This is a genomic window from Geodermatophilus amargosae (assembly GCF_041028265.1).
In the GTDB taxonomy this organism is placed as follows: domain Bacteria; phylum Actinomycetota; class Actinomycetes; order Mycobacteriales; family Geodermatophilaceae; genus Geodermatophilus; species Geodermatophilus amargosae_A.
In genome coordinates this window covers 341,816-397,734 of record NZ_JABGCW010000004.1, presented here as the reverse complement: position 1 = coordinate 397,734, position 55,919 = coordinate 341,816, and the positions used below count along the sequence as shown (strand labels likewise).

Genomic DNA, 55,919 nt, shown 5'->3' with positions numbered 1-55,919 from the left:
CGACGTGGACCTGACCCAACGGCTCGGCAAGCGCGAGGCCAAGGAACAGCTGGCCGCGGCCCAGCAGCGGCTCGTACACCTGCGGCTCTTCCTCGGCGGCCAGCTGGGCACCCCCCTCGGGCCACCGGTGTGCGTCCTGTTCGAGGGCTGGGACGCCTCGGGCAAGGGCGGTGCGATCAAGCGGCTGGTCGACGAGCTCGACCCCCGGCACGTCCGGGTGGCCCAGTTCGCCGCCCCGACGTCCACCGAGAAGCGGCACCACTTCCTCTGGCGGTTCTGGCCGGTGCTGCCCGGCTGGGGCGGCATGGCCGTCCTCGACCGCACCTGGTACGGCCGGGTGCTGGTCGAGCGGGTCGAGGGCTTCGCCTCCGAGGAGGCGTGGCAGCGGGCCTACGGCGAGATCGTGGACCTCGAGACCACCCTCGCCGCCGAGGGCATGATCCTGGTCAAGTTCTGGCTGCACGTCTCCCCCGAGGAGCAGATGCGCCGCTTCGAGTCGCGCTCGGCCGACCCCTACCGGGCGTGGAAGCTGACCGACGAGGACTGGCGCAACCGCGAGAAGCGCCCGGCGTACGAGGCCGCCGTCGAGGAGATGCTCGCGCGCACCGACACCCCGGCCGGCCGCTGGACGCTGGTCGCCGGTGACGACAAGCGGACGGCCCGGGTGACCGTGGTCCGCACCGTGTGCGAGGCGATCGAGTCCGCCCTGGCCGCGCGCGGGATCGACCCGGACGCCGTTCCTCCGGAGTGAGCGTCCTCGTCCACCTCTGTACGACGGCCGAGTGGCGGGCGGCGCTCTCCGCCGGGGCGCTGCCTCCGGCCGGGGCGCCGTTCGTGCACCTCTCGCACCCGGAGCAGGTCCACCTCCCCGCCGGGCGGCTGTTCCCCGGCCGCCGCGACCTGGTGCTGCTCGTCGTGGACCCGGCGCGCCTGACCGACCCGGTGGTCGAGGAGCCCGGTGTCCCCGGTGACCCGGCGGGCATGCGCTTCCCGCACCTGTACGGGCCGCTGCCCACGGCCGCGGTGGTCGCCGTCGTGCCGTACCGGCCGCCCGTGCGGCCGGTGCTGCCCGCACCGGACGACGCGCTGGGCCGGGCGCTGGCGCACCATCTGTCGATGCGGACGCGGCGGGCGCCGGAGGTGCGCGACGTCCCCGGCGGGGTCGCCGTCCTCGACGCGCGCTTCCCGCACTCGCGGGACAACAACCGGCTGCTGCTGGACGGCCCCGTCGACGCCGGCACGGTGGCGCGGGCGGCCGCCGACGTCGTCGACGGGCAGGTGCTCCCGGCCACCCTCCGCTGGCCGGGCGCCGGCGCGGTCGCCGCCGAGCTGGCCACGTCCGGGTGGGAGGCCGAGGAGCTGCTCGTGATGGCGCGGCCCATCCGGCCCCTGCCGACCGGCGGGGAGCGGGCGGAGGTCGTCGCCCGGGCCGAGGTGCACCCGCTGTGGGAGGCCGGCTGGCGGACCGGCCTGGCGGGGATGCCCGACCTCGACGAGGTGGTGCGCCAGCTCGTGGGCCGTGAGCACCTCAACGACGCCGTCGTGGCGGTCACCGACGTGGCGGCGCGGGAGGACGGCCGGGTGGTGGCGGCCGGGCAGCTGCGGGTCGACGGCGCGACCGCGGTGGTCGAGTCGGTGATGACCGCGCCGGCCGCCCGCGGACGAGGGCACGCCGACGCCGTCCTCGCCCGGCTGCTGGAGCTCGCCGCCGACGCCGGCTGCGACCTGGTGGTCCTCGAGGCCGACGCGCGCGACTGGCCGCGGCGCTGGTACGCCCGCCGGGGTTTCGCGACGGTCGGGTCGACGTGGGAGGTGGTGCAGGCCTAGAGCGGGGGCGCGACCCAGGACAGCAGCAGGTAGGACACCGCGGCCGAGGGCAGCAGGCTGTCGAGCCGGTCCATGATCCCGCCGTGACCGGGCAGCAGCGTGCCCATGTCCTTGATGCCGAGGTCCCGCTTGATCAGCGACTCCCCCAGGTCGCCCGCCGTGGCGGTGACCGCGAGCGCGACGCCGACGAGGACCCCGCCCCACCACGGGCCGTCGAGGGCGAGGACGACGAAGGACGTGGCCACGAGGACGCAGGCCACGACCGACCCGGCCATGCCCTCCCACGACTTCTTCGGGCTCACCGTCGGCGCCATGGGGTGCCGGCCGAACAGCACGCCCGCGGTGTAGCCGCCCACGTCGTTGCCGACCACGGTGGCGATGAAGGCGAGGACCCGCGCGGCGCCGTCGTCGGGGACCAGCAGCAGCACCGCGAAGCCGGCCAGCAGCGGCACGTAGAGGGCGACCAGCGCGCCGGCGGAGGCGTCGCGGAGGTAGTCGTCCGGCCCGTCGCCGAGCCGCCACAGCAGCACCGCGACGACGGTCAGCAGGAACCCGACGACGAGGCCGTCGGGGCCGCGGGTCCAGGCCAGGGCGAGCATCGCGACGGTGCCGACGAGCAGCGGCGGCAGCGGCGCGCGGGCGCCGCCGGACTCCAGGGCGCGCACCAGCTCGACGACGCCGACGAGGATGGCCACCCCGATGACCGCCAGGAACGCGGGCCGGTAGACGACCAGCGAGGCGATGATGACCGCGCCGAGGCCCAGGCCGACACCGATGGCGGCGACCAGGTTCCGCCCGGCCCGGCTGCTCGAGGGCGGGACCAGGTCCGGTTCGGGGTCCGGCCCGGGGACCGGCCCGATGTCCGGTCCGGCGTGCTGGGCGGGCTGCCGGGCCGTGCGCGGGGCGGCGTCCGCCGCGGGGCCGGCGGTCGGGCTCGTCGTCGGAGTGGTCGTCGTCGGGCCGGTCGTCGGGACGGCGATCCCCTGGGTCGCCGGCGCGGCGGCCTGCGGCACGGCGATCGGGCTGGTCGGCGGCGACGGCGTGACGGACGACGGCGTCGGAGGACGAGGCGGCGAGGGACGCCGGACGACCGGGATCGGCCCGGTCTCGGCGTCCCCGGACGGGCCGGCCCCGGCGGCGTCGGGACGGGAGGTCATGGCGGGGTCGGGCGAGCGGCTCAGACCTCGAGCAGCTCGGACTCCTTGTTCTTCACGGCCTCGTCGATGCCCGCGACGTGCTGGGCGGTGAGGTCGTCGAGCTCCTTCTCCGCGCGGCGGACGTCGTCCTCGCCGGCCTCGCCGTCCTTGGCGATGCGGTCGAGCTCCTCCTTGGACCGGCGGCGCACGTTGCGGATCGCGACCTTGGCGTCCTCGCCCTTGGACCGGGCCATCTTCACCAGGTCGCGGCGGCGCTCCTCGGTCAGCTGCGGGAACACCACGCGGATGATCTGGCCGTCGTTGGTCGGGTTGACGCCCAGGTCGCTGTCGCGGATGGCCTTCTCGATCGCCGAGAGCTGGCTGATGTCGTAGGGCTTGATGACCGCCATGCGCGCCTCGGGCACCGTGATCGAGGACATCTGCGGCAGCGGCGTGGGGGCGCCGTAGTAGTCGACCAGGACCTTGTTGAACATCGAGGGTGCGGCGCGGCCGGTGCGCACCGAACCGAGGTCCTCCCGCGCGACCGACAGGGCCTTGTCCATCCGCTCCTCGGCGTCGAGCAGGGTGTCGTCGATCACGGGTCTCTCCTCCTGCGGCGGGATGCTCCCGCCGTCCTCCTGGGTGCGGCCTACGCGTGCGGGCGCCCGCTCAGCTGATCAGCGTCCCGATCCTCTCACCTGCCGCGGCACGGGCGATGTTGCCGTCGCGCAGCAGGTTGAACACCACGATCGGCATGCGGTTGTCCATGCAGAGGCTGATGGCGGTGGCGTCGGCGACCTTGAGCTGGTCGGCGAGCACCGTGGCGTACTCGAGGTCGTCGTACATGGTCGCCGCGGGGTTGGTGCGGGGGTCGTCGTCGTAGACGCCGTCGACGCCGTTCTTCGCCATGAGCAGCACCTGGCAGCCGATCTCGAGGGCGCGCTGGGCGGCGACGGTGTCGGTGGAGAAGTAGGGCATGCCGGCGCCGGCGCCGAAGATGACCAGCCGGCCCTTCTCCATGTGCCGGACCGCCTTGCGCGGGATGTAGGGCTCGGCGACCTGGCCCATCGTGATCGCCGTCTGCACCCGGGTCTCCAGGCCGACCTGCTCGCAGAACGCCTGCAGCGCCAGGGCGTTCATGACCGTGCCGAGCATGCCCATGTAGTCGGCGTGCCGGCGGTCCATGCCGGCCTCGGCCAGTTCCGCGCCGCGGAAGAAGTTGCCGCCGCCGACCACGACGGCGACCTGCGTGCCGCCGTGGACGACCCCGGCGAGCTGCTCGGCGATGCTGTGCACGATGCCGCCGTCGACGCCGACGCTGCCGCCGCCGAAGGCCTCACCGGAGAGCTTGAGCAGCACCCGCTGGTAGCCGTCGCCGTCGGCGGGCTGGAAGGCGCTGGGGGCCGAGAGCGGCGGGTGCGCTGCGGCCGGGGTCTGCGTCGTGGCGGTCTCGGTCAACTGCTCATCCCTCGCTCGACGTCGTTCCCCTGATCCTGCCAAACAGCGGCCGGCCCGCCAGCCGGGCCCGCAGACACCACCGGCCCCGTCCCCTGTGCGGGAACGGAGCCGGTGGGCGGGTGACGGTCTCGGTCAGGCCTGGCCGACCTCGAAGCGGGCGAACCGCTGCACGGTCAGGCCGGCCTCGTCGACGATCTGCTTCACCGTGCGCTTGGGCTCGGTGATCGACGGCTGCTCGAGCAGGACGAAGTCCTTGTAGTAGGCGTTGACCCGGCCTTCGACGATCTTGACGATCGCCTGATCGGGCTTGCCCTCCTCCTTCGCGGTCTGCTCGGCCACGCGCCGCTCGGTCTCGACGGCCTCGGCCGGGACCTCCTCGCGGCTGAGGTAGCGCGGGCGCGCGGCGGCGATGTGCATCGCCAGCGAACGCGCGGCCTCCTCGTCGCCGCCCTGGTACTGGACGGCGACCCCGATGGCCGGCGGCAGGTCGGTGGCCCGCTTGTGCAGGTAGACCGCGGTCGGGCCCTCGAAGGTGGCGAAGCGGGCGAGGACCAGCTTCTCCCCGATGCGGGCGGACTCGGCCTCGACCAGCTTGGCGACGGTCTGGCCGTCCACCTCGGTGGCCATCAGCGAGTCGAGGTCCTTCGGCGACTGCTCGAGGACGATCTCGATCAGGCGCTCGGCGAGGGCGACGAAGTCGGCGTTCTTGGCGACGAAGTCGGTCTCGCAGTCGAGCTCGAGCAGGGCGCCGTGCTTGCTGACGACGATGCCGTTGGTCGTGGAGCGCTCGAGGCGCTTGCCGACGTCCTTGGCACCCTTGATGCGCAGCAGCTCGATGGCCTTGTCGTACTCGCCGTCGGCCTCGGTCAGGGCCTTCTTGGCGTCCATCATGCCGGCGCCGGTGGCGTCACGGAGGCGCTTGACGTCGGCAGCGGTGAAGGCGGGCATGTCACTTCCTCACGGGTCTGGATGGGGTGGTGCGGACGTGCCGCGGCGCCGCCGCCCGCCCTCGTCGGGACGCGGGCGGCGGCGCCGTCGGGTCAGCCGTTCTGGGCGCCCTGGGTGCCGGTGGCCGTGTCGCCGGTGGCGGGCACGCCCTCGACCGGCGCGATCTCCTCGGCGGTGACGGCGGGCGGGGCGACCGGGGTCTCCGGCAGCGGGGCGACCGCGGCCGGGGCGGCCTCGGCCGGGGCACCGTCCGCCTGGCCGGTGAGCAGCTCGCGCTCCCAGTCCGGCAGCGGCTCGGCCTCGCCGATGGCCGGCTCGGCGCCGTCCTCGCGGCCGGCGTTGGCCTGCGCGGCCGAGCGGGCCATGAGGCCCTCGGCCACGGCGTCGGCGACCACGCGGGTCAGCACGGCGATGCTGCGGATCGCGTCGTCGTTGCCCGGGATCTTGTAGTCGACCTCGTCGGGGTCGCAGTTGGTGTCGAGGATCGCGACGACCGGGATGCCCAGCTTGCGGGCCTCGCCGACGGCGATGTGCTCCTTCTTGGTGTCGATGATCCAGATGGCGCTGGGGACCTTCGACATGTCGCGGATGCCGCCGAGGCTGCGCTCGAGCTTGGCCTTCTCGCGGCTGAGGACCAGCTGCTCCTTCTTGGACAGGCTGACCAGCACGCCGGTCTGCTCCATGTCCTCGAGCTCCTTGAGCCGCTGGAGCCTCTTGTGCACCGTCTGGAAGTTGGTGAGCATGCCGCCCAGCCAGCGCTGGTTGACGTAGGGCATGCCGACGCGCTGCGCCTGCTCGGCGACGACCTCCTGCGCCTGGCGCTTGGTCCCGACGAACATGATCGAGCCGCCGTGCGCGACGGTCTGCTTCACGAACTCGTAGGCCGAGTCGATGTAGCCCAGCGTCTGCTGCAGGTCGATGATGTAGATGCCGTTGCGCTCGGTGAAGATGAACCGCTTCATCTTCGGGTTCCAGCGACGGGTCTGGTGCCCGAAGTGGACGCCGCTGTCGAGCAGCTGCTTCATGCTGACGACTGCCATGTGGCCGCAGCCTCTCCTGCTCACGCGCGACCGCACGGCGGCCGCGCTCCTCGGTTGACGCGGGCACCGGCTGGTGTCCCGCCCTGGCGTCCCGCGGCGCCACCGACCCGGGCGGACCGGGACCGAGGTGGGGCTGCCCCACCGCTGGGGCGGGAGGAGGACGCGCGGAGTCGACCCGTGCAGACGGGTCGCACCGCTCAGCATACGCGCTGCCCACGGCGCTCCTCCCCCGCCGTCGGGACCGTCCACAGGTCTCCTACCCGGGAGGGATCCGGACGCGACGGCCGCGAGGCTCGGCGGCGTGCCCGCCCGCCTGCTGCTCGGAGTGCTGCTGACCTGCGCCGCCGTGCTCGCGCCCGCCCCCGCGGTCGCCGAGCCGGCCACCCCGGTCGCCGCGCCGTGGACGTCCCCGCTCGGGAACCCGCCGCAGGTCCCCCGGCCGTTCGCTCCCCCGCCCTCGCCCTACGGCCCAGGGCACCGCGGCGCCGACCTGGCAGGCGTCCCCGGCGACGTCGTCGCGGCGGCCGGGGACGGCGTCGTCGTGTTCGCCGGGATGGTGGCGGGGCGGCCGGTGGTCAGCGTCGACCACGCCGGCGGGCTGCGGACGACCTACGAGCCGGTCGACCCCGCCGTCGCGGCCGGGCAGACGGTGTCCCGCGGCTCGCCGCTCGGGACGCTGCTGGCCGGTCATGCGGGGTGCCCGGCCGCCGCGTGCCTGCACTGGGGCCTGCGCCGCGGCGAGGTCTACCTCGACCCGCTGGCGCTGCTCCGCCCGCCGCGGGTCCGGCTGCTCCCGCTCGGCTGAGCGACGGCGTCCGGCCGGGAGAGCTCAGGCGATGTCGGCGAGCTTGGTGCGCAGGTGCAGGACCGCCTTGGTGTGCAGCTGGCAGATCCGGCTCTCCGTGACGCCGAGGACGCGGCCGATGTCGGCCAGGGTCAGACCCTCGAAGTAGTAGAGGCTGACCACGACCTTCTCCCGCTCGGGCAGCTGCTCGACGGCGCGCGCGAGCAGCTGGCGGGCCTCGCCGTGCTCGGCCATCGCCTGCGGGTCGAGGGCGTTGGCGTCCCGCAGGGTGTCGACCAGTCGTGGAGCGCCGCCGTCGTCGTCGGTGAGCAGCTCGTCGAGGGCGACCACGTTGACCAGGGAGAGCTGGCCGAGGAACTTGCGCACCTCCTCGACGTCCATCTCCATGGCCGCGGCGATCTCCTCGTCGGTCGGGCTGCGCCGGAGCTGGTTCTCCAGCGCGGCGACCGTCCGCTCGAACTGCCGGGCGCGCATGCGGACCGACCGCGGGATCCAGTCGGTGCTGCGCAGCTCGTCGATGATCGCGCCCCGGATGCGGGCCATCGCGTAGCTCTCGAACTTGACCTCGCGCGAGGGCTGGTAGCGGGTGATCGCGTCGATGAGCCCGAAGGTGCCGTAGGAGACCAGGTCGGCCTGCTCGACGTGCGCCGGCAGGCCACTGCCGACCCGGCCGGCGACGTACTTGACCAGCGGGGCGTAGTGGAGGATCAGCCGGTCGCGCAGGCCGGGGGCGCGGTCGGCGACGTACTGCGTCCAGAGCTCGAGCAGCGCGGCGTCGGCGTCCTCCTCGGGCTCGCCGCCGATCCGGTGGATGGTCGCCTCGGGCACGTCGGCTCTCCCGCTTCGTGGTGGCTCGGGTCCCGCGGGACCCTCGGACTGTCTGGCTGGTGGGTGGTGGGCTCAGGCCCGCGGGTGCGCCTGCGCGTGCACCGCTCGCAGCCGCTCGACGGTCACGTGCGTGTAGATCTGCGTCGTCGCGAGGCTAGCGTGGCCGAGCAGCTCCTGGACGGAGCGCAGGTCGGCGCCGCCCTCGAGGACGTGGGTCGCCGCGGAGTGGCGCAGGCCGTGCGGGCCGACGTCGGGCGCGCCGGGCGCGCGGGCGACCGCGGTGTGCACCGTGCGGCGGGCCTCGCGCGGGTCGAGCCGCCGGCCGCGGGCGCCGAGCAGCAGCGCCGGGCCCGAGTCGGGGGTGGCCAGCGCCGGGCGGCCGCGGGTGAGCCACGCGTCGAGCGCCTGCTCGGCCGGCGCGCCGTAGGGCACGCTGCGCTCCTTGCGTCCCTTGCCGAGGACCCGCAGCAGCCGCCGGCCGCGGTCGACGTCGTCGACGTCGAGCCCGACCAGCTCGCTGACCCGGATGCCGCTGGCGTACAGCAGCTCGAGGACGACGGCGTCGCGCAGGCCCACGGGGTCCTCCGCGCCGGCGGTCGACTCGACGACGGTCCGCGCCTGGTCGGGAGCGAGCACGTCGGGCAGCGTCCGGTGCGCCTTGGGGCTGACCAGCCGGAGGCCGACGTCCTCCGGGGTGTGCCCCGAGCGGCGCAGCCAGGCGGTGAACGAGCGCGCGGCGGCAGCGCGACGGGCGGTGGTGGCGCGGCTGGCGCCCCGGGTGCGGCCCTGGGCCAGCCAGCTGCGCAGGGCGGTCAGGTCCAGCTCGTCGACCTTCGTGCCGCCGCGGCGGGCGAGGTGGTCGAGCAGCCAGACCGCGTCGGTGAGGTACCCGCGGACGGTGTGCGCGGAGAGGTCCCGCTCGTCGCGCAGCGCCTGCTCGTAGCCGTCGAGCGCGGCGGCCAGCGCGGGCGGCAGCGCGGCGCGGGCGTCGGCGGTCCGGGCGGTCACGGTGCGACCGTCCGACGGCGCCGACCGCCGGTCAAGGCGCCGCGCCGGTCGGCCGTCCGCCACGGATCCGCGGCCCGGCGTCAGGCCCGCTCCCGCGATGGTGGCGCCAGCCGCCACCCGGTGCCGGTCCACTGCACCAGGTCGGCCAGCTCCAGGGCCGGCAGGACGCGCAGGGCCTCCAGCGGGTCGCACCCGGCGACCGCGGCCAGCCGCTCGGCGCTCACGCCGGTGCGGACCGGGCAGGCGTCGAGCACCCTGCGGGCCAGGTCGGACAGGCCGTCACGCGGGGAGGCGGGCCGCTCCACCGGGGCCGCGAGGTCCTCGCCCAGACTGCCCACGGCCTCGATGACCTGCACGGCGTTGCCGACCAGCCGGGCGCCTCCCTCGGCCTCCCGCAGCAGCTCGTGGCAGCCGACCGACATCGCGCTGGTGACCGGCCCGGGCACGACCAGCAGCTGCTTGCCCAGCCCGCGGGCCCGCCGCGCGGTGGCCTGCGCCCCGGACCGGGCCGCGGCCTCGACCACCACGGTGCCGCGCGTCAGCCCGGCGATGATCCGGTTGCGGACCAGGAAGCGGTGCCGGTGCGGCGCCGCGCCGGGCGGCCACTCGCTGACCAGCAGGCCCCCGGCGTCGACGATGCGCTGGAACACCGCCGAGTGCGCCGCCGGGTACGCCCGGTCGACGCCGCAGGCCAGGACCACCACGGTGGCGGCGCCGGCGGCCAGCGCGCCGCGGTGGGCGGCGACGTCGATGCCGTAGGCACCGCCGGAGACCACCGTCCAGCCCCGCTCCCCCAGCTGGGCGCCGAGGTCGGCGGCCACGTGCTCGCCGTACGCCGTGGACGCCCGCGCCCCGACCACGGCCACCGAGCGGTCGACCGTCGCGTCGAGCGGCGGGTCCCCGCGCACCCACAGCCCCACCGGCGGGACCAGCGCGGTGGTCCGGTCGTGCTGCACCGGGTCGTTCCCGCCGGTGTGCGCGGCGACGGTGAGCGCGTGCAGCGCCAGCGCGGGCCACTCGTCGTCCTCGGGGACCACCAGGCGGGCACCGCAGCGCTCGGCGCGGCGCAGGTCGGCGAGGCTGGCGTCCTCCCCGGCGCGCGCACCGACGAGGGCGCGGGCCTCCTCGGGTGCCGTCCCGGCCCGCAGGGCGCGGACGGCGGCGACCGGTCCGACGTCGTCGGTCCACCGCCACAGGTCCACCGAGCCGGGCTCCGCCGCGCGGGTCAGCCAGGCCCGGGCCCGCCGCAGACCGGGGACGGCGACGCCCCCGACCGTGACCGGGCCGGCGAGGGCGTCCTCGAGGTCCTCGTCGAGGGTCGGGGCGTTCACGCCGCCACCCGCTGCAGCCGCATGCCCAGCGCCTCGGCGACGTCGTCGCCGTCGGGGACCGTGCGCCCGGCCAGGTCGGCCAGCGTCCAGGACACCCGCAGCACCCGGTCGAGGCCACGGACCGACAGCAGGCCGCGGTCCAGGGCCCGCTCGGCCAGGGCGAGGGCCGCACGCGGGACCGGCCAGCGCTCCCGCAGCAGCCGCCCGGGCACCTGGCTGTTGAGGACCAGCCCGGTGTCCCCCAGCCGGTCGGCCGCGGCGGCGCGGGCGGCCGCCACCCGCGCGGCCACCGCGGCGGTCGGCTCCGGGGCCGTGGCGGCGCCCATCCAGGCCGCGCGGGTCACCGGCGGGAGCTCGACCCGCAGGTCGATGCGGTCGAGCAGCGGGCCGGACAGCCGCGACTGGTAGCGGCGCCGCTCCAGCGGGCTGCACGTGCAGGCGGCGTCGCCGGCCGCGCTGGCGCACGGGCACGGGTTGGCCGCGAGCACCAGTTGCGCGCGGCACGGGAATGTCGCCGACCCGGCGGCCCGGCTGATGGTGACCTGGCCGCGCTCGAGCGGCTGGCGCAGGGTGTCCAGCGTCGCCCGCGGGAACTCCGGCGCCTCGTCGAGGAAGAGCACGCCGCGGTGGGCACGGCACAGCGCGCCGGGGCGGATGGCGCCGGACCCCCCGCCGACGAGGGCGGCCATGGTGGCCGTGTGGTGCGGCGCCTCGAACGGCGGCCGGCTGAGCAGCGGTGCGCCCGGGGGCAGGGTGCCGGCGACCGAGTGGATGGCGGTGACCTCGAGCGCGGCCCGCTCGTCGAGGACGGGCAGCAGTCCGGGCAGCCGCTCGGCGAGCATCGTCTTGCCCGCACCCGGCGGGCCGGTCAGGAACAGGTGGTGCCCGCCGGCCGCGGCCACCTCGACGGCGCGCCGGCCGGCGGCCTGCCCGACGACGTCGCCGAGGTCGGGCGCCGGTGCCGGCACCGGCAGCGGACCGCGCCGGTGGGCGGCGAGCCGGGTGCGCCCGGACAGGTGGCCGACCACGTCGCCGAGCGTCCGCGCGGCGAGCACGTCGACCCCGTCGACCAGGGCCGCCTCCTCCGCGTTTCCGGCCGGGACGACGACGGTGCCGTGCCCGGCCCGGGCTGCGGCCAGCACCGCGGGCAGGACGCCGCGGACCGCACGGACCGAGCCGTCCAGCCCCAGCTCGCCGAGCAGGACCAGCCCGTCGACGCTGTCGGTGGGCAGCGCGCCGGCGGCGGCGAGCACGGCGGCGGCCAGCGCGAGGTCGAAGCCGCTCCCCTGCTTGGGCATCGAGGCCGGGGACAGGCCGATGGTGATCCGGCGCATCGGCCAGGACGCCCCGGTGTTGACGACGGCGGCGCGGACGCGGTCGACCGACTGGCGCACCACGGCGTCGGGCAGCCCGACGAGCACCACCCCGGGGACGCCGGCGGACATGTCCACCTCGACCTCGACCATCGCCCCGGACACCCCGGCCAGGCCGACCGACCAGGTGCGGGCCAGCGTCACGAGAACGCCCCGCGCAGGTGGGTCACCAGCGCCGGCCCGCCCGGTCGCACGAGCACGCCGACGACGTCGAACCGCAGGTCGGGCGCGTGCTGGTCGTGGGCGGACAGCCACCGCTGGGCCAGGACCCGCAGCCGTCGCTGCTTGGCCCGGGTCACCGCCTCGACGGGGTGGCCGAAGCCGGTGGCCCGGCGGGTCTTGACCTCGCAGAAGACGATCGCCGAGCCCTCGCGGGCGACGATGTCGAGCTCACCGTCGCGGCAGCGCCAGTTGCGGTCGAGGACGGACAGTCCGGCGTCGGTGAGGTAGACCGCGGCGATGGTCTCCCCGCGGCTGCCGAGTTCGGTGGTCGTGGACACCCGCCGACCGTGACCCGGACCCACACCGGCGAGGGCCCGGGACGGCGGTCTGTGGACAGCGGCCCGGGCTGTGGACGGCGCCACCGATGCCGACGGCCCGGGCGGTCAGCCTCCCGGGCGTGCGATGCAGATCAGGTGATCCGTGGCCCGTCGGGCAGCTCGAGGTCGGGCTTGTCGAGCTCCTCCACGTTGACGTCCTTGAACGTCAGCACCCGGACGTTGCGGACGAAGCGGGCCGGCCGGTACATGTCCCAGACCCAGGCGTCGGAGAGCTTGAGCTCGAAGAACACCTCGCCGCCGGCCTCGCGGACCTGCAGGTCGACGGAGTTGGCGAGGTAGAAGCGCCGCTCGGTCTCCACCACGTAGGTGAACTGCCGGACGATGTCCCGGTACTCGCGATAGAGCTGCAGCTCCATCTCGGTCTCGTACTTCTCCAGGTCCTCGGTGCTCATCGCGGCTCTCCGGAGACGGTGCACATGCCCCCATCATCGACCATGCCGCCGGGACCGGTGAGCTGGAGTTCCCGCACGGCGTGTGCGTCGCGCGCGCGGACGACGTTGACGAAGCGCGACCGGTGCTCGGGACAGGGCCCGTGACGCTCGAGGGCGGCGCCGTGGGCCCCGGTCGTGTAGCCCTTGTGCACCGCGAAGTCGTACTCGGGGAAGCGCTCGTGCAGGTCGAGCATGATCCGGTCGCGGGTGACCTTGGCCAGCACGGACGCGGCTGCCACGCAGGCGGCGACGCGGTCGCCCTTCCACACCGCGAGGCTGGGCACGCCCAGGCCGGGCACCGGGAAGCCGTCGGTGAGGACGTAGTCGGCCGGCGGGTCCAGCGCGGTGACCGCCCGGCGCAGCGCCTCGAGGTTGGTGACGTGCATGCCGCGGGCGTCGAGCTCGGACACCGGGATCACCACGACCGACCAGGCCACCGCACGGTCGACGACCTCGTCGTGGACCCGGTCGCGGGCGGCGGCGGTGAGCAGCTTGGAGTCGGCGAGCCCGGGGACGCGGCCGCGCCGCCCGGCCGGCAGGACGCACGCGGCCGCGACCAGCGGCCCGGCGCACGCGCCCCGGCCGGCCTCGTCGGCACCGGCGACGGAGGCGAAGCCGCGGCGGCGCAGCGACCGTTCCATGTCCCACAGCGCGTCGCCCTCGGCGACGTCGGGACGACGGCTGCGGGCCGCCGGCGCCGCGGCGGCCCGGTGGGCAGGGGGAAGACGTCCGGCCATCGCCGTCCGACACTACGACGCCCCGCCGACAGGCCCGCCGGGCCCTCGCGGCGCGTGCGACGGCCACGGGCCGGTCCCCGGGGTCAGAGGGGACCGGCCCGTGGACCGGAGCGGGCCCGGGGGCCCGCAGGCCGGACCGCCGAGGAGGCGGACGGTCCGGCCGGCCTCCCTGCGGGGTCCCACCGCGAGCCTGCGAGTGGCGGGGGGCAGGGAGGTCCTTGGTCAGACCTCCACGGGGGCGGGGGCGGCGGTCACGGCGTGCGCGCCGCAGGTGCAGGACGCCGACCCGCGGGCGGAGAGGACGAGGGAGACGGCGTGCGCCCGGTCGCGGGCGCCCAGCTTGCGCAGGATGGCCTTGACGTGGGACTTGACGGTGTCCTCGCTGATGAACAGGTTGCGGCCGATCTGCCGGTTGGACTGGCCCTGCAGGAGCTCGTCGAGGACGTCCTGCTCGCGCCGGGTCAGCGGCACCTCCGGGGTGAGCGGCTTGCCGACCGGGGCAGCGCTGGGCTCGACGCGGCGGATCTGCGGGTCCACGACGGTGCGGCCGGCGCGGGCGGCCAGGATCGCCCAGCCGAGCAGGGTCGGCGAGGTGTTGAGCATCAGGTAGCCGCGGACACCGGCGGCGACCGCCTCGTTGACCACGGCGGGGTCCTCGGAGGTGGCGAGGGCGACGACGGCGACCCGCGGGAAGCGGCGGCGCAGGTCGCGGACGACGTTGAGGGTGGCGGCGCGGCCGGCGCCCAGCTCGACGACCACGGCGTCGGGCCGGGCGGTCTCGACGAGGGTCAGGGCGCGGCGCAGCTCGCCGGGCGTACCGACCGACTGCATGCCGGCGGTCTCGTTGATCATGCTGACCAGGCCGCGCCGCAGGACGGGGGCGTCGGCCAGGAGGAGCACGCGGGTGACGCCTCGGGTGGCGCTCGCCAGGGGTGCGGACACGACATTCTCCAATTCGGTGGACCGGGTGACTCTCGACTACTCCATCGGGATGAATGGCGCACACCTTGAACACTTTCTGGGGATTTCTTCTCAGCCGCGTATTGGTCGTTGCCGTCACAGGGGAAACGCGGAGTGGGAAGCGACTCCGGATTGTCGACATGGTGACGCCATTTTCCGGAATGGCGCGGGAACGACGACGGCGCCGTCCCTCGGGGAGGGACGGCGCCGTCGGCAGGCGGGGGCGGTCAGTCGGGGGGCGGGCGGAGCCGGCGCCTGCGGTTCCAGGCCGCGACCGGCAGCGCACCGACCAGACCCGCGGCCATCGGCAGGTACTGGCCGACCGTGCCGGAGACGCCGGCCGCCTCGACGCCCTGGATGTCGGGGTCGTCCAGCGTGCCGAAGCGCGAGACCGGCCAGACGATGAGCGCCGCCTTGCCGATGACGTCGTCGACGGCGATGGTGCCGCTGTAGCGGTCCCCGACGTGCGAGCGGGAGTCGGCCGACGCCGATCGGTGGTCCCCCATCACCCACAGCCGGCCCTCGGGAACGGTCACCGGGGCGAAGGCGCGGTTCTCCAGCGGGGTGTCCTCGAAGACGTAGGGCTCGTCCAGCGGCTGGCCGTCGACGGTCACCCGCCCCTCGGCGTCGCAACACTCCACCGTCTGCCCGCCGGTGGCGATGACCCGCTTGACGTAGTCGTCCTCGCTCGGCGGGGCCACACCGACGGCGCGGCCGAGCCAGAGCAGGCCACCGGTGAACCAGTTCGACGGCTCGGACACCTCGACCTCGGGCGTCCACGTGTCCGGCCCCTGGAAGACGACGATGTCGCCGGGCTCGGGGTCGCCGAACCAGTACGGGATCTTGTTCACCAGCACCCGGTCACCGGTACAGCCGGTGCAGCCGTGCAGCGTCTGCTCCATCGACCCGGAGGGGATGAAGAACGCCTGGGCGAGGAACGTCTTGACCAGGAGCGCGAGCACGAAGGCCACGAGCAGCAGCACGGGCAGCTCGCGCAGCAGCGAGCCCTTCTTCTCCGGGGCGCCCCTGTGCCGCCGCCCGGAACGGCGACCGGCGGCGGTCGGTTCCTCGGGCGTGGGGTCGTCCCCCGGGACGACGTCGGCGGGCCCTCCGGACCGGTCGCTGCTCATCGGGAGCCAGCGTACGGCCGCGGGGGACCCGCCGTGGTCAGGCCGGGTGCGTCCGGCCCGGAGTCGTCCGGGGAGCCGGGCGCGGTCAGCGCGCGACGGTCTCGCGGCGCTCCTTGATCTTGGCGGCCTTGCCGCGCAGCTCGCGGAGGTAGTACAGCTTCGCGCGGCGGACGTCACCGCGGGTCACGACCTCGATCTTCTCCACGACCGGGGTGTGCACCGGGAAGGTGCGCTCGACACCCACGCCGAAGCTGACCTTGCGGACGGTGAAGGTCTCGCGGATCCCGCCGCCCTGACGCCGGATCACGACGCCCTGGAAGACCTGGATGCGCGAGCGGTTGCCCTCGACGACGCGGACGTGCACCTTGACGGTGTCGCCCGGGCGGAACCCGGGGATGTCGTCGCGCAGGGAGTCGGCGTCGAGTACGTCCAGGGTGTTCATCGCGGCATTCCTCGGTCTCAGCGGTGGCTCGTCGTCGGTCCGGGCAGCGGGACACCCCGCGCTCCGGACCAGGGGGCTGCGACTCCGGGGTCCCGTCGGCGGGCGCCTCCGGTCTGCAGCGACTCTCTACTGTGCCACATCCGCGCCGGACTGCCGAGGTCGGCCCCGGAGGACGGGCGTCAGTCGACGACGCGGGGCGGCCGGCGCCACGGACCGGCGAGCAGCTCCGGCAGCACGCCGGCGAGCTCGCGCGGGGCGAACTCCACCCCTGCGGCGGCGATCTCGTCGACCGTCCACCAGCGGTGCGGCTCCTCCCCCAGCAGCTCCAGCTCGGTGCGGCCGGTCGCGTCCACCTCGTGGACGACGTCGCGCAGGACGAAGAAGGTCTCTCGCGAGTCGACGTCGACGCCGGCGAAGGGGCCCACGTGGCGGCGCAGCCAGACGGGGCCCTCCAGTGCCGCCGCGTCGACGACCAGTCCGATCTCCTCGGCCAGCTCGCGCGCGGCTGCCTGCCGGACCGTCTCGCCGTCCTCCACCCCCCCGCCGGGCGTGTACCAGAACAGCACGTCGCCGGGCGGGATCGCGGGGTCGGTCAGCCGTGCGCCGAGGAGCAGCACCCGCCCGTCGGGGTCGAGGACGACGACCCGTGCCGTCGGCCGCACCAGGGCGCGCTCAACCATCGTCGAGCGCTGCCCGGTCGGCCGGGGAGAGCGCGTCCCCGGGCAGCGCGGCCAGCAGGTCCGGGCGGCGCGTCGCGGTCCGCCGCAGGGACTCCGCGCGCCGCCACCGGGCGATGGCCGCGTGGTCGCCGGAGAGCAGCACCGGCGGCACGTCGAGCCCGCGCCAGGAGGCCGGCCGGGTGTAGGACGGCCCCTCGAGCAGCCCGTCGGCGTGCGAGTCGTACTCCACCGACTCCCGGTTGCCGAGGACGCCGGGCAGCAGCCGGGTCACCGCCTCGACCATCACCAGCACCGCGGACTCACCGCCGGCCAGCACGTAGTCGCCGATCGAGACCTCCGACACCGGCCCGGACCCCGCCGCCCACTCCGCCACGCGCTGGTCGATGCCCTCGTAGCGGCCACAGGCGAAGACCAGGCCGGGCTCGGCGGCCCACTCGGCGGCGACGGCCTGGGTGAACGGGCGCCCCGCCGGGGTGGGCACCACCAGCCGCGTGCCGGGCGGGCGGACGGCCTCCAGGGCCCGCGCCCACGGCTCGGGGCGCATCACCATGCCGGGCCCGCCGCCGTACGGCGCGTCGTCGACGGTGCGGTGGACGTCGTCGGTCCACTGCCGCAGGTCGTGCACGCCGATGGTCACCAGGCCGCGCTCGGCGGCCTTGCCCAGCAGCGACTGGCGCAGCGGAGCGAGGTACTCGGGGAAGATCGTGACGACGTCGATCGTGTAGGGGTCCACCGGGAACGGACTCACAGGTCGAGCAGTCCCTCGGGCGGGTCGACGACCACCACTCCGGCGTCGAGGTCGACGGTGGGCACGATCGCCGAGACGAACGGCACGAGCAGCTCACCGCCGTCGGCGCGTGCCACGACCAGCAGGTCGGCGCCCTCGTGGCGGACGGCGGTCACCGCGCCCAGCGGCGTGCCGTCGGGCAGGCGGACGGCCAGGCCGACCAGCTGGTGGTCGTAGTAGTCGTCGGGGTCCTCCAGCGCCGGCAGGTCGGCCAGCGGGACCTCGAGCAGGGTGTCGCGGAGGGTCTCGACCTCCTCGCGGGAGTCGTAGCCCTCGAACGCCAGCAGGAGCACCTCGCGGTGCCACCGGGCGCCGGTGACGGTCAGCGGACCGCGGTCGGCCGGGACCGTGCGGATGACCGCACCGGGGAAGAAGCGCCTGTCGGGGTCGTCGGTCCGGACCTCGATGGTGGCCTCACCACGGACACCGTGGGGCCGGCCGATGCGGCCGACCACCACGGTGTCGTCAGGAGTGGGTCCCACGTCCGGGACGCGAGGGCTCAGCGCCCGTCGGTGTCGACGACGTCGACCCGCAGGCCGCGGCCGCCGACGCCGGTCATGACCGTGCGCAGCGCCTTGGCGGTGCGACCGCCCCGGCCGATGACCTTGCCGAGGTCGTCGGGGTGGACCCGCACCTCGAGGGTCTTGCCGCGGCGCCCGCCGACCATGTCGACGGTGACGTCGCGCGGGTGGTCGACGATGCCCTTGACCAGGTGCTCGAGCGCCTCTTCGAGCACGTCTTACTCGGCGGGGGTCTCGGCCGCGGCGTCGGGAGCAGCGGCGGTGTCGGGAGCGGCGGCGGTGTTGGGAGCGGCGGCGGTGTCGGGAGCGGCGGCGGCTCCGGCCTGGGGGGCCTCGTCGGCCTTGGGGGCGGCCTTCTTCTTCGGGGTCGTGGCGCCGGCGGCCGGCTCGTCCCCGTTGCTGCGCACGGCCTCCTCGTAGAGGGCCTTGCGGTCGGGCTTGGGGGCGGCGACCTTCATGGGCGGCGGGGCCGGCTCGCCCTTGAACTTCTGCCAGTCACCGGTGACGCGGAGGATCGCCGCGACCGGCTCGGTGGGCTGGGCGCCGACGCCGAGCCAGTACTGCGCGCGCTCGGTGTCGACCTCGATGAAGGAGGGGTCCTCCTTGGGGTGGTACTTGCCGATCGTCTCGATGACGCGGCCCTCGCGCTTGGTGCGCGAGTCGGCGACGACGATGCGGTAGTACGGAGCACGCATCTTGCCCAGACGCATGAGCTTGATCTTGGTGGCCACGGTGGCTCGGATTCTCCTCGAACGCTGTTCGTCGGTGCTCGCCGGACGGACGCGTGGGGTTACGCCGGGGCGGAGCCATGGACACGGCCGGCGTCGGTGAGAGGGCCGCGCACCGCCGTGTTCGACGGTCCATGATGCCAGACGCCGGGAGGCGTGCAGTGACCAGCCGGGGTCTGCTCCACCACGTGGAGCCGTGGCCGCCCGACCTCGGCCGGGCCGAGCGCTCCTGGGGCCGGCTGCCGACCGCCCTCGGCGCGCAGCCTGTACCGGTCCTGGGGGCACGGCCGGTCGTGGCGCCTCGGGGAGGTCCACGTCGTCGTCGAGCGCCCACCCGACCCGTCCGCGGACATCCACCAGCGCCGCCGCCCGGGCCGGGACCACCTCGCGTTCTGAGCGGGGACCCCGGCCGACCTCGACGCCCTGGTGGCCGCGGCGCCCACCTCGAGGACGCCGATGGCTACGAGGTCGAGCTGCTCGCCGGGAGCTGACCTCGGACGGCGGCCAGGACCGCGGCGGCGGCGCCGGCCACCGGGACCTCCGACCGCTCGTCCGTGGCGCGGTCGCGCAGCTCGACCACGCCCTGCGCGAGCCCGCGGCCGACGGTGACGATCGTCGGCATCCCGAGCAGCTCGGCGTCCTTGAACTTCACGCCGGGCGACACCTTCGGCCGGTCGTCGTAGAGGACGGTCAGGCCGGCGGCGACCAGCTCGTCGGACAGCGCCCGCGCGGCCTCGAACACCGCGGCGTCCTTGCCGGTGGCGACGACGTGCACGTCGGCCGGGGCGATCTCGCGCGGCCAGACCAGGCCGAGTTCGTCGTGGGTGGACTCGGCGATCGCGGCCACGGCGCGGGAGACGCCGATGCCGTAGGAGCCCATCGTGACCGTGACGAGCTTGCCGTTCTCGTCGAGCACCTGCAGGCCCAGCGCGTCGGCGTACTTGCGGCCGAGCTGGAAGATGTGCCCGATCTCGACTCCGCGGGCCAGCTCCAGGGGGCCGGAGCCGTCGGGCGCAGGGTCGCCGGGCAGCACCTCGGCGGCCTCGACGGTGCCGTCCCAGGCGAAGTCGCGGCCGGCCACCAGGTCGAACACGTGCCTGCCGGGCTCGTTGGCGCCGGTGATCCACCGGGTGCCGGGCACCACGCGCGGGTCGACGAGGTAGCGGATGCCCGACGCGCTGTCCTTCCCGAGCACCTGCGGGCCGATGTAGCCCTTGACCAGCGCGGGGTGATGCTCGAAGTCCGCGAACGGCTCCACCTCGGCCGGTGCCAGCTGCGCCTCGAGCCGCTTGGCGTCGACGTCCCGGTCGCCCGGGATCCCGACGACGAGCGGCTCGCGCGTCCCGTCGGGGTGCACCAGCGTGACGACGACGTTCTTCAGCGTGTCCGCGGCGGTGTACCCGGCGTCGGGGAACAGCTCCCGCGCGACGGCGACCAGCGTGTCGATGGTCGGGGTGTCGGGGGTGTCCTCGACGTGCGCCTCGGGCAGCCCGTCGAGCGGGACGGGCTCGGGGACGACGGTGGCGACCGCCTCGACGTTGGCCGCGTACCCGCCGGCCGAGCGCACGAAGGTGTCCTCGCCGATCTCGGTGGGGTGCAGGAACTCCTCGCTCTTCGAGCCGCCCATCGCACCCGACATCGCCGAGACGATGACGTAGTCCAGGCCGAGCCGGTCGAAGATCCGGATGTAGGCGGCGCGGTGCGCGACGTAGGAGGCGTCCAGGCCGGCGTCGTCGACGTCGAAGGAGTAGCTGTCCTTCATCGTGAACTCGCGGCCGCGGAAGAGGCCGGCGCGGGGTCGCGCCTCGTCCCGGTACTTGTCCTGGATCTGGTAGATCGACAGCGGCAGGTCCTTGTACGACGAGTACAGGTCCTTCACCAGGAGCGTGAACATCTCCTCGTGCGTGGGGCCGAGCAGGAAGTCCACGCCCCGGCGGTCCTGCAGCCGGAAGAGGTTGGGGCCGTACTCGGTCCAGCGGCCGGTCGCCTCGTAGGGCTCGCGCGGCAGCAGCGCCGGGAAGTGCACCTCCTGGGCGCCCATCCGGTCCATCTCCTCGCGGACGACGCGCTCGACGTTGCGGAAGACGCGGTAGCCCAGCGGCAGCCAGGTGAACCCGCCGGGCGCGGCCCGCCGGATGTAGCCGCCACGCACCAGCAGGCGATGGCTGGGCACCTCGGCGTCGGCCGGGTCGTCGCGCAGGGTGCGCAGGAACAGGGAGGACATCCGCAACAGCACGGCACGAGTCTCCCAGGGCGCGCGAGCCGGTTGTGCCGCGCGGTCAGCCGCTCGCAAGGGCGTCGCAAGCACCGGCCGCGACCGTCGTCCCAACGAGCCGCCGACCGGTGGCCTGGACGCAGCCGAGAAGTCCTGGAGCTCCCCCGTGCGCACGCCCCGCCGCCTGGCCGCCTTCGCCCTCGCCTCCTGCGCGAGCGCGGCCCTCGCCGCCTGCTCGACCCCGGTCGGCGGCACGGCCACCCCGGTCCCGCAGGGGCAGGAGGCCTCGGCCGACCCGGCCACCCCGCCGGTCGAGGAGGCCGGCGACAGCGACCCCGCCCCGGGCCCGGCGCCGGAGACCGGGACCGCCGGGGACGAGGACCTCCCCGTGCCCGGCGCCGGCGTCCCGGGCGACGCGGGCCTGTGCCAGGCCGTCGTCGGCTGGTTCGGCTACGCCGGCCTGCCACTGGTCTCCGTGGACGAGGACGGCCACGTCGACCCGGCCGCCGTCGTCCCGCTGCTCGAGGCGATGCGTGACGCCCCGGCCGACCACCAGGACGCCGGCGCCCCGCTGCTGGCCGCCGCCGCCGACGTCTCGGCGGCCACCGACGAGGCGATCGACGAGCTCGGGTCGGGTGCCGACGTGTTCACCGCGTTCCAGTCGCTGACCCAGCCGGTCACCGACTTCGGGGAGGCCTGCGTCGCGGCCGGCGTGAGCGTCTGAGCCCGGCTCCCGGGGAGGGGACCGTCGTCAGACGACGCGGCCGCGGAGCACCGTGAGGACCGGGCGGGCGAGCGTGTCGAGGTCGGCGCGCGGGTCGGCGTCGTAGACGACGAGGTCGGCCGGCGCGCCCTCCTCGATGCCGGGCAGCCCCAGCCACGTGCGCGCCGACCAGGACGCGGCGGCCAGCGCGGCCTCGGGGGGCAGGCCGGCCCGGCACAGCGCGTGCACCTCGTCGGCGATGCGCCCGTGCTCGATGCCGCCGCCGGCGTCGGTGCCGGCGAACACCGGCACCCCGGCCTCGTACGCGGCCCGGACGACGGCGCCCGACTGCGCGTACAGCCGCCGCATCGTGCTCGCGTACGTGGGGAACCGCGCCTCCCCCGCCGCGGCGAACCCGGGGAAGTTCTCCACGTTGACCAGCGTCGGGACGACGGCGGTGCCCCGCGCGGCCATCTCGCCGACCAGGTCCTCGGTGAGCCCGGTGCCGTGCTCGATGCAGTCGATGCCGGCGCGGACGAGGGCGGGCAGGGCGTCGGTGCCGAAGGTGTGCGCGGTGACCCGGGCGCCCTCCTCGTGCGCCGCCGCGATCGCCTCGGTGAGCGCGTCGGCGGGCCACTCCGGCGCGAGGTCGCCCACCGACCGGTCGATCCAGTCGCCGACGAGCTTCACCCAGCCGTCGCCGCGCCGGGCCTGCACCCGCACCTCGGCGGCGAGGTCGGCGGGCTCGAGCTCGACGGCCAGCCCCGGCAGGTAGCGGCGGGTGCGGGCGATGTGCCGGCCGGCCCGGACGATCCGCGGGAGGTCGGGCTCGTCGTCCAGCGCCCGGGTGTCCACCGGCGAGCCGCAGTCGCGCAGCGCGAGCACGCCGGCGTCGCGCTCGGCCAGCGCCTGCTCCCGCAGCCCGGGGAGGTCCTCGACGAACACCCCGCCACGGCCGATGCCGACGTGGCAGTGCGCGTCGACCAGGCCCGGCAACAGCCAGCCGCCGCGCGAGACGGTCTCCGCGCCCGGCACCGGGACGAACGTCACCCGGCCGTCGCGGACCCAGAGGTCGCGGTGCTCGCCCTCGGGGAGGACGACCCCGGAGAGGTGCAGGTCCCCGGCGCTCACCGCCCGGGCCGCTCGTCCCCGAACTTGCTGAAGTCGAGCTTGCTGAGGTCCGGCAGCGCCTGGCCCGGGGGCAGCGCGGGCATCCCGCCGGGGAGGCCGCCGCCGGGGAAGCCGCCGCCCGGGGGCAGCCCCGGGGCACCCATCGGGCGACGGGCGGGGGCCTTGGCCTTCCCGCCCTTCTTGCCCTTCTTGCCCTTCGCGGACTGGGCCTGCATCTGCCGGCCGCGGGCCTTCTTGGACATCGGGCCCATGCCCGGCAGGCCCATGCTGCCGGCCATCTGGCCCATCATCTTCTGGGCCTGCCCGAAGCGCTCCAGCAGCTGGTTGACCTCGGTGACGGTCACGCCCGAGCCGTTGGCGATGCGCACCCGGCGCGACGCGTTGATGATCTTCGAGTTGACCCGCTCCTCGGGCGTCATCGAGCGGATGATCGCCGCGGTGCGGTCCAGGTCGCGGTCGTCGACCTGCTTGAGCTGCTCCTTCATCGCGCCCGCGCCGGGCAGCATGCCGAGCAGGTTGGCGATCGGGCCCATCTTGCGGATGGCCATCATCTGCTCGAGGAAGTCCTCGAGCGTGAAGCCCTCGCGGCTGACCAGCTTGCCGGCCATCTTCTCGGCCTGGTCGGCGTCGAAGGCCTGCTCGGCCTGCTCGATGAGGGTCAGCACGTCGCCCATGCCGAGGATGCGCGAGGCCATCCGCTCGGGGTGGAAGACGTCGAAGTCGGTGAGCTTCTCGCCGGTGGAGGCGAACATGATCGGCTGCCCGGTCACGTACCGGACCGACAGCGCGGCACCACCGCGGGCGTCGCCGTCGAGCTTGGTGAGGACGACGCCGGAGAAGCCGACACCGTCGCGGAAGGCCTCGGCGGTGGTGACGGCGTCCTGGCCGATCATCGCGTCGACGACGAACAGCGTCTCGTCGGGCTGCACGACGTCGCGGATGCCGACGGCCTGGGCCATCAGCTCGGCGTCGATGCCCAGGCGGCCCGCGGTGTCGACGACGACGACGTCGTGCATCGTGCGGCGGGCGTGCTCGATGGAGTCCGCCGCCACCCGGATCGGGTCGCCGACGCCGTTGCCCGGCTCGGGCGCGTAGACGTCGACGCCGGCCTGCCGGGCGACGATCGAGAGCTGGTTGACCGCGTTGGGGCGCTGCAGGTCGCAGGCCACCAGCAGCGGCGCGTGGCCCTGGCTCTTCAGCCAGCGGCCGAGCTTGCCGGCCAGCGTCGTCTTCCCGGCACCCTGGAGGCCGGCCAGCATGATCACCGTGGGCGACTGCTTGGCGAAGCGGATCCGGCGGGTCTCGCCGCCGAGGATCTCGACGAGCTCCTCGTTGACGATCTTGATGACCTGCTGGGCCGGGTTGAGCGCCTGCGACACCGTGGCACCGCGGGCCCGCTCCTTGAGCGCGGCGATGAAGGCGCGCACCACCGGCAGCGCGACGTCGGCCTCGAGCAGCGCGATGCGGATCTCACGCGCGGTGGCGTCGATGTCGGCGTCGGTCAGCCGGCCCTTGCCACGGAGGCCGGTGAAGACCTTGTCGAGCCGGTCGGAGAGTGTCTCGAACACGCGCAGTCCTCAGCAGTCACGGGCGCGTCCATGGGCCCGGACGGGCCGCGCCACCTGACCCCAGGGTATCGAGCGGGGCCACTCCCCCCGGCCGTGCGCGCCCGCGGGCAGCAGACCCACGCCGCGGACCTACGCCGCGCGCCGCACCGCTGCCGCGACGACGGCGTCGAACCCACCGAGCAGGAACGCGCCCCCGCAGTCGGTGCACACCCACTCGGGGCACTCCCCGTCATCGGTGTGCCCGTCGGCGCACGGCGGCTGCTCGAACAGGCGGTCCCCGCCGCAGGTCGGACAGGGCCACGTCCGCAGGGGCCACGTCTGCATGGGCCACGTCTGCACGGGCCACGTATCCACGGGTGCTCCCTCGACGTCGTCGGTCGCGGGACCGGTCCGTCCCGCGTCAGCCCGACGCTCGCACGGGGCACCGACAGGACCGGGCACGTCAGTCCGGCGTGTCGGACCGCCCGCTGTGCGCCGGGTCGGGTACGGCACCGCGGGAGGCGGCGGCGAGGGCCGCCTCGACCCGGGCGCGCTGCTCGGCGTCGATCGGGCAGCCGGCGGGGTTGCAGACGTAGAAGTAGTCGGCGGCGTCGGCCCCGAGCGTCTCGATGCGGGCGGAGGTGACGTCGAGCCCCTCGGCGGCGAGCGCGGCGGTGAGCCGGTACAGCAGCCCCGCCCGGTCCCCTGCGCGCACCTCCACGATGCTGGTCGCCTCCCCGCTGACCTCCGAGTCGTGCCACGAGATCCGCGGCGGCGCCGAACGGGCGGCGTCCTGCCGGTAGTCGGCCTCGCGCTGCCGCAGCCGCTCGGCCAGTGGCAGCGTCCCCTCCAGGGCCGCGCGGACGGCGTCGGCCAGGATCGTCGGCTGCGGCGCGCGGCCGAAGCGGGGCCGGACGGCGAACACCGCGGTCGTCCGGTGCCCGGAGACGTTCACCTTCGCGGCGCGGACGTCGAGCTGGTTGAGCGCCAGCACCCCGGCCAGCCGGCTGAACAGACCCGGCGCGTCGGGGGCGCCGATGGTCACCTGCTGGCCGTCGGCGACGTCCTCCACCCCCACGGTGACCGCCCCGTCCTCGGCCGCCTGGGTCACCGACGGCTCGGTCGGGTGCAGGACGGGGCCGGACTCGGCCACCGGCGTCCCGCCCAGGTGCGCCTGCACGCGCGCCACCAGGTGCGCGACCAGGTGGGCCTTCCACGGCGACCACGCCGAGACGCTCGTGGCCGCGCCGTCGGCCTGCGCCAGCGCGTGCAGCAGCTGCAGCACCTGCGCGTCGCGCCCGATGGTGTCGGCGACCCGCTCGATGGTGGCGGGGTCGTCGATGTCGCGGCGGGTGGCGGTGTCGGGCAGCAGCAGGTGGTGGCGCACCAGGGTGCCGAGGACGGCGACGTCGGCCGGGGCGAACCCCATGCGCGTGGCGACGTCCGCGGTGATGGGCTCCCCCACGACGCTGTGGTCGCCGGGCCAGCCCTTGCCGATGTCGTGCAGCAGCGCCGCGACCAGCAGCAGGTCGGGGCGGTCGACGTCGCGGGTCAGCTCGGCGGCGGCCGCGGCGGCCTCCACCAGGTGCCGGTCGACGGTGAACCGGTGCCACGGGTGGCGCTGCGGCAGCGACCGCACGTGGTCCCACTCGGGCAGCAGCCGCGACAGCAGCCCCTCCTGGTCGAGCTGCTCGAGGACCGGCACCGCCGAGCGCCCGCTGGCCAGCAGCCGCAGGAACGACCAGCGGACCTCGGCCGGCCACGGCTCGGGCACCGGCGGGGAGTGCACGGCGAGCACCTTGAGCGTGTAGGGCGAGAGCAGCAGGTCGGCACGGGCGGCCGCCGCGGCACCGCGCAGCACCAGCCCGGGGTCGGCGGCCGGGTGCGCGTCGCGGGCGAGCACGACCTCGTCGCCCTGGCGCACCACGCCCTCGGCCAGCGGCTCGCGCCGCACCCGGCGGTAGCGGGCACGCGGGCGGCGGACCAGCGCGGCCTCCACCCGCCGCCACGTGTCGTCGGCGACGAATGCCAGCCGGCGCCCGGCGAGGCTCACCTCGCGCAGCAGCACGTCCTCGTCGGCCAGCCCCAGGGCCGCGGCGACCGGGCGCTGCTCCTGCCGGACGAGGACGTCGGTGGCCCGCCCGGAGCGGCGGCGGAGCTCGTCGCGGACGTCGAGCAGGAAGGAGTAGGCCGCCTCGACCTCGGGAGAGGGCTCGTCGACCAGCTGCGCGGCGGCCACCGCGCGCAGCACCTGCCCCTCGCGCAGGCCGCCGTAGGCCTCCTTGAGGTCGGGCTCGAGGAGGAACGCCAGCTCACCGACCTGGCGGGCCCGGCCGCGGCGCAGGTCGCGCAGCTGCGGCAGCAGCCTCGACGCCGACTGCCGCCAGCTGGCCAGGGTGGCGGTGCGCAGCGAGGCCGCCAGGCCCGCGTCACCGGCGACCAGCCGGGCGTCGAGCAGCCCCAGGCCCGCCTTGACGTCGGTCGAGGCCACCGACACCGCCTCGGACACCGACCGCACCGAGTGGTCCAGCCGCACCCCGGCATCCCATATCGGGTACCAGACGGCGTCGGCGAGGCCGGCCACCTCCGGCCGGCCGTCGTGCACCAGCACGAGGTCGAGGTCGCCGTGCGGCGGGGGCTCGCGCCGTCCCAGGCTGCCCACGGCGACCAGCGCGACGCCGTCGGTGCCCGTCCGCGGCGCGCCTCCCCCGCGGGACCGGCGCGGCGGCGGCGTGCCGGCCACGGCGTCGGCCAGCAGGCCGCCCAGCCAGGCGTCGAGCACCTGCACCCGCTCGGCGCGGGGCAGGTCGGGCAGCGACCCGAGGTCCGGCACGTGTCCCCCTGCTGGTCCGGTCGGCGACGGTGGAGCGGACGGCGCCGGCCGGGGTGGTGGGGCCTCCCACCACCCCGGCCGGCCGGGCCGTCCGGCCCCGACGTCAGATGGCGTCCTCGCCGCGCTCGCCGGTCCGGACCCGCACGATCTCGTCGATCGTGGTGACCCAGACCTTCCCGTCGCCGATCTGTCCCGTGGAGGCCGACTCGACGACGGCGTCCACCACGCGGGCGGCGTCGATCTCGCCGACGACGACCTCGATGCGGACCTTGGGCACGAAGTCCACCTGGTACTCCGCACCGCGGTAGACCTCGGTGTGGCCGCGCTGGCGGCCGAAGCCCTGGACCTCGCTGACGGTCAGCCCCGTGATCCCGATCAGCTCGAGGGCGTTCTTCACGTCGTCGAGCTTGAAGGGCTTGATGATCGCGGTGACGAGCTTCATGCCCGGACCCCTTCCGTGGTCTTCGACTCGGTGTTCTTCGGCAGGGTGGCCTGGTGCAGCGCGGAGCCGCTGCCGCCACCGAGGCTGGTGAAGTCGTACCCGGACTCGGCGTGGACGACCGTGTCGATGCCGGCGACCTCGTCCTCCTCGCTGATCCGGAAGCCCATGACGGCCTTGACGACCGTGGCGATCACGAGCGTCAGGACGAAGGAGAACACGAGCACCGCACCGGCACCGACGGCCTGCCGCCAGAGCTGGTCGACGCTGCCGCCGAAGAAGAGGCTCTCCACGCCGGCCGGGGCGTCGGGGTCGGCCAGGAAGCCGATGGCGATCGTGCCCCAGAGGCCACCGACGAGGTGCACGCCGACGACGTCGAGCGAGTCGTCGTAGCCCAGCCGGTACTTCAGGCCCACGGCGAGGGCGCAGAGGACACCGGCGATGACGCCGAGGACGATCGCGCCGATCGGCGAGACCGCCGAGCAGGCCGGGGTGATGGCGACCAGGCCGGCGACCGCACCGGAGGCAGCGCCCAGCGAGGTGGCGTGCCCGTCGCGCATCTTCTCGGTGAGCAGCCAGCCGAGGATCGCCGCCGCGGTCGCGGCCAGGGTGTTGACCCAGACGACGGCGGCGGTGTTGTTGGCGGCGAGCGCGGAGCCGGCGTTGAAGCCGAACCAGCCGAACCACAGCAGGCCGGCACCGAGCATGACCAGCGGCAGGTTGTGGGGCCGCATCGCCTCGCGGCCGAAGCCGCGGCGCTTGCCGAGCACCAGCGCGAGCGCGAGGCCCGCGGCACCGGCGTTGATGTGCACCGCGGTGCCGCCGGCGAAGTCGATCGCGGCGAGGTCGTTGGCGATCCAGCCACCCACGTGGCCGGCGTCGGTGTCGAAGTCGAACACCCAGTGGGCGACCGGGAAGTACACGATCGTGGCCCACAGGCCCGCGAAGACCATCCAGGAGCCGAACCGGGCGCGGTCGGCGATGGCGCCGGAGATCAGCGCGACGGTGATGATCGCGAAGACGGCCTGGAAACCGACGAAGGCCATCGACGGCAGGCCGCCCGCCTCGCTGGTGGTGTCCTCCATGAGCCCCTTGAGGCCGAAGAACTCGCCCGGGTCGCCCAGCAGGCCGGCCCCGACGTCGTTGCCGAAGGCGACGGAGTAGCCGTAGAGCACCCACAGCACCGTGATCAGTGCCAGGGCTCCGAAGCTCATCATCATCATGTTGAGGACGCTCTTCGCGCGGACCATGCCGCCGTAGAAGAGCGCCAGGCCTGGGGTCATCAACAGCACGAGCGCCGCGCTGGTGAGGATCCAGGCGGTGTCGCCGGTGTTGACCACGGCAACCTCCTGAGGTGGGTCTGGGCCGAGGGCCGGAACGGGGAACGGTCCCCGGCGGGCCGGGGTCGGGCGGGGTCGCGGTCGCCTCCCTCCCTGGCGGCGACGCGGCGTTCACGGTGCCGGGCGGGTGTTTCCGGGGACGGCGTCGACCTGTTTCCGCACGGTGAACTCCGCGCCGCGTGTCCCGGGGGCGTGTGACGGCCGTGTTGCGGCGGTGCGTGCCGTGTCCGCCGTCACGTCCTGCACGCCCGGCGATGCGAGGTGGGTGCAGGTGCAAACCGTGTGCAATAAGGTCTCCGCGGGCGGCACCCGGTCGTCCGCGCCCCCGTGGAGGCCCCGCGTGCACGTCCCCGACGGATTCCTGGACGCCCCGACGTCCGTGGCCACCGGCGTGCTCGCCGCCGGGACGGTGGCCCTCGCCCTGCGCGGCGCCCGCCGCGAGCTCGACGAGCGCACCGCTCCGCTGGCCGGCCTCACCGCCGCCTTCGTCTTCGCGGTGCAGATGGTCAACTTCCCGGTCGGTGCCGGCACCAGCGGGCACCTCGTCGGGGGCGCGCTGACCGCGGTCCTGGTGGGGCCGTGGACGGCGGTGCTGTGCACGACCGTCGTCCTCGTCGTCCAGGCGGTGCTGTTCGCCGACGGCGGCCTCACCGCGCTCGGCACGAACGTCACGCTGATGGGCCTGGTCGCCGTCGGCGCCGGCTACGGGGTGTTCCGGCTGCTGGTGGCCCTGCTGCCGCGCACCCGCGGGGGGCTGCTCGCCGCGGCCGGGGCCGGGGCGTTCGTCTCGGTGCCGGCGGCCGCGCTGGTGTTCGTGGGGCTGTTCGCCGTCGGCGGGGTCGCCGACGTGCCCCTGGGGGCGGTGGCCGCGGCCATGGGCGGCGTCCACGTGCTGATCGGGATCGGCGAGGCGGTGATCACCGTCGCCGTGCTGGGCGCGGTGCTGTCGGTGCGGCCCGACCTGGTCCACGGCGCCGCGCACCTGCGCCGCCCGGCCGACCTGGCCACCCGCCCGGGGCTGCACGCCGAGGAGGCCGTGCGATGAGCCGCCGTCGCGGTCTGTGGCTGGCCGGCCTGCTGGTCACCCTCGTCGTCGCCGGGTTCGTCAGCTACCACGCCAGCTCCTCCCCCGACGGTCTGGAGTGGGCCGCGGGCGAGACCGGCTTCGCCGACACCGCCCGCGACAGCGCCACCGCGGGCTCGCCGCTCGCCGACTACGCCGTCGCCGGTGTCGACGACGGCCGGCTCTCCGGCGGGCTCGCCGGCGTCGCCGGTGTCGCGGTGACCCTCGTGCTCGCCGGGGGCCTCACCCTGGTGCTGCGCCGCCGGACCGGCCGCCCGGCCGTCGACGCCGCGGCCGGACCCGCCCGGGACTGACGTGGGCGCCGGGCACGGCGGCCCGCTGGGCGCGGCCTACGTCGCGGGCGGCAGCGTGGTGCACCGCCTCGAGCCGCACGTGAAGCTGGTCGCCGTCCTGGCGTTCGCGCTGGTCGTCGTCGCCACCCCGGTGCACGCCCCCTGGGCGCCGGCCGCCTACGCCGGGTACGCCGCCCTGGTCCTCGGCGCGGCCGCCGTCGCCCGGGTGCCGGCCGGGCGGCTGGCCCGCGGGCTGGTCGTCGAGGTGCCGTTCCTCGTCTTCGCGCTGCTGCTCCCCGTCGTGTCCCGCGGGCCGCGGGTCGAGGTGCTGGGCCTGTCGCTGTCGCAGAGCGGACTCGCTGCCGGCGGCGGGCTCCTGGCCAAGGCGACGCTGTCGGTGCTGGCCGCCACGGTGCTGGCCGCCACCACCGAGCCGCGGGAGCTGGTGCGCGGGCTGCAGCGGCTGCGGCTGCCGGCCCTGCTCGTGCAGATCCTGTCGTTCATGGTCCGCTACGCCGACGTCGTCGGCGGCGAGCTGCGGCGGATGAGGGTGGCGCGGGAGTCGCGCGGCTTCCGCGGCCGCGGGCCCGGGGCGCTGCGCGTCGTGGCCGCCGGCGCCGGTGCGCTGTTCGTGCGCTCCTACGAGCGCGGCGAGCGGGTGCACCTGGCGATGCTGTCGCGGGGGTACACCGGCGCGCTGCCGGCCGGCCCGGCCGCCGCCGTGCCCGCGCGGGCGTGGCTGGTCGCGCTGAGCCTGCCCCTGACCGCCGCCGCGGTGCTCGCGGCGGGGATGCTGCTGGGGTGAGCACCGCCCCCGCAGCCCTGCTCGTCGAGGACCTGGCCTTCGCCTACCCCGACGGTCACCAGGCGCTGTTCGGCGTGGACCTGCGGCTGGACCCCGGCGAGCGGGTGGCGCTGCTCGGACCCAACGGCGCGGGCAAGACGACGCTCGTGCTGCACCTCAACGGCATCCTCTCCGGCGGGCGCGGCCGGGTGACCGTCGGCGGGTTGCCGGTGCGGAAACGGGACCTCCCGGAGGTGCGCCGGCGGGTCGGGATCGTCTTCCAGGACCCCGACGACCAGCTGTTCATGCCCACCGTGGGCGAGGACGTCGCCTTCGGGCCGCGCAACCTCGGCCTGCCCGAGCCGGAGGTCGCCGCCCGGGTGGCCGTGGCGCTGGAGCAGGTCGGGATGGCCGGGTCCGCCGACCGGCCGCCGCACCACCTGTCGTTCGGCCAGCGCCGCCGGGTCGCCGTCGCCACCGTGCTGTCGATGCACCCGGAGGTGCTGGTGCTCGACGAGCCGTCGTCGAACCTCGACCCGGCCGGCCGGCGAGAGCTGGCCGAGGTCCTCACCGGCCTGCCGGTGACCATGCTGATGGTCACGCACGACCTGCCCTACGCCCTGCAGCTGTGCCCGCGCTCGGTGGTCCTCGACGGCGGCGTGGTGGTGGCCGACGGGCCGACCCGCGACCTGCTCGCCGACGCCGATCTGCTCGCCGCCCACCGCCTCGAGCTCCCGTTCGGCTTCGACCCCACCCGGGTGTAGCGCCCCGCCGTCAGTCGGCGCCGCCGACCAGCCCCTCGGCGAAGGCCTCCGGCTCGAACGGCGCGAGGTCGTCGGCGCCCTCCCCCAGCCCGATGAGCTTCACCGGGATGCCGAGTTCACGCTGCACCGAGACGACGATCCCGCCCTTGGCCGTGCCGTCGAGCTTGGTGAGCACCACGCCGGTGACGTCGACGGCGGAGGTGAACACCCGCGCCTGCACGATGCCGTTCTGGCCGGTGGTCGCGTCGAGGACGAGCAGCACCTCGGTGACCGGGCTCTGCTTCTCCACGACCCGCTTGATCTTGCCGAGCTCGTCCATGAGGCCGGACTTGGTGTGCAGCCGGCCCGCGGTGTCGACGACGACGGTGTCGACCTCGGCCTCGACGCCGGTGCGCACCGCCTCGAAGGCCACGGACGCGGGGTCGGCACCCTCGCGGCCGCGGACCGTGAGCACGCCCACCCGCTCGCCCCACGTCTCGAGCTGGTCGGCGGCCGCGGCGCGGAACGTGTCGGCGGCGCCGAGGACGACGCTCTTCCCGTCGCCGACGAGGACGCGGGCGATCTTGCCGACCGTCGTCGTCTTCCCCGCGCCGTTGACGCCGACGACGAGGACGACGCCGGGCCGCCCCTCGCGCCGGTCGGTGCCCAGGCGGCGGTCCAGGTCGGGGCCGAGGACGGCGGTGAGCTCGCGGACCAGCAGCGCGCGCAGGTCCGCGGGCGAGCCGGTGGCCAGCACCATCGACTGGGTGCGCAGCCGCTCGACGATCTGCGTGGTCGCCGCGACGCCGACGTCGGCGGCCAGGAGCGTCTCCTCGACCTCCTCCCAGTCGTCCTCGGTCAGCCGCTCGCGGGCGAGCACGGTGAGCAGGCCGCGGCCCAGCGAGGACTGCGAGCGGGCCAGCCGGGAGCGCAGCCGCACCAGCCGGCCGGCCGACGGCGGCGGCGTCTCGAACGCCAGGCCCGGCTCGGGCTCGGCCGGCGGCAGGTCGACGACCGGCGGCGCCTCCGGCGAGACGGGCTCGACCGGGGCCAGGCCCTGACCGGACGCGGTGGCGCCCGCGGGCCGGTCCTCGACCGGCGGGGCGGCGGGCGGGCGCGGCCGGGTGAGCGTCGTGCCCGAGACCGCGTCGTCGTCCAGGCGGGTGGTGCGGCGGCCGCGGCCGACCAGCAGGCTCACCCCGAGGACCAGGGCCACGAGGAGGATCGCGATCGCGATCAGCACGAACTCCATGCGCCCATCCTCCCAGTCCGCGCACGCAGGGTCCTGGGCGGAACCCGGGCCGGTGGGCCAGGCTGACGGCATGCCGCTGCCCCAGGGAGACACCCCGACCCTCCTGATCGGCCCGCTCCTGCGGCACGTCGACCCCGTGTCGGCGACCGTGTGGGTGGAGACCGACCGCCCGTGCACCGTCGACGTCCTCGGGCGGACCGCGCGCACCTTCCGCGCGGGCCGGCACCACTACGCCCTCGTCGTCGTCGAGGGGCTGGAGCCGGGCAGCACGACGCCCTACGAGGTGCGCCTCGACGGCTCCCGCGTGTGGCCGGAGGAGAGCTCGCCGTTCCCGCCGAGCCGGATCCGCACGCCCGGGCGGCCGGGGCCCTTCCGGCTGGCCTTCGGCTCCTGCCGCTACGCCGCGCCGAGCACCGTCGACCTCGACGAGGACATCCCGCCCGACGCGCTCGACGCCTACGCCGAGCGGGTGGCCGCGCTGCCGGAGGACGAGTGGCCCGACGCGCTCGTGATGCTCGGCGACCAGGTCTACGCCGACGAGCTGACCACGGCCACGCGCCGATGGCTGGGCCTGCGCCGCGGCGAGCCGGTGCCCGAGGACGCGCAGACGCGGGACTTCGAGGAGTACACCCGCCTCTACGCGGAGTCCTGGAACGACCCGCAGGTCCGCTGGCTGCTGTCGACGATCCCGTCGTCGATGGTGTTCGACGACCACGAGATGATCGACGACTGGAACACCTCGGCCGCCTGGCGCCGCGAGGTGACCGCGACCGACTGGTGGGACGACCGGATCGCCGGCGGGCTGGCCAGCTACTGGGTCTACCAGCACCTGGGCAACCTCTCCCCCGCCGAGCTGGCGGAGAACACGACGTGGCAGGCGGTGCGCGCGCAGCCCGCCGGCACCGACGCCGAACCGCTGCTCCGGGAGATGGCGCTGGCCGCCGACCGCGATCCGCACACGGTGCGCTGGAGCTACGTGCGGCACTGGGGCGACGCGCGGCTGCTGATGGTCGACAGCCGCGCCGGGCGGGTGCTCGAGGAGCAGGGCCGCCGGATGGTCGACGACGTCGAGTTCACCTGGGTCGAGGACCAGATGCGCGAGGCGGTCGAGGACGGCGTCAGCCACCTGCTGGTCGGCACGTCGCTGCCCTGGCTGCTCCCCCACGCCATCGACTCGATCGAGCGGTGGGACGAGGCGCTGGCCGTCCGGCACGAGGGCCGGCTGCTGGGACGGGCCGCGGAGAAGCTGCGCCAGGCCGCCGACCTCGAGCACTGGGCGGCCTTCGGCGCCTCCTTCGACCGGCTGGCCGCCGCCCTGCTGACCGTGGCCCGCGGCGAGCACGGGCGGGCGCCGGCGACGGCGCTGGTGCTCTCCGGCGACGTCCACCACGCCTACGCCGCCGAGGTGGTCTCACCCGGCGGGCTGTCCGGGCGGGTGCACCAGCTCACGGTCTCGCCGCTGCACAACCAGGCGCCGCACCCGATCCGGGTCGGCTTCCGCATCGGGTGGAGCCGCTGGGCGCGGCGCTTCACCGGCGCGATCGCGCGGGCGGCGCGGGTGCGCCCCGTCTCGGTCGAGTGGGTGAAGGCGGCCGGGCCGTACTTCGGCAACCAGGTGGGCGAGCTGGTCCTCGACGGGCGGGAGGCGCGCTTCGTGCTGCACGTCAGCGACCACCGCCCCGAGGGCGGGGAGGGCCTGCAGCAGGTGCTCGACCTGCCGCTCACCGATCCGGTCCCGGCGGAGGTGGCGGGCGTCCCGGGATGACAGGCTGACGGGGTGACCGATCCCCACGGCCTCAAGCCGGCCCCCGGTCCCGACCAGCCGCCGATCCCGGTGCGCCTGGTCACCTTCAACACCCACCACGGCGTGGGCCACGACCGCCGGCACGACCTCCCCCGCCTGGCGAAGGTGCTCGCCGCCGCCGACGCCGACGTCATCTGCCTGCAGGAGGTCGACCGGCACTTCGGCGACCGCAGCGAGGACGTCGACCAGGCGCTGCTGCTCTCGCGCGCGCTGGACATGCAGCTGGCCTGGGGCCCGGCCATCGACCAGGAGCGCCCCGGCGACCAGCCGCGCCGTCAGTACGGCAACGCGCTGCTGTCCCGGCTGCCGATCCTCGTCAGCGACGTCCACCCGCTGCCCGGCAGCGGGGAGCCGCGCAGCGCGCTGCGCACCCTGATCGAGCTCGACGGCGGCGCGCTGTGGGTGACCACCACCCACCTGACCACCCGGTCGGCCGACGAGCGCGCCGCGCAGGCCGCCCTGCTGCGCGGCCTGTTCGAGGACCCGATGGCGACCGGCGTGGTGGTCGGCGACCTGAACGCCGCCCCCGACGCCCCGGAGCTCGCCGCGCTGCGCGAGGGGTTCGCCGACGCCTGGGGCCTGGCGCACGAGCGCGACGACCAGGCGCGCTGGCGGTTCTGGCAGCGCCAGGAGGGCCTCACGCACCCGGCGCGCGCGCCGCACGCGCGCATCGACCAGGTGTGGGTGACCCGGGGCATCGGGGTGGCCGGCGCGCGGGTGCTCGACGGCGCGGGCGCGTCGGACCACCTGCCGCTCGCCGTCGACCTGCTGGTCCCCTCCGGCGTCTGAGCGGGCTGAGATGGCCGTACCTGTCGCTCGGGTCAGGTGGTGGAGGCGTCGCGGAGGCGCTGGCTGATGACGCCGGTGATGCCGTCGCCGCGCATGCTCACGCCGTAGAGGGCGTCGGCGATCTCCATCGTCCGCTTCTGGTGGGTGATGACGATCAGCTGCGACGTCGCCCGGAGCTGCTCGACGAGGGTGAGCAGCCGGCCGAGGTTGACGTCGTCGAGCGCGGCCTCCACCTCGTCGAGCACGTAGAACGGCGAGGGCCGCGCGCGGAAGATCGCCACCAGCAGAGCGACGGCGGTCAGCGAGCGCTCGCCGCCGGACAGCAGCGAGAGCCGCTTGACCTTCTTGCCCGGCGGGCGGGCCTCGATCTCCACGCCGGTGGTGAGCATGTCCTCGGGGTCGGTGAGCACCAGCCGCCCCTGGCCGCCGGGGAACAGGGTGGCGAAGACGCCCTCGAACTCGCGCGCGACGTCGGCGAAGGCGGCGGCGAAGACGTCGTGGATGCGCCCGTCCACCTCGCGGACGACGGTCAGCAGGTCCCGGCGCGTGGCCCGGAGGTCCTCCAGCTGCGTGGCGAGGAAGGTGTGCCGCTCCTCCAGCGCCGCGAACTCCTCCAGCGCCAGCGGGTTGACCTTGCCGAGCGTGCCGAGGTCGCGCTCGGCGCGGGCCGCGCGGCGCTCCTGCGCGGCGCGGTCGTAGGGCAGCGGCGCCGGCTCGGCCTCGCCCGCGGCCTCGGCTGCGGCCAGCTGCGCGGGCGTCGGCGGCACCGGCGCGGCCGGCCCGTACTCGGCCACCAGCGTGGGCAGGTCGACGCCGAACTCCTCGGCCGCCCGCTCCTCCAGCGCCTCGATGCGCAGCCGCTGCTCGGCACGGGCCACCTCGTCGCGGTGCACCTCGCCGGTGAGCCGCTCGAGCTCGGCGGTGGCGGCGCGGACCCGGGTGCGGACGTCGAGCAGCTCGGCCTCGCGGGCGGTGCGCTGCCGGGCCAGCTCGTCGCGCTCGGCGGCGGCCCGCTCCAGCGAACCGGCCAGCGCGGTCAGCGCCTCCTCCGCGCCGGCGCGCACCCGGGCGGCGACCTCCGCACCCCGGCGGCGGGCCAGCCGGGCCGCCTCGGCCCGCTCGCGGGCGGCGCGCTCCTGGCGGGCCTGCCGGCGCAGCGCCTCGGCCCGCCCGGACAGCGCGCGGGCCCGCTCCTCCGCCGTGCGCACCGCGAGCCGCGCCTCGGTCTCGGCCTGCCGGGCCGCGGCCACCTCGAGTCGCAGCCGGTCGCGCTGCCCGGAGTCGGGCTCCTGCTCGACCGGCGCGGCCTCGGCGTCGGCGAGCCGGGCCTCGAGCCCGGCCAGCGCCGCCTGCGACTCCTCCAGCGCGCGCTCGGCCCGGCGCTGCGCGGCGGCCGTGCGCTCCGCCTCGGCGGCGGCCGAGCGCGCCGCGGCGCCGAGCTCGGCGAGCTCGGCGGCCACCCTCGAGCGGCTGCGGTCGGCGGCCTGCCGGGCGGCCAGCGCGGTCTCGACGGCGGCCGAGCGCTCCCGTGCGGTCTCCCGGGCGGCGGCCAGGCGGTCGGCGAGGTCGGCGGCGCGGGCGCTGGCGCCGCCGAGCTCCCGCTCGGCCTCCTCGACGCGGGCGCGCACCTCCAGGCCGGAGGGGGCGTTCGTGGCACCGCCGGTGGCCTGGTCGGCGCCCACGAGGTCGCCGTCGGCGGTGACCGCGCGGACGGAGGGGGAGGTGGCGACCAGCGCGGCGGCCGCCCCCAGGCTCGGGACGACGGCCACGCGGTCCAGTGCCCGCGCCAGCGCCGGCCACAGCTCGTCGGGGGCCTCGACGAGGTCGAGGGCCCAGCGCAGGCCCTCGGGCAGCACCGGCCAGCCTTCGCGCGGCGGCGGCTGCGACCCCCCGGCGACCAGCAGCGCCGCGCGGCCACCGCCGACGTCGCGGAGGTGCGCGAGCGCGTCGACGGCGCCGGTGACCCCGGAGACGGCGACCGCCTCGGCCAGCCCGTCGAGCGCCGCGGCCAGCGGCACCTCGGCACCCGGTGCCACGGTGATCTGCCCGGCGACCGGCCCGAGGACGCCGGCCAGCCCGCCGGACGCACCCGCGGACACCACCGCCGCGACGCCGTCGACGGGGGCCAGGCCCTGCGCGAGGGTGTCGCGGCGGGCGGCCCAGGAGGCGCGGTCGCGCTCGGCGGCCCGTTCGGCGTCGGCGAGCTCGGTGACCGTGCGCACGGCCGCGGCGTGCGCGGCGACCGCGTCGGTGTGCGCGGTGACCAGCGCGGCGTCCTCGTCGTCGGCGTCGGCGACGGTCGCCCGCCGCCCGGCCAGCCGCGCCTCGGTCGCCTCGGCCCGCCCGGCGGCCTCCGCAGCGGCCTGGGCCAGCCGCTGCGCCTCGGCCTGCCCGGCGGTGGCCCGGGAACGCCCGGCCGCGACCTTCCCCGACAGCCGGGCCAGCCCCTCGCGGCGGTCGGCCAGGGCGCGGGTGGCGGCCACCCAGGCGCGCTCCTCGGCGGCCAGCGCCTCGTCGAGCGCGGCGCGGGCGGTGACGGCGGTGGCCAGCCGGCCGCGCTCGGCCACGAGGCCGGCGGCGAGCTCGGCCTCGGTGGCGGCGACCCGGTCGGCCTCGGCCTCGAGCTGCTCGGGGTCGCGGCCGCCGGCTGCGGCGGGCGCGGCGGCCAGGAGGTGGCGCTGGCGCTCCGCGGCGAGCTGCGCGATGCCGCGGAACCGCTCGGTGAGCGCCGACAGCCGGTACCAGGTGTCCTGCGCGCCGCCCAGCCGCGGCGCGTCGGCGGCGAGGGCCGACTCCAGCGCGCTCTCCCGCCGCGAGATCCCGGTCAGCTCCGCCTCGACCACGGCGCGCCGCTCGCGGGCGGCGGTCTCGTCGGCGACGTCCTCGGCCAGCGCGTCGCGCAGCGCGACCAGGTCGTCGGCGAGCAGCCGGAGGCGGGCGTCGCGCAGCTCGGCCTGCACGCCAGCGGCGCGGCGGGCCGCCTCCGCCTGGCGGCCCAGCGGCTTGAGCTGGCGGCGCAGCTCCGCGGTGAGGTCGGCCAGCCGGTCGAGGTTGGCCTGCATCGCGTCGAGCTTGCGGAGCGCCTTCTCCTTGCGCTTGCGGTGCTTGAGGACCCCGGCGGCCTCCTCGACGAAGGCGCGGCGGTCCTCAGGGCGGCCGGACAGGACGGCGTCGAGCTGCCCCTGGCCGACGATGACGTGCATCTCGCGGCCGATGCCGGCGTCGCTGAGCAGCTCCTGGACGTCGAGCAGGCGCACCTTGTCGCCGTTGATCTCGTACTCGCTCTCGCCGGAGCGGTACATCCGGCGGGTGACCGAGACCTCGGTGTAGTCGATCGGCAGCGCGCCGTCGGCGTTGTCGATGGTGAGGGTCACCTCGGCCCGGCCGAGGGCCGGGCGGCCGGCGGTGCCGGCGAAGATGACGTCCTCCATCTTGCCGCCGCGCAGCGACTTGGCGCCCTGCTCGCCCAGGACCCAGGCGATGGCGTCGACGACGTTGGACTTGCCCGAGCCGTTGGGCCCGACGACGGCGGTGATGCCCGGCTCCAGACGGAGCGTCGTCGGGGACGCGAAGGACTTGAAGCCCTTGAGCGTCAGGCTCGACAGGTGCACGGGAGCGGCAGCCCAGTCCCGCCGGCGCAGGAGGCCGGGACGGGCGGTGCGGAGGGGCTTACGCCAGCGCCGGCTCGGCCTTGTCGCGGGTCAGGCTGAGCAGCTCGTGGGCGATGACGGCGTCGCGCTGGGCCCGCAGCTCGGCCAGCTCCTGCTCCAGGCGGCGCACCCTGGCGCGCAGGACCGCGTTCTCGTCCATCACGCGGAGCTCCGCGGGCGGTACGACGGAACCGAAGAGGGCCTTGGCCATGGCGAGAACGGCCTTTCCGACAGCGAGAGGGGGTGCCCGCCGCCCCGGGAGGTCGGTCGGCGCGGGCTCGGTGACCCCAGGGTGACACCACTGGACACGCTGGTCAACGGCGGGCCGGAGCGCCGCCGCGTCGAGGGGGTGTTCCTTGCGTCACGCCGTGGTGAACCCGCGTCCCCCCTGCACCGGGCGGTCCTCCTCCACCACGCCGGTCACCCGGCCGGGAGCGTCCGGGCCCTGCAGCGCCGCGACGACGGCGCGGACACCGTCGGCGGGCCCCTCGAGCTCGACCTCGACCCGGCCGTCGGGCAGGTTGCGGGCGGATCCCGACAGCCCGGCGTCGGTGGCCAGGCCGCGGACGAACCACCGGTAGCCGACGCCCTGCACGTGCCCGGAGACCAGCGCGTGCACCCGGACCCCGCTCACGACCTGCGGGTCCTCGGCTCTGCCGACGGCCGCCGGGTCCGCGGGGCCGGCTGGCAGACCGGGCAGCTGTAGCTCGACCGGTTCATGAACGACTCCCGGGTGATCGGCGTGCCGCACCGCGGGCAGGGCCGGTCGGCCTGGCCGTAGACGGCGAGGAAGCGGGAGAAGTACCCGCTCTGCCCGTTGACGTCGACGTAGAGCGAGTCGAACGAGGTGCCGCCCTGCGCCAGCGCCTCGCCGAGCACGCTGCGCACGCCGTCGAGCAGGTCGGCGACCTGGGCGCGGGTGAGCCGGTCGGTGGGGCGGGTGCCGTGCAGGCGGGCCCGCCACAGCGACTCGTCGGCGTAGATGTTGCCGACGCCGCCGATCAGCGTCTGGTCCAGCAGCGCCCGCTTGACCTCCGTCCTCCGGCGGCGCAGCGCCGCGCTGAAGGCCGCCTCGTCGAACGAGGGGTCCAACGGGTCGATCGCGATGTGCGCCAGCCGCGACGGGATGCCCTCGCCCTCGGCGTCCTCCACCGCCAGCCCGCCGAACGTCCGCTGGTCGACGAAGCGCAGCTCGCGGCCGCCGTCGGTGAAGGTGAACCGGGCCCGCAGGTGGGTCTCGCGGGGCCGGGCGGGCTTCTCCACCAGCAGCTGCCCGCTCATGCCGAGGTGGGCGACCATCGCCCGGCCGGCGGGCGTCCCGTCGGCCTCGGCCAGCGGCAGCCACAGGTACTTGCCGCGGCGGTGCGCGGCGCTGAACGTGCGCCCGGTGAGCGCGGCGACGAAGTGGTCGGCGCCCTCCAGGTGGCGGCGGACCGCGCGCGGGTGGTGCACCTCGACGGCGGCCACGGTGCGCCCGGCGACCCAGCGCTCCAGGCCACGCCGCACCACCTCGACCTCGGGCAGCTCGGGCACGGCTCAGTCCCCGGAGGGCGCCCGGCCGGCGGGCAGCCCGTCGGCACTGACGGCGCGCCACGCGGCCTCGGCGGCCTCCTGCTCCGCGGCCTTCTTGGTGCGCCCGCGTCCGCGGCCGCGCACGACGCCGGCCAGCGAGACGGCGGCGGTGAACGTCTTGGCGTGCGGCGGGCCCTCGTCGGTGACGTCGTAGACGGGAGCACCCAGGCCGTGGGCGGCGCCGAGCTCCTGGAGGCTGGTCTTCCAGTCCAGGCCGGCGCCGCGGGTGGCCGACTCCACCAGGAGCGGGTCGAACAGGCGGTGCACGATCGCGCCGGCGGCGTCCAGGCCCAGGCCCAGGTGGCACGCGCCGATCAGCGCCTCGAGGGCGTCGGCGAGGATCGAGTCCTTCTCCCGGCCGCCGGTGGTCTCCTCGCCGCGGCCCAGCAGCAGGTGCGGGCCGAGCCCCCCGTTCCCCAGCCGCCGGGCGACCGCGGCCAGCGAGGTCATGTTGACCACCGAGGCGCGCAGCTTGGCCAGCCGGCCCTCGGGGAGGTCGGGCTGGCTGCGGTAGAGCTCGTCGGTGACGACCAGGCCGAGCACGGCGTCGCCCAGGAACTCCAGGCGCTCGTTGGTGGGCAGCCCGCCGTTCTCGTAGGCGTACGAGCGGTGGGTCAGTGCCAACGACAGCAGGCCGCCGGGCAGCTCGACGCCGAGGGCGTCGAGCAGCCAGGCGGCTGCGCGGTCGTCGTGGGCGCTGCCCACCTCGGGGAACCGGCTCAGGGCCGGGTCAGACCGAGAGGACCTGGCGGCCGGCGTGCTGGCCGCAGTTCGGGCAGGCCTGGTGCGGCGGCTTGAGCTGGCCGCAGGCGCGGTTCGGGCAGGGGCTGAGCGTGGGGGCGCTCGCCTTCCACTGCGACCGGCGGGCGCGGGTGTTGGCGCGGGACATCTTCCGCTTCGGGACGGCCACGGTCAGTTCTCCTCAGGGTCGCCCGGACGGTCGGTGACCGCTCCGGTGGTGAAACGGCCGGCGAGGCCGGCCCAGCGGGGGTCGACCAGCTCGTGGGAGTGGTCGGCCGGCAGGTCGTCGAGGCGCTGGCCGCAACCGGAGCACAGTCCGGCGCAGTCCTCGGTGCAGGTGGGCGAGAGGGGCAGGGCGAGGACGACGGTGTCGCGGACCATCGGCTCGAGGTCGATGCGCTCGCCCTCGACGAGACGGACCTCGTCCTCCTCGCTGGTGGCCTCGGTGGTGCTGCCCGGGTAGGCGTAGAGCTCCTGCACGTCGAGCTCCAGGACGTCCTCGAACGGGTCCAGGCAGCGCGCGCACTGGCCGTCGACGGGGGCCTCGATCTCGCCGGAGACGAGCACGCCCTCCATGACCGACTCCAGGCGCAGCCGCAGGTGCACCGGCGCGCCCTCGGGCACGCCGACGAGCTCGAGCCGCCAGCCCGCGGGCGCGGGGACGGTCCGGTCGAGCTCGTGCAACGAGCCGGCGCGGCGGCCGAGCTCGCGCAGCTCCACGGTCCAGGGGTTGGCACCGGGGCGCCGGACGTCGGTGGACGCGGCGCCGGGGCGATCGGCAGGTGCGGCAGGCATGTCGGTACTCGCGGTCGTCAGTGGGAGGGGATCCGTCCGGGGTCGAACACCGGCGGCCGGACCAGCAACCGAGACTACCCGATCCCCGACCGGGAACGGCCGGCCCGGTGAGGGGACGGAGGCGGCTCCGCCGCTCAGGCGTCCCGGAGCGTCTCGCGGGCCTTCTCGACCGAGCGCAGCATCCGCTCCAGCGTGGTGCCGAAGTCGGCCAGGCGGGTGTCGACGTACTCGTCGACCTCGGCCCGCATCCGGTTGACCTCGGCCACGGTCTGCGCGCCCAGCTCGTCGGAGCGGCTGACCGCGCCGCGGTAGACCTCGGTCTCGGTGACCAGCCGCTCGTGCTCGACCTGCGCGGCGGCGATCATCTCGGCCTGCTGCGCCTGCGCGTCGGCCAGCAGCGCCTCGTGGTGGGCCTGCGCCTCGGCGAGCAGGGCCTCGGCCTCCGCCTCCGCCTGGGCCAGCACGGCCTCGGCCTCGGCCTGGGCGCGGGCGAGGAGCTCGTCGCGCTGCCGCCGGGCGGTGCCGAGGACCTCCTCGCGCTGGCGTCGGGCGGAGGCGACCAGCCGGTCGGCCTCCTCGCGGGTGCGGCCGGTGAGCTGCTCGGCCTCGGCCTGTGCCTGCTCGAGGATCTCGGTGCGCTGCTCGACGATCGCCCCGGCGGCGTGCACCTCGTCGGGCAGGTTCTCCCGCAGGTCGTCGAGCAGGTCGAGCAGGTGGTCGCGCGGCACCATGCACGAGCTCGACATGGGCACGCTGCGCGCGTTCTCGATGACCCGGCTGAGTTCGTCGACGGTCTCGTAGAGCCGGTAGACGACCTCCGTCACGACTCGGCCCGCTTGGCCAGGAGCCGGTCGAGGACGCCCTTGGGCACCAGCCGTGAGACGTCGCCGCCGAAGACCGCGATCTGCTTGACCAGGCTGGAGGACAGGTGGCCGACCTGCGGCGCGGTGGGGACGAACAGCGTCTCGACGCCGGCCAGCTCGCGGTTCATCTGCGCCATCTGCAGCTCGTACTCGAAGTCGCCCACGGCACGCAGGCCCTTGACCACCACCGGGACGTCGTGGCTGAGGCAGTAGTCGACGAGCAGGCCGCTGAAGCTGTCGACGACGACGTTCGGCAGGTCCTCGACCGCCTCGCGCAGCAGCTCCATGCGCTCGTCGACGGTGAAGAACCCCGCCTTGCCGGGGTTGACCAGCACGGCGACCACGAGCTCGTCGTAGAGCGCGGCCGCCCGGGCGATGACGTCGACGTGACCGTTGGTGACCGGGTCGAACGACCCGGGACACACCGCTCGCCTCACGGGAGGCGACCGTACCGGAGCAGGGCCTCTCCGTAGCGGCGGTCGCGGATCCCGATGAGGGGTGTCGGCCACTCGAAGGGCTCCTCGCGGGAGGACCGCTCGACGACGACGACCGCGTCCGGGGCGAGCCACCCGCCCGTGACCAGCGCGGCGAGCACGCCGCGCACCTCCTCGGCGGGGACGGTGTAGGGCGGGTCGGCGAGCACGAGGTCGAAGCGGGCCGGCGGCGCGCCGCCGACGACGGTGGGCACCGAGCCCGGGACCACGCGCGCACCCGGCAGGCCGACGGCGGCGACGTTGGCGCGCAGCACCGGCAGCACGCGGGGGCCGTTCTCGACGAGCACGACCTCGGCCGCGCCGCGGGAGAGCGCCTCGAGGCCGAGCGCCCCGGAGCCGGCGTAGAGGTCGAGGACGCGGGCGCCGTCGAGGTCGAGCAGGGTGCCGAGGCTGTTGAACATGCCCTCGCGGGCGCGGTCGCCGGTGGGCCGCACCCCGCTGGGCGGAACCGTGAGCCGCCGTCCCCGGGCGATGCCGGAGATCAGGCGGGTCATGCCTTCTCGAGGTAGGTCGCGCGCTCGTCGGTGGCCAGCGCGGCGACCTCCGCGGCCAGGCCCGGGTGGTCGGCCAGCCCGCCGCCGGTGGCCAGCAGCTCGGTCGCCTCGGCGCGGGCGGTGGCGATGAGCTCCTCGTCCTCGAGCAGGGACAGCAGCCGCAGCGTCGAGCGCTTGCCGGACTGGACGGCGCCGAGGACGTCGCCCTCGCGGCGGGTCTCGAGGTCCAGGCGGGCGAGCTCGAAGCCGTCGGAGGTGGCGGCGACCGCGGCCAGCCGCTGCCCGGTCGCCGTCGTCTCCCGGGCCTCGGTGACCAGCAGGCACAGGCCCCGGTGCTTGCCCCGGGCGACGCGGCCGCGCAGCTGGTGCAGCTGGCTCACGCCGAAGCGGTCGGCGTCCATGACGACCATGACGGTGGCGTTGGGCACGTCCACGCCGACCTCCACGACCGTCGTCGCGACGAGGACCTGCGTCTCGCCGGAGGCGAAGGCCCGCATGCGGGCCTCCTTGTCCTCGGGCGCGAGCCGGCCGTGCAGGACGTCGATGCGCAGTCCCGCCAGCGGGCCCTCGCGCAGCCCCTCGGCGACGTCGAGGACGGCCAGCGGCGGGCGCCGGTCGTCCTCGCCGCCCTTCTCCGGAGCGCCGTCGGCGTCCTCGGGGGCGTCGGTCTCGGCGCTGCCGGTGTCGTCGTCACCGATCCGCGGGCACACGACGTAGGCCTGCCGGCCGGCGGCGACCTCCTCGCGCACCCGCTCCCAGGCGCGGCCGAGCCAGGCCGGCTTGTCGCTGACCGGCACCACCGAGCTGGCCACGCCGCCGCGGCCGCTGGGCAGCTGGCGCAGCACGGAGGTCTCCAGGTCGCCGTAGACGGTCATCGCGACGGTGCGCGGGATGGGCGTGGCGGTCATGACCAGCACGTGCGGCGGGCGGTTGCCCTTGGCGCGCAGGGCGTCGCGCTGCTCGACGCCGAAGCGGTGCTGCTCGTCGACGACGACCAGGCCGAGGTCGGCGAAGTCGACGCCCTCCTGCAGCAGCGCGTGGGTGCCGACGACGATGCCGGCGCTGCCGTCGGCCACCGCGGCGCGCGCGGCCCGGCGGGCGACGGCCTTGAGCGAGCCGGTGAGCAGCACCACCTTCGTGCCCGCGGGGTCGCCGTCGAGCTCGCCGGCGCGGGCGAGCGGGCCGAGCATGCCCGCGATGCTGCGGGCGTGCTGCGCGGCCAGCACCTCCGTGGGCGCCAGCAGCGCGGCCTGGCCGCCGGCGTCGACGACCTGCGCCATGGCCCGCAGCGCGACGACGGTCTTGCCCGAGCCGACCTCCCCCTGCAGCAGCCGGTGCATGGGGGTGTCGCGGGACAGCTCGGCGGCGAGCTCCTCCCCCACCGCCCGCTGGCCCTCGGTGAGTGCGAAGGGCAGCGCGGCGTCGACGGCGTCGAGCAGGCCGCCGCGCCCGCGCGGGCGGGCGGTGCCGGGCTCCAGCGCGGCGGCGCGGCGGCGGGCGGCGAGCACCAGCTGCAGGATGAGCGCCTCGTCCCACTTGAGCCGCTCCCCGGCGCGCTCGACGTCGTCGGCGGTGGTGGGCCGGTGGATGTCGAGGAGGGCGGCCGGGAGGCTGAGCAGGCCGTGGCGGCTGCGCAGCCTCGGGGGCAGCGGGTCCTCGACGAAGCCGAAGCCGCCGGAGGCGTCGAGCAGCAGGCGGATCGACTTCTGGATCACCCAGCTGGAGACGTCCTTGCTCGCCGGGTAGATCGGGATGAGCGCGCGGGCCCAGTCCTCGTCGTCGTCACCGGTGATGAGGTGGAAGTCCGGATGGGCGAACTGCTTGCTGTTCCGATACTGGCCGACGGTGCCGGCGAACAGCCCCCAGGCGCCCTGCTGCAGCTGGCCGTGCCGGCGGTTGAAGAAGACCAGCTGCATCTCCCCGGCGCCGTCGCCGACGGTGACCTCGGTGAGGGTCCCGGGCCGGCTGCGCATCTTGCGGCTGACCACCCGGCGGACCTGCGCGAGCACGGTCACCCGGTCGCCGACCTGCAGGTCGTCGAGCCGCGTCATCTCGCCGCGCGTGGCGTAGCGGCGCGGGTAGTGGCGCAGCAGGTCACGGACGGTGCGCAGTTCCAGGGACTCCGCCATCGCCTTGGCCGTCTTGGCGCCGAGCACGCGCGCCAGGTCGGTGTCGAGGGTCACCGTCACGGCTACTCCACCCCCACCTGCAGCGGGACCACCGCGCCGGCGTCGTACCGGACCACCTCGACGGTCGGGTGGGCGGAGGCCAGGTGCGCGCAGACCGCGTCGCCGAGCGCGACGTCGGGGCCCACGACGAGCGTGGCCATCTCACCGCCTGCCGACAGCAGCCGGTCGAGCAGCTCGCGGGCCACCGCCGTGAGGTCCTGGCCGACCACCACGACGTCGCCCTCTGCCGCGCCCAGCGCGTCGCCCGCGCGGCACGGGCCGGCGCTGGTGAGCGCGTCGGACTCGGCGACGACGACCTCGGCCCAGCGGGTGGCGGCGGCGGCCTCGGCCATGGCGATGACGTCGTCGCCGAAGCGGCGGGTGGGGTCGGCGACGGCGATGGCGGCCAGGCCCTGCACCGGGGAGCGGGTGGGGACCACCGCGACGTCGCGGCCGGCCCCGCGGGCGCGGTCGGCGGCGCGGGCGGCCACCGGCGTGAGCGCGGGGTCGTTGGGCAGCACGACGACGTCGCCCGCGCCCGAGGCCACCATCTCGGCCAGGAGCTCGTCCTCGTCGACGCCACTGGAGCCGCAGGGGACGACGCGCACGCCCTCGCCGGAGAACAGCTGCGCCAGGCCCTCGCCCGGGACGACCGCGACGACCGCACGCAGCCCCGGCACCGGGGCGGCCGGGCGGACCGGCGCCAGCGGGGTCACCGCGATGGAGTGCGGCCGGCCGGCCTCGATGCCGGCCTCGATGGCGCCGCCGACGTCGTTGGTGTGCACGTGGACGTTCCACTGCCGGCCGGTCGCCGTGTCCACGCCGACGACGACCAGGCTGTCGCCGAGGGTGGCCAGCCGGGTCTGCAGCACCGCGACGGCGGCCTCGTCGGCGTCGGCGAGCAGGTACTGCACCTCGCTGCCGGGCCCGGGCGGGGGCTGGTGCGGAACCGCCGCGGGGTCCGCCGGGCGGGCGCGGCGCGGCACGAGCGGCGGGCGGGCCGGCTCGACGCCGGTGACGGTGGCCACGAGGGCGTCGAGGACCACGCAGAAGCCGGCGCCGCCGGCGTCGACCACGCCGGCGGCGCGCAGCGCGTCGAGCTGGCCGGGCGTGGCCTCCAGGGCGGTGCGCGCGCCGTCGGCCGCGGCCGTGACGACGTCGGCCAGCGCGGTGTGCCCCTGCGCGACGGCGGTGACGGCGGCCTCGGCGCCGGCGCGGGCGACGGTGAGCAGCGTCCCCTCCTCCGGGTCGGCGACCGCGGAGTAGGCGCTGTCGGCGGCCTTCTGCAGCGCCGCGGCGAGGCCGGGTCCGTCGGCGGGCTCCTCGCCGGCGAGCTGGTCGGACAGGCCGCGCAGGAGCTGGGCGAGGATCGTGCCGCTGTTGCCCCGGGCCCCGAGGACGGCGCCTCGGGTCAGCGCGGTCCAGGCCGGCTCCCCCGGCGACGCGTCGAGGGCGGCGACGGCGGCCTGCGCGGTGAGCAGCAGGTTGGTGCCGGTGTCGCCGTCGGGCACGGGGAAGACGTTGAGGTCGTCGAGGCGGCCGCGGGCTCCGGACAGCGCCGCGACCGCGGCCCGGCACCACTGGCCGACCGCGGCGTCGTCGAGCGCCTGCAGCACGGCCGGAGGGTACCCGCGGGGACCGACGGGCCCGGTCGTGGTGGAGGGGACGGGCCCGGTCGTGGTGGAGGGGACGGACCCGGTGGCCCGGGCGCCCTCGGCGACGGTCGGCCGGGCGAGCGGTTACAGTGGTCGACGGTCTTCCGGTGGCCGTCCGTGCGCCGCCGTCTGCAAACGATTCTCCTGGGAGTGATCCACCGTGGCTGCCGTGTGCGATGTCTGTGGCAAGGGGCCCGGTTTCGGTATGTCGGTGTCGCACTCGCACCGCCGCACGCCGCGCCGCTGGAACCCGAACATCCAGGCGGTGAGGGCGCTGGTCGCCCCCGGCAACCGCCGCCGCATCAACGCCTGCACCTCCTGCATCCGTGCGGGCAAGGTCGTCCGCGCGTAGTGCGGGTGGGCGGCACCGCCGCCCCTGAGTGCGTCCCGGCCCCGGCCGGGCGGACCCCGGAGGTCGACGACCTCCGGGGTCCTTCGCGTGCGCGGTGCCGGGCCGGCTCAGGCCGTGCCGATCCCCCGCGCCCGCGCCGCGGCGACGACCAGGTCCACCACCGTCTCCAGCGGCAGCACCGTCCCGTCGACGACGAGGTGGTAGTGCCGGGCCGCCGTCGGGTCGCACCGGTAGAAGTGCCGGACGTAGCTCTCGCGGGTGGTGTCGTTGGCCTGCAGCTCGCGCCGCAGCTCGTCCTCCGGGCGGCCGTAGCGCTGCACCGCCGCGCGCAGCCGGGCCTCCGGCGGGCCGTCGAGGCGGACGTGCAGGGCGTCGGGCCGGTCACGGAGCACCATGGCGCCGCCGCGGCCGAGCACCACCCCGCCGGCGCCGTCGGCGATCTCGCGCAGGACCCGCTCGGTGTGCTCCCGGTAGGCCCGCTCGTCGGGCTGGCTCGCCGTCGGCACCACGCCGCCGACCGGGTCGGGCATGGCGCCCAGCGAGGCGACGAGCCGCCACAGGCCTCGGACCACCCGCTCGTCGTTGGCCTCGGCGTCGTCCTGGGAGACGCCGAGCCGGCCGGCCACCTGCGCGGGGATCGCGCGGTCGTGGAAGGACAGGCCCAGCCGCTCGGCGACGGCCGGCCCGACCTCCGGACCGCCCGCGCCGTAGGACGCGGAGATCGTCACGACGCCCACGGCCGCTCCTCCTCCTCGTCGGGGTCCTCCTGCTCGTCGAGGAGCCGGCCCAGGAAGACCGCTCCCGCCTCGCCGGCGTACAGGCCGTACCCCGGGACCGGCGTGTAGCCGAGGGCCTCGTACAGCGCCAGCGCCTCGGGCTGGCGGTCCCCGGAGTTGAGCACGACCGCGCGGTACCCCGACGCGCGCGCGGAGTCCTCCAGCGCGGCGACCAGCACCTGCGCCAGGCCACGGCGACGCAGGGCGGGCACCACGTACACCCGCTTGACCTCGGCCACGGTGGGGTCGTCCCCTCCGGTGTGCCGCCGCCAGGCGCCGCACCCGGCCGGCTCGCCGCCGACCTCGGCGACGAGGAACAGGCCGGCCGGCGGGGAGAAGTCCCCCGGCTCCACGGCCGCGCCGTCCGGGCCGCCGTAGCGGTCGACGTACTCCTGCTGCACCCGGACCACGAGGTCGCGGGCGACCGGGTCGTCGTAGGGCACCGCGCGCAGGACGGCGACCGACCCGTCGCGCAGCCGGACCTCAGCCGAAGTGGACATGCCCGGTCCTCCCCGCCCCCACCGCGACCGCGACGTCGGCCGCCGGCTCGCCGCCCACGAACACCCCCGGCTCCCCCTCCTCGGCCCGGCCGATGGCGATCCACCCGTCGGGCAGGGCCGCGGACGGCGGGAAGGTCGCCAGCAGGGCGTGGTCCTCCCCGCCGGTGAGCACCCAGGCGAGCGGATCGGCGCCGAGGGCCGCCGCCACCTGCTGCAGCGGACCCGGCGGTTCCAGGGTCGCACGCACCAGCGCGGCCCGGTCGACGTGCAGGGCGACGCCGCTGCCGGAGGCCAGGTGCCCGGCGTCGGCGAGCAGCCCGTCGCTGACGTCGCACATGGCGGTGGCCCCCGCGCCGGCCGCGGCCGGCCCGGCCGCGTACGGCGGGGTCGGACGGCGGTGCGCGGTGACGACGGCCAGCGGGCTGCTGAAGCCGCGGCGCAGCACCGCCAGCCCGCACGCCGACCAGCCCAGCCGGCCCGCGACGGCGAGGACGTCCCCGGGCCGCGCCCCCGAGCGCAGCACCGGCGCCCGCCCGCCGAGGTCGCCGAGCGCGGTGACCGACAGGACGACGGACCCGCTGTCGGGCGCGGAGGCCACCGTGTCGCCGCCGACCACCGCGGCACCCAGCGGCGCGCACTCGGCGGCCATCCCGGCGGCCACGCCCTCGAGCCAGGTGGTGGGCGTGTCGGCGGGACAGGCCAGCCCGACCAGGAGCGCCGTGGCCACCCCGCCCATCGCGGCGACGTCGGCCAGGTTGGCGGCGGCGGCCTTGTGCCCGACGTCCTCGGCCGAGGACCAGTCGCGGCGGAAGTGCCGCCCCTCGACGAGGACGTCGGTGGTGGCCACCACCCGGCCGTCGGGCGCGCGCAGCACCGCGGCGTCGTCCCCCGGGCCCACCTCGGCCACCTCGGCCGAGCCCGAGCGGGCGAGCACCCGCTCGATGACGCCGAACTCCCCCACCACCCGCACGCTGTCGGCGAGGTCGTCGCGGGGACCCAGCGGCCGGGGCCGTGTCACCGGGCGCACCGGGCCGCTGGGGTAGGTTGCGATCCAGTCCGGCTGCCGGCGGCGCGCAGCCGCCGGCTCCGTCGCCCGAGGAAGGTCGTCCCGTGGTCCACGCCTACATCCTGATCCAGACCGAGGTCGGCAAGGCCGCCCAGGTGGCCACGACGATCAGTGAGATCGCCGGCGTGACCAAGGCGGAGGACGTCACCGGCCCCTACGACGTCATCGTCACCGCCGAGGCGCAGTCGGTCGACGAGCTCGGCCGCCTGGTGGTCGCCCGCGTGCAGTCGGTCGACGGCATCACGCGCACGCTGACCTGCCCCGTCGTCAACATCTGAGCCGCTGAGCGAGGACACCCCCGCCGCCGGGACCCCTCCTGCCGGGGGGCCGGCGGCCGCTCCGGCCCCCGCGCGGCGTCCCGACCCCCTGCGCCGGCTGGCGCTGCTCGCGACGGCGGTCGTCGTGCCGGTCCTCGTCGTCCTGGTCGTCCTGGTCAACGTCCGCGGTGGCAGCGACGACGGCCCGGCCGCGGACGTCGACGGCACCACCGCACCGCAGCGCGCCGAGGACCTGCCGGTGCTGCCGGTCGAGGTCCCCCCACCGACGCCGGAGGCCGACGCGAACTGCCCGGCGCTCATGGCCGCCCTCCCCCTCGACCTGACCGGGGAGCCCGCGCGGCTGGTCGACTCCGACACCCCCTACGCCGCCGCCTGGGGCGACCCGGCGGTGGTGCTGGTGTGCGGGGTGCCGCAGCCGGCCGGCCTGGTCGCCGGCGAGGGGCTGCTGCAGATCGACCGGGTCACCTGGTTCGTCGAGCAGACCGACGAGGCCACCACCTGGACCGCGGTCGACCGTGCCGCCCTCGTGCAGGTGACGCTGCCGCCCGACGTCGACAGCGCGCCGGTCACCGTCCTCAGCGGCGTCCTCGGCGACACCCTGCCGGCGCTCTGAGGCCCGCTCAGGCCGCCGGCAGCCGGTCGAGCTGGGCCCGCACGGCCTCGTGCACCTCGTCGGTGGCGGCCTGCTCGGTGACGGCGACGGCGGTCACCGCGACGCTGAACACCCCGTGCGCGCACCAGGCGAAGGCGGCCGGGCCGGACAGGCCGGTCGCGGGATCGGCGGCGGTCACGGTGAGCAGGCTGCAGCCGTCGGGCAGCGAGGACGGGTCGTGGCGCAGCACGCCGTCGTAGACCTCGGCGTCGTTGCCGGCCAGGTCCTGCGCGTAGGTGGCCGCACCGGTGGCGTGGTCGAACTGGTCGAGGAAGACGCTGGTCAGCGGGCCCGTCGTCGACCCCCAGAAGCGCTCCCAGCCGTGCCGGTAGCCGTAGTCCCGCAGCACCGCGCGCTCGCGGGCGGGGTCGTCGGAGTAGGTGGCGACGTCGTCGACGGTCTTCGCACCGGCGGACGGCTGCAGGTCGGCGTCGGGGATCCGGGGCAGCCCGGAGGGCACCTCCGTGAGCAGCAGCTCCCCGAGGTCCTCGACCGTCTCCGGCGTGGCCGGGGCGGCGACCTCCTCCGCCGGGATGGCGCCGGTCGACGTGCAGCCGGTGGCCGGCAGGAGCGACGCCAGCCCGGCGAGCACGGCCGCGAGGCGGCCGGGGGTCACCGGGAGGTCCGCTGGTCCCCTGGCCGGCCCGCGCGCGCCAGCGCCGAGGCGACCAGCCGGTCCACCAGCTCGGGGTAGGACACCCCGCTGGCCGCCCACATCCGCGGGAACATGGAGATCGGCGTGAACCCCGGCATGGTGTTGACCTCGTTGACCACGAGGCGCTCGCGGCCGTCGGGCCCGGTGCCGAGGAAGAAGTCCACCCGAGCCAATCCCTCGCAGTCCATCGCGAGGTAGGCGCGGCGGGAGGCCGCCTGCACCCTGCGCGTCTGCTCGGGCGTGAGGTCGGCCGGGACGTCGAACTCGACGGCGTCGTCGAGGTACTTGGCGTCGAAGTCGTACCAGTCGGTGCCGGGCTTGAGCCGGATCTCGGCGGGCAGGCTCGCCTCGGGCGGCCCGCCGTCGCGGCCGGCCAGCACGCCGCACTCGACCTCCCGGCCCGGCACGGAGGCCTCGACGACGACCTTCGGGTCGACGGCGGCCGCGGCGGCCACCGCCTCGGGGAACTGCGACCAGTCGGTGACCTTGGTGATGCCGATGCTGGACCCGGCGCGCGAGGGCTTGACGAACACCGGCAGCCCCAGCCGCTCGCGGTCGGCGGCCGACAGGGCGTCGGGGTCGGCCGTCAGCGCGCCCTCGGCGTCCCGGAGCACCACGTGGTCGCCCTGGGGCAGCCCCGCGGCGGCCAGGAGCTTCTTGGTGAACTCCTTGTCCATCGACGCGGCGCTGGCGAACACCCCGGACCCCACGTAGGGCAGCCCGCTCATCTCCAGCAACCCCTGGATGGTCCCGTCCTCGCCGTAGGTGCCGTGCAGCACCGGGAAGACGACGTCGACCTCGGTGAGCGCCGGGCCGATCGCCGCGGGGTGTCCATCCCCGCCCGACCCCAGCACGGCCAGCCCGCGCCCGGCCGGGTCGCCGACCAGTGACACCGCCGTCCCGCCGGTGACCTCGGGCAGCCGGCCGCCGTCGATGGCCAGCCGCTGGCCGGCGTCGGCGAGCACCCAGCGGCCGTCGCGGGCGATGCCGACCGGGACCACCTCGTAACGCTCCGGATCGAGCGCCGCCATCACGCTCCCGGCGGAGACGCAGGAGATGGCGTGCTCCGCGCTGCGCCCTCCGAACACGACCGCGACGCGCACCCTGCCGATCCCGCTCATCGCGGCCGACCCTAGTCGACCGCCCCGTGCGTCCCGCGGCTCCCGCAGGGCCGACACCGACACGGTGGGGGAACGGCGCGGTGTGGGAGCGGCGCGGTGTGGGAACCTCGTCCGCGATGCGGGAGAACGCGGCCCCTCCGGTGGACCCCCGGCCTCCGGCGACGACGGCGCACCAGGGGCACGACGAGCACGGGGACGCCCCGGCGCGCCGGTTCCCGCTGTCCCTGCGGCTGGCCGGCGCGGCGGTGCACCTCTACACCGCGCTGGGCTCGGTGCTGGCGCTGCTGGTGGTGCTCGCCGCGTTCGAAGGCGAGGCCGTCACCGCGCTGTGGCTCGGGCTGGCGGCGCTGTGGATCGACGGCACCGACGGGATGCTGGCCCGGCGAGCGCGGGTCAAGGAGACGATCCCCTGGTTCGACGGCTCGCTGCTCGACAACATCGTCGACTACCTGACCTACGTCTTCGCGCCGATCGTCCTGCTGTGGACCACCGGCGCGCTGTCGCACAGCTGGGTCGGGTGGCTGCTCGCCGCGTTCCCGCTGCTGGCCTCCAGCTACCAGTTCTGCCGGGTCGACGCGAAGACCGACGACCACACGTTCCTCGGCTTCCCGAGCTACTGGAACGTCGTCGCCTTCTACGCGGTGGTGCTGGACCTGTCGCAGGTCGTCGTCGCCGTCGTGCTGGTCGTCTGCTCGGTGCTGGTGTTCGTGCCGGTGCGCTACCTGTACCCCTCGCGCACCGAGGCGCTGTGGCCGGTGAGCATGGGCCTGACCGTGGTCTGGCTGGTCACCTACGCCGTGCTGCTCGTGCAGTACCCCGACCCACACCCCGTCGTCGTCGTGCTGTCCTTCGCCTACGTCGTCTACTACCTGGCCTTCAGCGGCTGGCTCACCGCCCGCGCCGCCCACCGCCGCCGCCGGGCCGCCCGCACCGCCTGAGCCGTCCCTGACGGCGAGGGTGTGCGCGGAGGCGGGACCCCGCGGCCGGGAACGCGGCCTCGGCGCACACGGTCGCAGCCGTTCGAGGGTGACGTGCGCCCCGGGCGCGCGCGGACGCCGAGCTGCGCCACGCACGCACATCACCTCGCGCACCGGGGCCCCCGTCACGGCCGGACGCTCAGAACGGGGCGCGGAGGACCAGCTCGACGTTGCGGTCGGCGGGCGTGCCGGCCAGCCCCGACCCCAGCCCGGCCCACGGCACGTTGGCCGCGAGCTCGCGGTGCAGGGCGGCCAGCGCGGCGGGGTCGCGGGCGGCCGGGTCGTCGGCGGCCGGCGGCCGGGCGGGGCTGTCGTGGTCGACCATCGTGCAGACCATCGACAGCGTGCCGTCGCCGTTGTCGAGCAGCTCCACCAGCCGGGCCTGCCCGGGCCAGTCGACGACGGCGCAGGTGGTCACCTCCCACAGGCCGCGGCCGGGCTCGTCGGGGTGCGCCCAGGGCCGCACCTCGCTGACGTGCGTGTGCCCGTTGAGCCACAGGACGACGTTCGGATAGCGGTGCAGCAGCGCGAGCAGCTCGGCGGCGCCCAGCGCGTCCTCGCCGTCCGCGGGCCGGCGGCCGAGGGCGTCGGACCGGGTCAGCGTGCTCACGCCGTGGTGGGACAGCAGCACCACCAGCCGGTCGGCGTTGCCCGTGGCGACCCGGCCGCCGTCGGGACCGGGCGCCGACGAGGACACCTCGCGCAGCCGGTCCTCCAGCCACCGCGCCTGCTCCGCGTCGACCGAGCCGGCCGTCCCGCCGGTCACCCGCGTGGTGTCCAGGCAGACCACCCGGACGCCGGGCAGGCCGTCCCAGGCGTAGTACGCGGTGCCCTCGCGCAGGTTGTCCTCGGTGAAGCCGTGACCGGTGGGCGCCCCGCCGTCGGCGAGGTGCGCCGCCACGAAGGCCCGCCGGTCGATGAAGCGGCGGTCGGCCACCGTGGTCACCGGGCGCGAGACGGCCGTGGTGAAGACCTCCGAGGAGTGCGTGAACAGCCGCAGGGCGTCGTCCAGCGGCAGGGTGGGGTCGACGTCGACCGGCTTGCGCCCGGAGCCCAGCAGGGCGGTCAGCGCGGGCGTGGGGACGCCGACGCCCTGGATGAGCGCCTCGTGGTTGCCGTGGCAGCCCAGCCAGGGCAGCCGCAGCCCCTCGGCGGCGAAGGCCGCGAACGCCGCCTCGAGCAGTCCGGGCCGCGCGGGGAAGCCGAAGCGCTCGTGGTGGACGCCGCCGTCGTCGTCGGGGCGCCAGAACAGGTCGTGCGGCCAGCCGGAGGCCTGCACGCCGTCGTAGGCGGTCAGCCCGGCCCCGGGTGAGACGACTCCCCCGCGCAGCACCGCCAGGTACAGCTCCAGCTCGTTCCACTGCGCGTTGTCGATGGCGTCGCCGGTGGTCACGACCACCTGCAGCGGCCGGCCCGTCCGCGGCCCGCCGGCCAGGCCGTTGAG

60 protein-coding genes (2 of these 60 running past the window's edge) are annotated in these 55,919 nt (G+C 75.9%); 14 read left to right on the top strand and 46 right to left on the bottom strand.

Features of this window, described 5'->3' with window-relative positions:
• On the top strand, nt 1-751 hold the 3' portion of the coding sequence (locus HLV61_RS07470; protein WP_369253859.1) for a polyphosphate kinase 2 family protein. Its footprint begins 14 nt before the window's first position; the window shows 751 of its 765 coding nt (coding positions 15-765); its start codon lies beyond the left edge, outside the window; it ends in the stop codon at nt 749-751.
• The gene (locus HLV61_RS07465) at nt 748-1,827 is read left to right on the top strand and encodes a GNAT family N-acetyltransferase (protein WP_369253857.1); all 1,080 of its coding nucleotides are present in this window, start codon (nt 748-750) and stop codon (nt 1,825-1,827) included. Before HLV61_RS07470 ends, HLV61_RS07465 begins: the two co-directional genes overlap by 4 nt.
• Here HLV61_RS07465 and HLV61_RS07460 read toward each other — a convergent pair.
• The 5 genes from HLV61_RS07460 to rpsB form a co-directional block, all read right to left on the bottom strand.
• A complete protein-coding gene (locus HLV61_RS07460; RefSeq protein WP_369253855.1) occupies nt 1,824-2,984 on the bottom strand; it encodes a phosphatidate cytidylyltransferase in 1,161 nt (386 codons plus the stop codon). The two genes, HLV61_RS07465 and HLV61_RS07460, sit on opposite strands and share 4 nt — an antisense overlap.
• 20 nt (nt 2,985-3,004) lie before the next feature.
• Nucleotides 3,005-3,562: a ribosome recycling factor gene (frr, locus tag HLV61_RS07455; protein WP_369253853.1), complete on the bottom strand. Its 558-nt coding sequence runs from the start codon at nt 3,560-3,562 to the stop codon at nt 3,005-3,007.
• A gap of 70 nt (nt 3,563-3,632) precedes the next feature.
• Nucleotides 3,633-4,421, bottom strand: a complete 789-nt coding sequence (pyrH, locus tag HLV61_RS07450) for a UMP kinase (RefSeq protein ID WP_440284475.1) — start codon at nt 4,419-4,421, stop codon at nt 3,633-3,635.
• A 132-nt stretch (nt 4,422-4,553) separates the two neighbouring features.
• Nucleotides 4,554-5,369 carry a translation elongation factor Ts gene (gene tsf, locus HLV61_RS07445; protein ID WP_369253851.1) on the bottom strand — a complete coding sequence of 272 codons (816 nt, stop codon included), beginning with the start codon at nt 5,367-5,369 and terminating at the stop codon, nt 4,554-4,556.
• A gap of 92 nt (nt 5,370-5,461) precedes the next feature.
• On the bottom strand, nt 5,462-6,409 hold the full coding sequence (gene rpsB / locus HLV61_RS07440; protein WP_369253849.1) for a 30S ribosomal protein S2: 948 nt from the start codon (nt 6,407-6,409) through the stop codon (nt 5,462-5,464).
• Nucleotides 6,410-6,710: 301 nt separating this feature from the next.
• Between rpsB and HLV61_RS07435 the strand changes: the two genes are divergently transcribed.
• The gene (locus HLV61_RS07435; protein WP_369253847.1) at nt 6,711-7,214 is read left to right on the top strand and encodes a M23 family metallopeptidase; all 504 of its coding nucleotides are present in this window, start codon (nt 6,711-6,713) and stop codon (nt 7,212-7,214) included.
• Nucleotides 7,215-7,238: 24 nt separating this feature from the next.
• On the opposite strand, the gene whiG is transcribed toward HLV61_RS07435, so the two are convergent.
• From whiG to HLV61_RS07355, 16 genes are all read right to left on the bottom strand, one after another.
• Nucleotides 7,239-8,042, bottom strand: a complete 804-nt coding sequence (gene whiG / locus HLV61_RS07430) for an RNA polymerase sigma factor WhiG (RefSeq protein WP_369253845.1) — start codon at nt 8,040-8,042, stop codon at nt 7,239-7,241.
• 72 nt (nt 8,043-8,114) lie between these two features.
• A complete protein-coding gene (locus HLV61_RS07425) occupies nt 8,115-9,050 on the bottom strand; it encodes a tyrosine recombinase XerC (RefSeq protein ID WP_369253843.1) in 936 nt (311 codons plus the stop codon).
• Nucleotides 9,051-9,130: 80 nt separating this feature from the next.
• Nucleotides 9,131-10,381: a DNA-processing protein DprA gene (dprA, locus tag HLV61_RS07420; RefSeq protein ID WP_369253841.1), complete on the bottom strand. Its 1,251-nt coding sequence runs from the start codon at nt 10,379-10,381 to the stop codon at nt 9,131-9,133.
• The gene (locus tag HLV61_RS07415) at nt 10,378-11,898 is read right to left on the bottom strand and encodes a YifB family Mg chelatase-like AAA ATPase (protein WP_369253839.1); all 1,521 of its coding nucleotides are present in this window, start codon (nt 11,896-11,898) and stop codon (nt 10,378-10,380) included. Before HLV61_RS07415 ends, dprA begins: the two co-directional genes overlap by 4 nt.
• Nucleotides 11,895-12,254: a YraN family protein gene (locus tag HLV61_RS07410; protein ID WP_369253837.1), complete on the bottom strand. Its 360-nt coding sequence runs from the start codon at nt 12,252-12,254 to the stop codon at nt 11,895-11,897. The genes HLV61_RS07415 and HLV61_RS07410 overlap by 4 nt, the downstream gene beginning before the upstream one ends.
• 131 nt (nt 12,255-12,385) lie before the next feature.
• Nucleotides 12,386-12,706, bottom strand: coding sequence for a DUF2469 domain-containing protein (locus tag HLV61_RS07405; protein WP_073421822.1), 321 nt, complete (start codon nt 12,704-12,706; stop codon nt 12,386-12,388).
• A complete protein-coding gene (locus HLV61_RS07400) occupies nt 12,703-13,482 on the bottom strand; it encodes a ribonuclease HII (protein WP_369253834.1) in 780 nt (259 codons plus the stop codon). The genes HLV61_RS07405 and HLV61_RS07400 overlap by 4 nt, the downstream gene beginning before the upstream one ends.
• Nucleotides 13,483-13,704: 222 nt before the next feature.
• Entirely contained in the window at nt 13,705-14,424 is a 720-nt protein-coding gene (locus HLV61_RS07395; RefSeq protein ID WP_369253832.1) for a LuxR C-terminal-related transcriptional regulator, read from the bottom strand.
• 245 nt (nt 14,425-14,669) lie between these two features.
• Nucleotides 14,670-15,572, bottom strand: coding sequence for a signal peptidase I (gene lepB / locus HLV61_RS07390; RefSeq protein ID WP_369253830.1), 903 nt, complete (start codon nt 15,570-15,572; stop codon nt 14,670-14,672).
• Nucleotides 15,573-15,657: 85 nt separating this feature from the next.
• Nucleotides 15,658-16,014 carry a 50S ribosomal protein L19 gene (rplS, locus tag HLV61_RS07385; RefSeq protein WP_369253828.1) on the bottom strand — a complete coding sequence of 119 codons (357 nt, stop codon included), beginning with the start codon at nt 16,012-16,014 and terminating at the stop codon, nt 15,658-15,660.
• A 179-nt stretch (nt 16,015-16,193) separates the two neighbouring features.
• Nucleotides 16,194-16,694: an NUDIX hydrolase gene (locus tag HLV61_RS07380; RefSeq protein WP_369253826.1), complete on the bottom strand. Its 501-nt coding sequence runs from the start codon at nt 16,692-16,694 to the stop codon at nt 16,194-16,196.
• Nucleotides 16,687-17,442: a tRNA (guanosine(37)-N1)-methyltransferase TrmD gene (trmD, locus tag HLV61_RS07375; protein WP_369253824.1), complete on the bottom strand. Its 756-nt coding sequence runs from the start codon at nt 17,440-17,442 to the stop codon at nt 16,687-16,689. Before trmD ends, HLV61_RS07380 begins: the two co-directional genes overlap by 8 nt.
• On the bottom strand, nt 17,439-17,963 hold the full coding sequence (rimM, locus tag HLV61_RS07370; protein ID WP_369253822.1) for a ribosome maturation factor RimM: 525 nt from the start codon (nt 17,961-17,963) through the stop codon (nt 17,439-17,441). The genes trmD and rimM overlap by 4 nt, the downstream gene beginning before the upstream one ends.
• Before the next feature lie 17 nt (nt 17,964-17,980).
• Nucleotides 17,981-18,217 carry an RNA-binding protein gene (locus HLV61_RS07365; protein ID WP_093579987.1) on the bottom strand — a complete coding sequence of 79 codons (237 nt, stop codon included), beginning with the start codon at nt 18,215-18,217 and terminating at the stop codon, nt 17,981-17,983.
• Between the two features lie 3 nt (nt 18,218-18,220).
• The gene (gene rpsP / locus HLV61_RS07360) at nt 18,221-18,733 is read right to left on the bottom strand and encodes a 30S ribosomal protein S16 (RefSeq protein WP_369253819.1); all 513 of its coding nucleotides are present in this window, start codon (nt 18,731-18,733) and stop codon (nt 18,221-18,223) included.
• 457 nt (nt 18,734-19,190) lie between these two features.
• A complete protein-coding gene (locus tag HLV61_RS07355; protein ID WP_369253817.1) occupies nt 19,191-20,966 on the bottom strand; it encodes a proline--tRNA ligase in 1,776 nt (591 codons plus the stop codon).
• A 145-nt stretch (nt 20,967-21,111) separates the two neighbouring features.
• On the opposite strand from HLV61_RS07355, the gene HLV61_RS07350 reads away from it, so the two are divergent.
• Entirely contained in the window at nt 21,112-21,669 is a 558-nt protein-coding gene (locus HLV61_RS07350) for a hypothetical protein (protein ID WP_369253815.1), read from the top strand.
• A gap of 27 nt (nt 21,670-21,696) precedes the next feature.
• Here the strand turns inward: HLV61_RS07350 and HLV61_RS07345 are convergent, their stop codons facing one another.
• The 6 genes from HLV61_RS07345 to HLV61_RS07320 all read right to left on the bottom strand — a co-directional run bounded on the left by HLV61_RS07345 (nt 21,697) and on the right by HLV61_RS07320 (nt 28,938).
• Nucleotides 21,697-22,779 (bottom strand): amidohydrolase family protein, encoded by a 1,083-nt coding sequence (locus HLV61_RS07345; protein ID WP_369253813.1) that lies wholly within the window; start codon nt 22,777-22,779, stop codon nt 21,697-21,699.
• Complete coding sequence (gene ffh, locus HLV61_RS07340) at nt 22,776-24,347, bottom strand: signal recognition particle protein (protein ID WP_369253810.1); 1,572 nt, start codon at nt 24,345-24,347, stop codon at nt 22,776-22,778. Before ffh ends, HLV61_RS07345 begins: the two co-directional genes overlap by 4 nt.
• Before the next feature lie 129 nt (nt 24,348-24,476).
• Nucleotides 24,477-24,671: a hypothetical protein gene (locus HLV61_RS07335; RefSeq protein WP_369253808.1), complete on the bottom strand. Its 195-nt coding sequence runs from the start codon at nt 24,669-24,671 to the stop codon at nt 24,477-24,479.
• Nucleotides 24,672-24,789: 118 nt separating this feature from the next.
• Entirely contained in the window at nt 24,790-27,159 is a 2,370-nt protein-coding gene (locus HLV61_RS07330; protein WP_369253806.1) for a [protein-PII] uridylyltransferase, read from the bottom strand.
• Nucleotides 27,160-27,262: 103 nt separating this feature from the next.
• Nucleotides 27,263-27,601, bottom strand: coding sequence for a P-II family nitrogen regulator (locus tag HLV61_RS07325; protein WP_369253804.1), 339 nt, complete (start codon nt 27,599-27,601; stop codon nt 27,263-27,265).
• Nucleotides 27,598-28,938 (bottom strand): ammonium transporter, encoded by a 1,341-nt coding sequence (locus tag HLV61_RS07320; protein ID WP_369253802.1) that lies wholly within the window; start codon nt 28,936-28,938, stop codon nt 27,598-27,600. Before HLV61_RS07320 ends, HLV61_RS07325 begins: the two co-directional genes overlap by 4 nt.
• A 340-nt stretch (nt 28,939-29,278) precedes the next feature.
• Between HLV61_RS07320 and HLV61_RS07315 the strand changes: the two genes are divergently transcribed.
• From HLV61_RS07315 to HLV61_RS07300, 4 genes are read left to right on the top strand one after another with little or no spacing between them, the layout of a single operon-like run.
• Nucleotides 29,279-29,983 carry an energy-coupling factor ABC transporter permease gene (locus HLV61_RS07315; protein WP_369253800.1) on the top strand — a complete coding sequence of 235 codons (705 nt, stop codon included), beginning with the start codon at nt 29,279-29,281 and terminating at the stop codon, nt 29,981-29,983.
• The gene (locus HLV61_RS07310; protein ID WP_369253798.1) at nt 29,980-30,315 is read left to right on the top strand and encodes a PDGLE domain-containing protein; all 336 of its coding nucleotides are present in this window, start codon (nt 29,980-29,982) and stop codon (nt 30,313-30,315) included. The genes HLV61_RS07315 and HLV61_RS07310 overlap by 4 nt, the downstream gene beginning before the upstream one ends.
• A 1-nt stretch (nt 30,316) precedes the next feature.
• Complete coding sequence (gene cbiQ, locus HLV61_RS07305) at nt 30,317-31,099, top strand: cobalt ECF transporter T component CbiQ (protein WP_369253796.1); 783 nt, start codon at nt 30,317-30,319, stop codon at nt 31,097-31,099.
• Complete coding sequence (locus HLV61_RS07300; protein ID WP_369253794.1) at nt 31,096-31,842, top strand: energy-coupling factor ABC transporter ATP-binding protein; 747 nt, start codon at nt 31,096-31,098, stop codon at nt 31,840-31,842. The genes cbiQ and HLV61_RS07300 overlap by 4 nt, the downstream gene beginning before the upstream one ends.
• Before the next feature lie 10 nt (nt 31,843-31,852).
• Here the strand turns inward: HLV61_RS07300 and ftsY are convergent, their stop codons facing one another.
• A complete protein-coding gene (gene ftsY, locus HLV61_RS07295; protein WP_369253792.1) occupies nt 31,853-33,073 on the bottom strand; it encodes a signal recognition particle-docking protein FtsY in 1,221 nt (406 codons plus the stop codon).
• Between the two features lie 70 nt (nt 33,074-33,143).
• On the opposite strand from ftsY, the gene HLV61_RS07290 reads away from it, so the two are divergent.
• Both HLV61_RS07290 and HLV61_RS07285 read left to right on the top strand, forming a co-directional pair.
• Nucleotides 33,144-34,838 (top strand): alkaline phosphatase D family protein, encoded by a 1,695-nt coding sequence (locus HLV61_RS07290; RefSeq protein ID WP_369253790.1) that lies wholly within the window; start codon nt 33,144-33,146, stop codon nt 34,836-34,838.
• 12 nt (nt 34,839-34,850) lie between these two features.
• Complete coding sequence (locus HLV61_RS07285; protein ID WP_369253788.1) at nt 34,851-35,666, top strand: endonuclease/exonuclease/phosphatase family protein; 816 nt, start codon at nt 34,851-34,853, stop codon at nt 35,664-35,666.
• Nucleotides 35,667-35,698: 32 nt separating this feature from the next.
• Here the strand turns inward: HLV61_RS07285 and smc are convergent, their stop codons facing one another.
• From smc to HLV61_RS07225, 12 genes are all read right to left on the bottom strand, one after another.
• Nucleotides 35,699-39,277 (bottom strand): chromosome segregation protein SMC, encoded by a 3,579-nt coding sequence (gene smc / locus HLV61_RS07280; protein ID WP_369253786.1) that lies wholly within the window; start codon nt 39,275-39,277, stop codon nt 35,699-35,701.
• A gap of 58 nt (nt 39,278-39,335) precedes the next feature.
• A complete protein-coding gene (locus tag HLV61_RS07275) occupies nt 39,336-39,527 on the bottom strand; it encodes a hypothetical protein (RefSeq protein ID WP_369253784.1) in 192 nt (63 codons plus the stop codon).
• Between the two features lie 150 nt (nt 39,528-39,677).
• Nucleotides 39,678-39,950: an acylphosphatase gene (locus tag HLV61_RS07270; RefSeq protein WP_369253782.1), complete on the bottom strand. Its 273-nt coding sequence runs from the start codon at nt 39,948-39,950 to the stop codon at nt 39,678-39,680.
• A complete protein-coding gene (gene mutM, locus HLV61_RS07265) occupies nt 39,947-40,849 on the bottom strand; it encodes a bifunctional DNA-formamidopyrimidine glycosylase/DNA-(apurinic or apyrimidinic site) lyase (protein ID WP_369253780.1) in 903 nt (300 codons plus the stop codon). Before mutM ends, HLV61_RS07270 begins: the two co-directional genes overlap by 4 nt.
• A gap of 3 nt (nt 40,850-40,852) precedes the next feature.
• Nucleotides 40,853-41,593, bottom strand: coding sequence for a ribonuclease III (gene rnc, locus HLV61_RS07260; RefSeq protein WP_369253778.1), 741 nt, complete (start codon nt 41,591-41,593; stop codon nt 40,853-40,855).
• Nucleotides 41,594-41,618: 25 nt separating this feature from the next.
• The gene (gene rpmF / locus HLV61_RS07255; protein ID WP_073421798.1) at nt 41,619-41,798 is read right to left on the bottom strand and encodes a 50S ribosomal protein L32; all 180 of its coding nucleotides are present in this window, start codon (nt 41,796-41,798) and stop codon (nt 41,619-41,621) included.
• 2 nt (nt 41,799-41,800) lie between these two features.
• Nucleotides 41,801-42,424, bottom strand: coding sequence for a YceD family protein (locus HLV61_RS07250; protein WP_369253776.1), 624 nt, complete (start codon nt 42,422-42,424; stop codon nt 41,801-41,803).
• 134 nt (nt 42,425-42,558) lie between these two features.
• On the bottom strand, nt 42,559-43,248 hold the full coding sequence (locus HLV61_RS07245) for a hypothetical protein (protein WP_369253774.1): 690 nt from the start codon (nt 43,246-43,248) through the stop codon (nt 42,559-42,561).
• Nucleotides 43,245-43,724, bottom strand: coding sequence for a pantetheine-phosphate adenylyltransferase (gene coaD / locus HLV61_RS07240; protein ID WP_369253772.1), 480 nt, complete (start codon nt 43,722-43,724; stop codon nt 43,245-43,247). Before coaD ends, HLV61_RS07245 begins: the two co-directional genes overlap by 4 nt.
• A complete protein-coding gene (gene rsmD / locus HLV61_RS07235) occupies nt 43,721-44,275 on the bottom strand; it encodes a 16S rRNA (guanine(966)-N(2))-methyltransferase RsmD (protein ID WP_369253770.1) in 555 nt (184 codons plus the stop codon). The genes coaD and rsmD overlap by 4 nt, the downstream gene beginning before the upstream one ends.
• Nucleotides 44,272-46,464: an ATP-dependent DNA helicase RecG gene (recG, locus tag HLV61_RS07230; protein ID WP_369253768.1), complete on the bottom strand. Its 2,193-nt coding sequence runs from the start codon at nt 46,462-46,464 to the stop codon at nt 44,272-44,274. Before recG ends, rsmD begins: the two co-directional genes overlap by 4 nt.
• A 2-nt stretch (nt 46,465-46,466) precedes the next feature.
• Nucleotides 46,467-48,059 carry a DAK2 domain-containing protein gene (locus tag HLV61_RS07225; protein WP_369253766.1) on the bottom strand — a complete coding sequence of 531 codons (1,593 nt, stop codon included), beginning with the start codon at nt 48,057-48,059 and terminating at the stop codon, nt 46,467-46,469.
• A gap of 199 nt (nt 48,060-48,258) precedes the next feature.
• Between HLV61_RS07225 and rpmB the strand changes: the two genes are divergently transcribed.
• Nucleotides 48,259-48,450, top strand: a complete 192-nt coding sequence (gene rpmB / locus HLV61_RS07220) for a 50S ribosomal protein L28 (RefSeq protein WP_369253764.1) — start codon at nt 48,259-48,261, stop codon at nt 48,448-48,450.
• Nucleotides 48,451-48,557: 107 nt separating this feature from the next.
• Here the strand turns inward: rpmB and HLV61_RS07215 are convergent, their stop codons facing one another.
• The 3 genes from HLV61_RS07215 to HLV61_RS07205 are packed head-to-tail and all read right to left on the bottom strand — an operon-like array spanning nt 48,558 to nt 50,744.
• A complete protein-coding gene (locus HLV61_RS07215) occupies nt 48,558-49,187 on the bottom strand; it encodes an AAA family ATPase (protein ID WP_369253762.1) in 630 nt (209 codons plus the stop codon).
• Nucleotides 49,175-49,726 carry a GNAT family N-acetyltransferase gene (locus tag HLV61_RS07210; RefSeq protein ID WP_369253760.1) on the bottom strand — a complete coding sequence of 184 codons (552 nt, stop codon included), beginning with the start codon at nt 49,724-49,726 and terminating at the stop codon, nt 49,175-49,177. The genes HLV61_RS07215 and HLV61_RS07210 overlap by 13 nt, the downstream gene beginning before the upstream one ends.
• Nucleotides 49,710-50,744 (bottom strand): thiamine-phosphate kinase, encoded by a 1,035-nt coding sequence (locus tag HLV61_RS07205; protein WP_369253758.1) that lies wholly within the window; start codon nt 50,742-50,744, stop codon nt 49,710-49,712. Before HLV61_RS07205 ends, HLV61_RS07210 begins: the two co-directional genes overlap by 17 nt.
• A 92-nt stretch (nt 50,745-50,836) precedes the next feature.
• Here HLV61_RS07205 and HLV61_RS07200 point away from each other — a divergent pair, with 92 nt between their 5' ends.
• Together HLV61_RS07200 and HLV61_RS07195 are read left to right on the top strand one after the other, a co-directional pair.
• On the top strand, nt 50,837-51,070 hold the full coding sequence (locus HLV61_RS07200) for an Lrp/AsnC ligand binding domain-containing protein (protein WP_093580013.1): 234 nt from the start codon (nt 50,837-50,839) through the stop codon (nt 51,068-51,070).
• A gap of 124 nt (nt 51,071-51,194) precedes the next feature.
• Nucleotides 51,195-51,683: a DUF3515 domain-containing protein gene (locus tag HLV61_RS07195; RefSeq protein ID WP_369253755.1), complete on the top strand. Its 489-nt coding sequence runs from the start codon at nt 51,195-51,197 to the stop codon at nt 51,681-51,683.
• A gap of 7 nt (nt 51,684-51,690) precedes the next feature.
• Here HLV61_RS07195 and HLV61_RS07190 read toward each other — a convergent pair whose 3' ends face one another.
• Nucleotides 51,691-52,338 (bottom strand): hypothetical protein, encoded by a 648-nt coding sequence (locus HLV61_RS07190; RefSeq protein ID WP_369253753.1) that lies wholly within the window; start codon nt 52,336-52,338, stop codon nt 51,691-51,693.
• On the bottom strand, nt 52,335-53,498 hold the full coding sequence (locus HLV61_RS07185; RefSeq protein WP_369253751.1) for a D-alanine--D-alanine ligase family protein: 1,164 nt from the start codon (nt 53,496-53,498) through the stop codon (nt 52,335-52,337). The genes HLV61_RS07190 and HLV61_RS07185 overlap by 4 nt, the downstream gene beginning before the upstream one ends.
• Before the next feature lie 98 nt (nt 53,499-53,596).
• Between HLV61_RS07185 and HLV61_RS07180 the strand changes: the two genes are divergently transcribed.
• Nucleotides 53,597-54,436: a CDP-alcohol phosphatidyltransferase family protein gene (locus tag HLV61_RS07180; protein WP_369253749.1), complete on the top strand. Its 840-nt coding sequence runs from the start codon at nt 53,597-53,599 to the stop codon at nt 54,434-54,436.
• A gap of 178 nt (nt 54,437-54,614) precedes the next feature.
• Here HLV61_RS07180 and HLV61_RS07175 read toward each other — a convergent pair whose 3' ends face one another.
• Nucleotides 54,615-55,919, bottom strand: partial view of a TIGR03767 family metallophosphoesterase gene (locus HLV61_RS07175; protein ID WP_369253747.1) — the 3' portion only. 336 nt of this gene lie beyond the right edge of the window; the window shows 1,305 of its 1,641 coding nt (coding positions 337-1,641); the start codon falls outside the window, past its right edge; the stop codon is at nt 54,615-54,617.

Bases quoted from the DNA above. Each gene is read 5' to 3' on its own strand.
- HLV61_RS07405 (WP_073421822.1), bottom strand. From the start codon at position 12,706: ATGAGCACCGAGGACCTGGAGAAGTACGAGACCGAGATGGAGCTGCAG.
- tsf (WP_369253851.1), bottom strand. From the start codon at position 5,369: ATGCCCGCCTTCACCGCTGCCGACGTCAAGCGCCTCCGTGACGCCACC.
- HLV61_RS07335 (WP_369253808.1), bottom strand. From the start codon at position 24,671: ATGCAGACGTGGCCCCTGCGGACGTGGCCCTGTCCGACCTGCGGCGGG.
- HLV61_RS07210 (WP_369253760.1), bottom strand. From the start codon at position 49,726: ATGTCCACTTCGGCTGAGGTCCGGCTGCGCGACGGGTCGGTCGCCGTC.
- ftsY (WP_369253792.1), bottom strand. From the start codon at position 33,073: ATGGAGTTCGTGCTGATCGCGATCGCGATCCTCCTCGTGGCCCTGGTC.
- HLV61_RS07460 (WP_369253855.1), bottom strand. From the start codon at position 2,984: ATGACCTCCCGTCCCGACGCCGCCGGGGCCGGCCCGTCCGGGGACGCC.
- HLV61_RS07325 (WP_369253804.1), bottom strand. From the start codon at position 27,601: ATGAAGCTCGTCACCGCGATCATCAAGCCCTTCAAGCTCGACGACGTG.
- rpsB (WP_369253849.1), bottom strand. From the start codon at position 6,409: ATGGCAGTCGTCAGCATGAAGCAGCTGCTCGACAGCGGCGTCCACTTC.
- HLV61_RS07380 (WP_369253826.1), bottom strand. From the start codon at position 16,694: ATGGTTGAGCGCGCCCTGGTGCGGCCGACGGCACGGGTCGTCGTCCTC.
- HLV61_RS07290 (WP_369253790.1), top strand. From the start codon at position 33,144: ATGCCGCTGCCCCAGGGAGACACCCCGACCCTCCTGATCGGCCCGCTC.
- lepB (WP_369253830.1), bottom strand. From the start codon at position 15,572: ATGAGCAGCGACCGGTCCGGAGGGCCCGCCGACGTCGTCCCGGGGGAC.
- HLV61_RS07310 (WP_369253798.1), top strand. From the start codon at position 29,980: ATGAGCCGCCGTCGCGGTCTGTGGCTGGCCGGCCTGCTGGTCACCCTC.
- HLV61_RS07250 (WP_369253776.1), bottom strand. From the start codon at position 42,424: ATGCCTGCCGCACCTGCCGATCGCCCCGGCGCCGCGTCCACCGACGTC.
- HLV61_RS07185 (WP_369253751.1), bottom strand. From the start codon at position 53,498: ATGAGCGGGATCGGCAGGGTGCGCGTCGCGGTCGTGTTCGGAGGGCGC.
- HLV61_RS07275 (WP_369253784.1), bottom strand. From the start codon at position 39,527: ATGGCCAAGGCCCTCTTCGGTTCCGTCGTACCGCCCGCGGAGCTCCGC.
- rsmD (WP_369253770.1), bottom strand. From the start codon at position 44,275: ATGACCCGCCTGATCTCCGGCATCGCCCGGGGACGGCGGCTCACGGTT.
- rplS (WP_369253828.1), bottom strand. From the start codon at position 16,014: ATGAACACCCTGGACGTACTCGACGCCGACTCCCTGCGCGACGACATC.
- HLV61_RS07400 (WP_369253834.1), bottom strand. From the start codon at position 13,482: ATGGCCGGACGTCTTCCCCCTGCCCACCGGGCCGCCGCGGCGCCGGCG.